43 protein-coding genes and 4 pseudogenes are annotated in these 50261 nt (G+C 56.7%); 29 read left to right on the plus strand and 18 right to left on the minus strand.

Annotation, left to right across the window (positions count from 1 at the left end; genetic code table 11):
- Window positions 1–17: 17 nt before the first annotated feature.
- Window positions 18–1038: pseudogene (locus RS75_RS20515) on the minus strand (proline racemase family protein).
- 599 nt (window positions 1039–1637) lie between these two features.
- On the minus strand, window positions 1638–1925 hold the full coding sequence (locus tag RS75_RS27130; RefSeq protein ID WP_234704304.1) for a methyl-accepting chemotaxis protein: 288 nt from the start codon (window positions 1923–1925) through the stop codon (window positions 1638–1640).
- A gap of 2 nt (window positions 1926–1927) precedes the next feature.
- Between RS75_RS27130 and RS75_RS27135 the strand changes: the two genes are divergently transcribed.
- Complete coding sequence (locus RS75_RS27135; RefSeq protein ID WP_045023927.1) at window positions 1928–2149, plus strand: hypothetical protein; 222 nt, start codon at window positions 1928–1930, stop codon at window positions 2147–2149.
- 162 nt (window positions 2150–2311) lie between these two features.
- Here the strand turns inward: RS75_RS27135 and RS75_RS27145 are convergent, their stop codons facing one another.
- From RS75_RS27145 to RS75_RS20540, 5 genes and pseudogenes are all read right to left on the minus strand, one after another.
- Window positions 2312–2653 carry an MCP four helix bundle domain-containing protein gene (locus RS75_RS27145; protein WP_045023929.1) on the minus strand — a complete coding sequence of 114 codons (342 nt, stop codon included), beginning with the start codon at window positions 2651–2653 and terminating at the stop codon, window positions 2312–2314.
- Between the two features lie 43 nt (window positions 2654–2696).
- Window positions 2697–2801: pseudogene (gene tdh, locus RS75_RS27460) on the minus strand (L-threonine 3-dehydrogenase); the annotation flags it as partial.
- A gap of 391 nt (window positions 2802–3192) precedes the next feature.
- Complete coding sequence (locus RS75_RS20530; protein ID WP_052679722.1) at window positions 3193–4179, minus strand: substrate-binding domain-containing protein; 987 nt, start codon at window positions 4177–4179, stop codon at window positions 3193–3195.
- Between the two features lie 144 nt (window positions 4180–4323).
- On the minus strand, window positions 4324–5286 hold the full coding sequence (locus RS75_RS20535) for an ABC transporter permease (RefSeq protein ID WP_045023931.1): 963 nt from the start codon (window positions 5284–5286) through the stop codon (window positions 4324–4326).
- A gap of 11 nt (window positions 5287–5297) precedes the next feature.
- On the minus strand, window positions 5298–6821 hold the full coding sequence (locus RS75_RS20540) for a sugar ABC transporter ATP-binding protein (RefSeq protein ID WP_045023932.1): 1524 nt from the start codon (window positions 6819–6821) through the stop codon (window positions 5298–5300).
- A gap of 306 nt (window positions 6822–7127) precedes the next feature.
- On the opposite strand from RS75_RS20540, the gene RS75_RS20545 reads away from it, so the two are divergent.
- From RS75_RS20545 to RS75_RS27530, 10 genes and pseudogenes are all read left to right on the plus strand, one after another.
- Window positions 7128–8015, plus strand: a complete 888-nt coding sequence (locus RS75_RS20545; protein ID WP_003522969.1) for a sugar phosphate isomerase/epimerase family protein — start codon at window positions 7128–7130, stop codon at window positions 8013–8015.
- A 64-nt stretch (window positions 8016–8079) separates the two neighbouring features.
- Complete coding sequence (locus RS75_RS20550) at window positions 8080–9324, plus strand: ROK family transcriptional regulator (RefSeq protein WP_045023935.1); 1245 nt, start codon at window positions 8080–8082, stop codon at window positions 9322–9324.
- Between the two features lie 5 nt (window positions 9325–9329).
- Window positions 9330–10310, plus strand: coding sequence for a tagatose kinase (locus RS75_RS20555; protein WP_045023937.1), 981 nt, complete (start codon window positions 9330–9332; stop codon window positions 10308–10310).
- Window positions 10310–11584, plus strand: coding sequence for a D-tagatose-bisphosphate aldolase, class II, non-catalytic subunit (locus RS75_RS20560; RefSeq protein ID WP_045023940.1), 1275 nt, complete (start codon window positions 10310–10312; stop codon window positions 11582–11584). Before RS75_RS20555 ends, RS75_RS20560 begins: the two co-directional genes overlap by 1 nt.
- Before the next feature lie 45 nt (window positions 11585–11629).
- The gene (locus RS75_RS20565; protein ID WP_045023941.1) at window positions 11630–12355 is read left to right on the plus strand and encodes an SDR family oxidoreductase; all 726 of its coding nucleotides are present in this window, start codon (window positions 11630–11632) and stop codon (window positions 12353–12355) included.
- 11 nt (window positions 12356–12366) lie between these two features.
- Window positions 12367–13140, plus strand: coding sequence for an SDR family NAD(P)-dependent oxidoreductase (locus RS75_RS20570; protein ID WP_045023943.1), 774 nt, complete (start codon window positions 12367–12369; stop codon window positions 13138–13140).
- Window positions 13141–13408: 268 nt separating this feature from the next.
- The gene (locus RS75_RS20575) at window positions 13409–14932 is read left to right on the plus strand and encodes a sugar ABC transporter ATP-binding protein (protein ID WP_045023944.1); all 1524 of its coding nucleotides are present in this window, start codon (window positions 13409–13411) and stop codon (window positions 14930–14932) included.
- Between the two features lie 37 nt (window positions 14933–14969).
- Window positions 14970–15929, plus strand: a complete 960-nt coding sequence (locus RS75_RS20580) for an ABC transporter permease (protein WP_045023945.1) — start codon at window positions 14970–14972, stop codon at window positions 15927–15929.
- Between the two features lie 44 nt (window positions 15930–15973).
- Window positions 15974–16987 (plus strand): substrate-binding domain-containing protein, encoded by a 1014-nt coding sequence (locus tag RS75_RS20585; protein ID WP_045023946.1) that lies wholly within the window; start codon window positions 15974–15976, stop codon window positions 16985–16987.
- A 254-nt stretch (window positions 16988–17241) separates the two neighbouring features.
- A pseudogene (locus tag RS75_RS27530) lies at window positions 17242–18002 on the plus strand (IS5 family transposase); the annotation flags it as partial.
- A gap of 743 nt (window positions 18003–18745) precedes the next feature.
- On the opposite strand, the gene RS75_RS20600 reads toward RS75_RS27530, so the two are convergent.
- Window positions 18746–19801, minus strand: a complete 1056-nt coding sequence (locus tag RS75_RS20600; RefSeq protein ID WP_045023949.1) for a LacI family DNA-binding transcriptional regulator — start codon at window positions 19799–19801, stop codon at window positions 18746–18748.
- A gap of 273 nt (window positions 19802–20074) precedes the next feature.
- Here RS75_RS20600 and RS75_RS20605 point away from each other — a divergent pair, with 273 nt between their 5' ends.
- From RS75_RS20605 to RS75_RS25865, 10 genes and pseudogenes are all read left to right on the plus strand, one after another.
- Window positions 20075–21049, plus strand: a complete 975-nt coding sequence (locus RS75_RS20605) for an ABC transporter substrate-binding protein (protein WP_045023951.1) — start codon at window positions 20075–20077, stop codon at window positions 21047–21049.
- A gap of 114 nt (window positions 21050–21163) precedes the next feature.
- Window positions 21164–22657 carry a sugar ABC transporter ATP-binding protein gene (locus tag RS75_RS20610; protein WP_045023986.1) on the plus strand — a complete coding sequence of 498 codons (1494 nt, stop codon included), beginning with the start codon at window positions 21164–21166 and terminating at the stop codon, window positions 22655–22657.
- Between the two features lies 1 nt (window position 22658).
- Window positions 22659–23654, plus strand: coding sequence for an ABC transporter permease (locus tag RS75_RS20615; protein WP_045023953.1), 996 nt, complete (start codon window positions 22659–22661; stop codon window positions 23652–23654).
- Between the two features lie 9 nt (window positions 23655–23663).
- Complete coding sequence (locus tag RS75_RS20620; protein ID WP_045023955.1) at window positions 23664–24638, plus strand: ABC transporter permease; 975 nt, start codon at window positions 23664–23666, stop codon at window positions 24636–24638.
- Window positions 24639–24642: 4 nt separating this feature from the next.
- Window positions 24643–25377, plus strand: a complete 735-nt coding sequence (locus RS75_RS20625; RefSeq protein WP_045023957.1) for an SDR family oxidoreductase — start codon at window positions 24643–24645, stop codon at window positions 25375–25377.
- 53 nt (window positions 25378–25430) lie between these two features.
- The gene (locus RS75_RS20630; RefSeq protein WP_045023987.1) at window positions 25431–26477 is read left to right on the plus strand and encodes an NAD(P)-dependent alcohol dehydrogenase; all 1047 of its coding nucleotides are present in this window, start codon (window positions 25431–25433) and stop codon (window positions 26475–26477) included.
- A gap of 45 nt (window positions 26478–26522) precedes the next feature.
- Window positions 26523–26732, plus strand: a pseudogene (locus RS75_RS25860) (integrase core domain-containing protein); the annotation flags it as partial.
- A gap of 379 nt (window positions 26733–27111) precedes the next feature.
- Entirely contained in the window at window positions 27112–28527 is a 1416-nt protein-coding gene (locus RS75_RS20635; RefSeq protein ID WP_152643166.1) for a cytochrome ubiquinol oxidase subunit I, read from the plus strand.
- Window positions 28517–29521: a cytochrome d ubiquinol oxidase subunit II gene (gene cydB / locus RS75_RS20640; protein ID WP_045023962.1), complete on the plus strand. Its 1005-nt coding sequence runs from the start codon at window positions 28517–28519 to the stop codon at window positions 29519–29521. The genes RS75_RS20635 and cydB overlap by 11 nt, the downstream gene beginning before the upstream one ends.
- Window positions 29521–29649: a DUF2474 family protein gene (locus tag RS75_RS25865; protein ID WP_084687127.1), complete on the plus strand. Its 129-nt coding sequence runs from the start codon at window positions 29521–29523 to the stop codon at window positions 29647–29649. The genes cydB and RS75_RS25865 overlap by 1 nt, the downstream gene beginning before the upstream one ends.
- 120 nt (window positions 29650–29769) lie before the next feature.
- Here the strand turns inward: RS75_RS25865 and RS75_RS20645 are convergent, their stop codons facing one another.
- The 4 genes from RS75_RS20645 to RS75_RS20660 all read right to left on the minus strand — a co-directional run bounded on the left by RS75_RS20645 (window position 29770) and on the right by RS75_RS20660 (window position 34922).
- Window positions 29770–30771, minus strand: a complete 1002-nt coding sequence (locus RS75_RS20645; RefSeq protein ID WP_045023963.1) for a carbon-nitrogen hydrolase family protein — start codon at window positions 30769–30771, stop codon at window positions 29770–29772.
- A gap of 187 nt (window positions 30772–30958) precedes the next feature.
- Entirely contained in the window at window positions 30959–32434 is a 1476-nt protein-coding gene (locus tag RS75_RS20650; protein WP_045023965.1) for a benzaldehyde dehydrogenase, read from the minus strand.
- Window positions 32435–32445: 11 nt separating this feature from the next.
- The gene (locus tag RS75_RS20655) at window positions 32446–33825 is read right to left on the minus strand and encodes an MFS transporter (RefSeq protein ID WP_003521953.1); all 1380 of its coding nucleotides are present in this window, start codon (window positions 33823–33825) and stop codon (window positions 32446–32448) included.
- A gap of 206 nt (window positions 33826–34031) precedes the next feature.
- Window positions 34032–34922 (minus strand): LysR family transcriptional regulator, encoded by an 891-nt coding sequence (locus tag RS75_RS20660; RefSeq protein WP_003521952.1) that lies wholly within the window; start codon window positions 34920–34922, stop codon window positions 34032–34034.
- 111 nt (window positions 34923–35033) lie between these two features.
- Between RS75_RS20660 and mdlC the strand changes: the two genes are divergently transcribed.
- Genes mdlC through RS75_RS20675 form a run of 3 tightly spaced genes read left to right on the plus strand, consistent with a single transcriptional unit; the run spans window position 35034 to window position 38851 of the window.
- Window positions 35034–36623 carry a benzoylformate decarboxylase gene (gene mdlC / locus RS75_RS20665; RefSeq protein ID WP_200893652.1) on the plus strand — a complete coding sequence of 530 codons (1590 nt, stop codon included), beginning with the start codon at window positions 35034–35036 and terminating at the stop codon, window positions 36621–36623.
- Between the two features lie 4 nt (window positions 36624–36627).
- Entirely contained in the window at window positions 36628–37785 is a 1158-nt protein-coding gene (locus tag RS75_RS20670; protein ID WP_045023968.1) for an alpha-hydroxy-acid oxidizing protein, read from the plus strand.
- The gene (locus RS75_RS20675) at window positions 37772–38851 is read left to right on the plus strand and encodes an enolase C-terminal domain-like protein (RefSeq protein ID WP_045023969.1); all 1080 of its coding nucleotides are present in this window, start codon (window positions 37772–37774) and stop codon (window positions 38849–38851) included. The genes RS75_RS20670 and RS75_RS20675 overlap by 14 nt, the downstream gene beginning before the upstream one ends.
- Before the next feature lie 420 nt (window positions 38852–39271).
- On the opposite strand, the gene RS75_RS20680 is transcribed toward RS75_RS20675, so the two are convergent.
- Together RS75_RS20680 and tnpC are read right to left on the minus strand one after the other, a co-directional pair.
- The gene (locus tag RS75_RS20680) at window positions 39272–39565 is read right to left on the minus strand and encodes a hypothetical protein (protein ID WP_003521946.1); all 294 of its coding nucleotides are present in this window, start codon (window positions 39563–39565) and stop codon (window positions 39272–39274) included.
- A 176-nt stretch (window positions 39566–39741) separates the two neighbouring features.
- Window positions 39742–41400, minus strand: coding sequence for an IS66 family transposase (gene tnpC, locus RS75_RS20685; protein WP_045023973.1), 1659 nt, complete (start codon window positions 41398–41400; stop codon window positions 39742–39744).
- A 445-nt stretch (window positions 41401–41845) separates the two neighbouring features.
- Between tnpC and RS75_RS20690 the strand changes: the two genes are divergently transcribed.
- The 5 genes from RS75_RS20690 to RS75_RS27390 all read left to right on the plus strand — a co-directional run bounded on the left by RS75_RS20690 (window position 41846) and on the right by RS75_RS27390 (window position 45659).
- The gene (locus RS75_RS20690) at window positions 41846–42736 is read left to right on the plus strand and encodes an AraC family transcriptional regulator (RefSeq protein ID WP_045023989.1); all 891 of its coding nucleotides are present in this window, start codon (window positions 41846–41848) and stop codon (window positions 42734–42736) included.
- A 141-nt stretch (window positions 42737–42877) separates the two neighbouring features.
- Window positions 42878–43546 (plus strand): hypothetical protein, encoded by a 669-nt coding sequence (locus RS75_RS20695; protein ID WP_045023975.1) that lies wholly within the window; start codon window positions 42878–42880, stop codon window positions 43544–43546.
- A gap of 52 nt (window positions 43547–43598) precedes the next feature.
- A complete protein-coding gene (locus RS75_RS20700; protein WP_084687129.1) occupies window positions 43599–44378 on the plus strand; it encodes an L-iditol 2-dehydrogenase in 780 nt (259 codons plus the stop codon).
- Window positions 44378–45157 (plus strand): SDR family NAD(P)-dependent oxidoreductase, encoded by a 780-nt coding sequence (locus RS75_RS20705; protein ID WP_045023978.1) that lies wholly within the window; start codon window positions 44378–44380, stop codon window positions 45155–45157. The genes RS75_RS20700 and RS75_RS20705 overlap by 1 nt, the downstream gene beginning before the upstream one ends.
- A 382-nt stretch (window positions 45158–45539) precedes the next feature.
- Window positions 45540–45659: a LysR family transcriptional regulator gene (locus tag RS75_RS27390; RefSeq protein WP_120947726.1), complete on the plus strand. Its 120-nt coding sequence runs from the start codon at window positions 45540–45542 to the stop codon at window positions 45657–45659.
- A gap of 44 nt (window positions 45660–45703) precedes the next feature.
- On the opposite strand, the gene RS75_RS20715 is transcribed toward RS75_RS27390, so the two are convergent.
- The 4 genes from RS75_RS20715 to RS75_RS20730 form a co-directional block, all read right to left on the minus strand.
- Complete coding sequence (locus tag RS75_RS20715) at window positions 45704–46666, minus strand: PLP-dependent cysteine synthase family protein (protein WP_045023990.1); 963 nt, start codon at window positions 46664–46666, stop codon at window positions 45704–45706.
- A gap of 59 nt (window positions 46667–46725) precedes the next feature.
- The gene (locus RS75_RS20720; RefSeq protein WP_045023980.1) at window positions 46726–48090 is read right to left on the minus strand and encodes an LLM class flavin-dependent oxidoreductase; all 1365 of its coding nucleotides are present in this window, start codon (window positions 48088–48090) and stop codon (window positions 46726–46728) included.
- 39 nt (window positions 48091–48129) lie between these two features.
- On the minus strand, window positions 48130–49818 hold the full coding sequence (locus RS75_RS20725) for a dipeptide ABC transporter ATP-binding protein (protein WP_045023982.1): 1689 nt from the start codon (window positions 49816–49818) through the stop codon (window positions 48130–48132).
- A partial coding sequence (locus RS75_RS20730) for an ABC transporter permease (RefSeq protein WP_045023984.1) occupies window positions 49815–50261 on the minus strand: 447 nt, incomplete at its 5' end. The genes RS75_RS20730 and RS75_RS20725, both read right to left, overlap by 4 nt.

A 50261-nucleotide genomic window follows, 5' to 3' on the forward strand; every position in this document is an offset into this window, starting at 1 on the left:
GTAAAAGGGGTGAATGTTCAGTGCTGATTGACATCGGATACTCGATAACCTTCAGGGAAGGGGTCTGTCGGATCTAGGAAATGCTGTTGTATTCCGTTGATCCAGGCTTTCCCCGTGATCACAGGACGTATCGCGCGCTTTCCGTGAAGGTCTATCACTTCAGAGACGAGGCCCTCGAACTGTGTTTCGGTAATTGAGATCCCGGTGTAACGTTCGCCCAACTTAAGTTCGCCTCTAGCATGCAAGATCGACATTCGGGCTGATGTGCCGGTCCCGCTGGGCGACCTGTCGAGCTTTCCAGGTTGTAAGGAAATTGTCGCGCGTCCAGTCAACATGCCGTTGATGTGCTGTGCAGGATGAGTGATCTGACAAAAGGAAATATGATCCCAGCCGTTGGAGGGATGCACGAATCCCAATTGCTCGTTTGCTGCATTGGTAGTCCTTATTCCCATCTCGGCGATATCCCGCGCCTCATCTGGTGAGATGCTAAAACCCAATTGGCGACCATCGACGAGAACATAACTGTCGCCGCCCCATGCCGTATCGACGCTTAGGGTCCCCACTCCAGGGACTTCGATTTGCGCGTTCAGGGCATCCGCATACGACGGTAGGTTTCTAAAAGTGATGCTCTCAGCTTTTCCATCTCGGCACACCGCGACGATTTCAATAAGTCCGCCAGGTGCCTCAAAGACGAGTTTAGTTTCTGGCTCCTTCATCTCCACGATGCCAGTTTCGAGAAGGACCGTGGCGACGCACATGCGTTTGAGCCAGACATCAAGGGGGTGTCCATTGGCTCCATTATAATAAAACCATTACGGCGGCTGGGTCTTTAGCCTGTACGAGGAGATTGACGTTTTTGAACACTCCTCCTCGGGGCTCGTTCAAGACGGAATTCCGAAGCTTTCCATCTCTGTGAATAAATCTCGATTGCTCAAGTAATGTGTCGCCTGGCGGGGGCGCTATGCCGCCCACGATCACGTCGCCTATTTCACCGCTCGCATGGCAATTGACGATATGAACTACCTTTAAACTGCGCATTTCTCACTGTTCCCTTACGCCAACGGCTCTGAAAATTCTCTGCCTAGGGTCCAACTGCTGAGGCACTGACGCTAGGCGTGTTGACAGTTGTGATGTTTCATCGGCTACGTTCCTGCCAATTCCATTCGCAAAAATTTCCATCGCTTTTGGACAATCAGGGATGATGCAGCCGGAAACCACGAGCCGTTTCCTCGCTAAAATGTATTCTAAAATTAGGTTTTGTATACAGATATTGTATGGCGTATCCGAATCTATTGGATGGTGCGCAAGATTGTAAGGAACCAATGCCCCATCGTCTTCCGGAGCGGCTGGAGCCAGGATATTGTCCGGTGACAGCGAAGGATCACCTTTGCGTCCTGTCTGCAGGTGTTGAACGGCGATTGACTGCACCGTGGAAGATAACGGAATTTGACTTCGAGGCGCAGTAGGATTGAGACCAATGCCGCTGGGGAGGCCGGCCTCAGATTGAAGTGGGTGCAAGTCTTCTATAGGGAGCATAGCCGGAACAGATCGGACTAACCGACTCTCTATCCCGCTTTTGGACGGTCATGGCTGAAGCAGAACGACATCGATCTTTTACCGAACGCTTCCGAATCGCGTTAGAGAACGCGGACTGTTGGTTCTCGGAAGGGCGGGCCATCCCATAACCAACAGGCAAGCAGATTGGTCTGGAAGGCGATCTCGTCGATGACGCCGATGATATTGGAGATCTCGTTCGAGGGCTGCTCGATGCCGCCCATGGCGTTGACTGCGTTGGTGACGACCGATCCCGATTGCGAGGCGCTGGCCTTCGCGAGTTCGGCAACTTGGCGCGCCTCGTTTGTCCGCTTTGAAGCGTTACCGACGTTGACCGTGATCTGGTCAAGCGCGGCGGCAGTTTCCTCCAGCGATGCAGCCTGATCCTCGTACGGCGGGACAGGTCGTTGGCGCTGTTGCTCACTTCGCGTGCTCCTGTGTCGATCATGTCGGTCGCTACCGCCACGGCCGCCAGCGTCGCGTTGAGTTGCGAGACGGCCGTATTCAGATCGTGATGCAGCGCCTCGAAGTCCGGCACAAAGGGTTCGTCGAGGCGAAACGAGAGATCGCCCGCGGCGAGCTTCCGAAGGGCTGATGGCCCGATGTCGGCTTCGGCGGCAAGACGCATCAGCCTGAAGACGACGGTTTGCAATGGCCGCTGATCGAAAGATCTCAACGGCCCCTGCCATCTGGCCGATATCGTCGCTCCGGTTAGCAAATGGGATTTGACTGCCGGTGTCGCCGCCCGCGAGGCCGGTCATCGCGGCGGTAATCGCACGAACCGGTCTGGCGATCCCGCGCAACACATAAATCGTAGAAGCACGAGCAGCAGGGTAACCATCGCAATGACGACGAATGTCGTCAGCGTGGCCGGCGTTGAGGTCGAATTCATCACATTGGTTGCCGCAATGACTGCGGCATTATTTGATTCGAGCAGGGTGTCGAAAGCAGATTGGGCAGGGGCAATGATCGGCCCCATGCTTTCGAGCATCGACCCCGCCTGCTGATAGTTTCCGACCTTCGAGAACGTGATCATGTTCTCGCCAGCTTTCCCGTAGGCCAACAAGCTGTCGTTCACCAGCTTCGCCGCCAATTTCATGGCCAAGTGTCGCAGGCATTGGAATTTTCAGTCCAAGCCATGACCAGTCACCGTTCCATACGTGCCAGTCCGTTCTGCAGATGCCACTAGCAGTCAGACGGACAAGCGCATCGTCTTCACCGATTTCCGGGATAGGTACATTCCGTATGACAAGGGGTGTCCGAAACCGTTCATCTGAACCGTACGCATGGTGTTCATTTTATCCTGAATCCTGTTTCGTTATGGCGAGACCTGCTTCCAACGACAGTCTAAATAAAAAACCGTGAGGGTTTGATCGCCTCACCATTCAGAACACAACGGATGCTAATTCCGGAATTATGGGTGAGCCTGTCAGCTGCCCAAAGCAGTGTTCAGCTGCATCTGCTAGTATAGCGACAACAGGATAGTGATTTCAGGACGCCAGTTTGAATACCTGGGAAGAGCAAGGGAGGTTCCATTCTGCTGCTCTTAGTTACATACGTATGACGTTTAAATGCAACTCTCGTAGGCAGGTCGAAGTCCAACGCTCTCGAGTACGAGCGCGTTGGACTTCTTGGATATCAGTTCTTTGCGTTCAGGAATTTGTCAGCGTTCTCTGCCGTGACATAGGTCCACGGAACGGGATAAAGCTTTGCAGTGCCCTCACCCCAAGGCATCTGAGGATATTCGGCCCAGCAATCCGAAAGCGGCTTGTAAGAGTCTCCGATCACCTTGCGCAACGCAACATCAACGGCGCCTTGTGCCTGCGTATGAGCATCTTGGCGGATAGACAGGATCATTTCGCCGTTTTTAACGGCTCTGATCGCGTCGGAAACGCCATCGATACCAACGACAGGAATCGTCTTCGGATCGATACCAGCCGCTTTCATCGCAGCAATCGCACCAAGGCCCATCTCGTCATTTTGAGCGAGAACGCCTTGAATCTTACCCTTATGCGACGTCAGCCAGTTCTGCATCAGCACCATCCCCTCGGAGCGCGACCAGTTGCCGGTCTTGCGTTCGAGGACAGTGATATCCTTGTTGGCGTCGAGCGCAGCCTTGTTGCCTTTAGTCCTGAGTTCCTGACCAAGGTTTCCTTCCGGTCCGATCAGGACGACGATGTTCCCCTTGCCGCCCATCGCCTTGAACAGCACTTCCGCTTCATACTGTCCGGCCGCGACATCGTCAGAGCCAACAAACGATACGAGCTCGTCGCTCTTGGCCGGCCCATTCGAGCCTACGACCGGCAAACCGCGCGTTTGCGCTTTGTGGATGACGCCTTTCGCGGCATAGCTGTCGATAGGAATGTAGATCGCCACGTCGTACTTCTGGGTCACCATCAGGTCAAACTGCGAGGCTTGCGTTGAATGGTCGTAGTTGCCGTCGAAAACGGTAATCTCTGCCAATCCGTTGGAAAAGGCCGGATGTTTCTTGATTTCGCTAGCCCAGATCTGCGCATATTCGTTCTTCAGACCGTAGACCGCGGCTCCCACCTTCACGGGCTTCGTTCCAGCTGCAAAAGCAGCTCTTCCGGCCAGCGGCACCATGCCTGCAGCGGCCATCAGCATCAGTGTATTTCTCCGAGTAATCATCGCTTCCTCCAATTATGTGCAATGACACGGGTGCACATCTCCCGAACTTGAGCGAAGAGGGCGAGCCCTTTCCACAATGACGTTTAGTTCAACCGGCAGACGCCGAGATGATCGTTGCGGCTATCTTATCCGCGCGCGCACCGTGTCAAGGAACACGGCGAAGACAATGACCACGCCCTTAATGACCTGCTTGTTGCCAGAGTCGACGGAGAGCAAATCAAGGCCGTTGTTGATGACGCCGATCAGCAAGGCGCCAAGAATCGTCCCGACCACGCCGCCGCAACCGCCGGCAAGGCTCGTGCCGCCGATCACCACGGCTGCGATTGCATCCAGTTCATAGCCAAGCCCGGCCTGCAGCGAAGCGGACGTCGCACGAGATGTATAAATGATCCCGGACAGTGCTGCGCAGACGCCACTGATCAGATAGACCGAAAATTTGATAAAGCCGATATTCACCCCCGCGGTCCGCGCGCCGCGCTCATTGCCCCCGACGGCATAAACGTAGCGCCCAAACCGGGTGAACTTCAGGACCAGGAACGAGATGATGGCGACGAGAGCAAAAATGTAGACCGAAAACTGGACGCCCCAGAGCTGCCCGTTGCCGATCAGCATAAAATTGTCGGAAAGATCAGAAATCTGCGAGCCATGATTATAGATCTGCGTCAGTCCCCGGGCGGCACTGAGCATTCCGAGGGTGACGATGAACGGCGGTATGCTTCTCGAGCCCGCTATGATCGCGCCATTGATTGCGCCAGCGGTTGCGCCGACTGCCAATCCAACCAGCAATGCAGCGGCAACGCCAAGATTGAGATCCGACGATGTCACAACACTGGCAGACACGATCCCGGCGAGGGCCAAAATAGAGCCGACCGAGAGGTCTATCCCTGCAGTCAATATCACGAAAGTCAGACCTACCGCCATGATGCCGTTGATGGACACCTGGGCCAGGATATTACCGATGTTGTCCCCGGTGGCGAAATAGGGGGTGGTAAACGACAGAGTAATGCAGAGGACGACAAAACCTGCCGCGATGCCATAGCGCGATGCCATTTCGAGGAGGCTGGCATGATTGATGTTAGTCATGAAGTTGTCTTTCACGATGCGAGATGAAGAAGTTGTTCGTGGGTGGCGTCGGCGACCAGCATGTCCCCAACAATCTTGCCCCGTCGGAACACCAGAATTCGGTCGGCGACCTGTAGGATTTCGTCGAGCTCGGACGACACCACCAAAGCTGTTTTGCCTTCTGATACGAAGTTTCTCAGGAATGCGTAGATTGCTTGCTTGGCACCCTCGTCGATGCCGCGCGTCGGCTCGTCACAAAGCAGGATACGCGGGTTCGTAACCAGGCATCTGGAGAGAACGACCTTTTGCTGATTTCCTCCAGACAGGTCCTGAACGTCGTCTTCGACCGATCCCATGCGCAGTGAAAAAGCCTGCGCCATCTCTGTAACGATCTTCCTTTCGCCGCGACGTTTGACAAAGCCAAAAAACGAATATTTACGCAGCGCGGAGAGCGAGATGTTTTCTCTGATCGGGCGGCAAAGGATAAGGCCGGTTTCTTTTCGGTCTTCGGTCGCCAATGCCATGCGCTTCGAGATCGCGTCTCGTGGCGAAGATACCCTGACGGGCTTCCCGTCAATTTGAAGCTCACCTTCGTCCTGCTTGGTAATGCCGAAGAGGGCGTCCAAAAATTCGCTGCGTCCGGCACCCATGAGCCCGAACACGCCTAGAATTTCTCGCTCGCGGAGTTTGAGGCTGATGTTCTGGAATTGGTCGCCCCGGGAGTAGTTCTTGACCTCGAGGATCGTCAAACCCGGCTCGCGCTGATCCGCGGATAACGGCTTCACCGTGCGACCAACAATAAGCCGCACTAACTCTTCCCGATCAATGTCGCCAAGTTTGCCCGTCTGAACAAAGGCGCCGTCGCGGAAGACAGTATAATCCTCAGCTATTCTGAAAAGTTCGCTAAGTCGGTGAGAGACGTAGACAATGCCGACGCCTTGCCGGGTCAGCGACCGGATCGCTTCGAAAAGGACATCGGTTTCCGCCTCGCCGATCGCCGAGGTTGGCTCATCCATAATCAGAACCTTGCTATCCTGACTGATCGCCTTGGCGATTTCGACCAGCTGTATCTTGGCGATGGAAAGGTCGCCGACACGTGCCCGCGGATCTATCGGAAATTTCAGCCGATCGAGCAGTTCTTTAGCGTTGTTGAACAAGGTCGGATAATCGACGACTCCATACCGGGTGGGTTCGCGGCCAAGATAGATATTCTCAGCGACTGTCGCCTCCAGAATGGGGCTAAGTTCCTGCGTAATGATCGCTATCCCGGCCTCAAGCGCTTCCCGCGGCGACGTGAAGCGGACGGCAACGCCGTCCAGATCGATCTGACCATCATCGGGGCGGATCAGACCCATCAAGACACTGAGAAATGTCGATTTGCCGGCTCCATTGCCACCGCAGAGCGCATGAACCGATCCGCGGCGCAGCTCCAGACGTCCGTCCGTCAAAGCAGCTACGTGGCCATAGGTCTTCTTCACGCCGGTTGCCGCCAACAGAAGGTTCTCACCAGCTATTAGGCCGGCAGGCTGCAAAACTGCTTCAACTGAATTCGCCATATGATCTCCTCCAAAGAAATCTCAAGCCCCCCGCTTTGATGCCTTAATAGATCACATCGACACGATGCGCAATAATTTGTTGGGCAACTGTGCAAATATCAATGCTGCGTTGCAGCAATGAATGTCGCAACGGCTGATTAAATTACCATGAATGCCGGAAAGCGGCGACGAATTAGCTGTTCGCAACTGCGAGATAGAAATGTTCGATCAAAAAATCGACATATGTCCGTAATTATTTCGTTGTATTGCCATACAAAAATGATTTATCACGGTGACTATCAGTGGATCGGAAATGGAGGTTAAGACATGCGGCGCTTAGGGATACACTCATTTGTATGGACAGGCGGCCAATCTCAGGAAGGGCTCGAGGAGGCTTTGCGTAAGACGGCCGAGCATGGTTATCGCACGATCGAATTTGCATATTTGCGGCCTGAGAAATTCAATCTGGATAAGCTCGCCAAGCTAGCGCAATCTCTCGACGTCGAGATCGGCGTGACCATGGGTCTGTCGCTGGATAAAGACGTATCGAGTGAGAACTCCGACGAAGTCGCGGGTGGAAAAGCGGTATTGGCCGATGCTGTAAAAGCGGTTCGTGACATCGGCGGCAACAAGCTGGGTGGCATTCTCTATTCGGCGCACACCAAATATAACCGGCAGCCGACCAAAAAAGGCTGGGACAATAGTGTCGCCGCGATCGCAAAGACCGCAGATATCGCGAAAGCGAGTGGCGTCGATCTAGTCCTGGAACTGGTGAACCGATTTGAGTCCAATCTTTTGAACACGACGGCTCAGGGGCTTCGATTCATTGAGGAGACGGGCTCCGATCATGTGCGGTTGCACCTCGATACCTTCCACATGAATATCGAGGAAGCAAACCCAGCCGCGGCGATCCGTCTGGCGGGCGACAAGATCGGATATTTCCATATAGGCGAAAGCAATCGTGGGTATCTCGGTGACGGCACGATCAACTTCGATCTGATCTTCGACGCGCTGCTTGATGTCGACTACCAGCGGGACATAGTGTTTGAGAGTTTCTCGACCACCGTTGTGGACGAGGGGCTGTCTCTGGCATGTGCCATCTGGCGCGATACCTGGACTGAGAACGATCCGTTGGCGGCCCATGCGAAACGCTATATCGAACTGAAGATGGACGAAGCAAAGCGTCGTCGCGCCACGAACGCAAGGTCGGCATAAACCTTCAGGCGATCTGCCCCGAGTGTTAGTGTCGGGGTAGATTAACATCTTACAGGTTGGAAAAGTGAACGATATCTCCGCTCTAGGAAGCTCTCCACGCCGCATAAGGCAAACCAATGTCGCTGCTGCCCTCAGGAGCCTGTACACGTTCGGACGCATGAGCCGCGCGGATTTGGCCCGACGGCTTGGGCTAAACCGGTCGTCTTCAGGCCAGATCGTTGCAGAACTGACCGGGAGCGGCCTCGTTCACGAAGTCGAGGATTCAAGCGACCGCAAGGGCGAACATTCCCGCGCGGGCCGGCCAGGCATTCTTCTGGAGCTTGTGCCGGATGCCGCGGTTTTTCTCGGTGTCGAGATCGGCGTGGAGCATATCACCGCTGTCATCATCGACTTGTGCGGCCAGGTCCAATCTTTCCGCACACAGGCATTTGACGCACCCAGCAAGACCGTCGACCAGGCGGTCGAACAAGCTTTTGAGCTTGCGTTGGGTGGTATTGAGGACAATCTGCTGCAACGGTGCCGTGGCGTTGGGCTGTCGGCACCTGCCCACATAGACGCTCATGGATTTGTAAGCCTGGCGCCTATCATCGGGTGGCGCAACGTCGCTTTATCGCAGATCGCCAGAGCGGCCTTTCCTCTCGATGTGCCCATTATCATCGAAAACGACGCCAACGCCTTTGCCATCGGCGACAGCTACAAGCATGGCTATTCCGGCGTCACGCTGTTCCTGCTGATGGAGACCGGGGTCGGCGGCGGCGTGCTGGTCGATGGCAAGCTGTTTCGCGGCGGACACGGCCTCGCCGGCGAAATTGGTCACACGCTGGTCCCGGGCAGCGGCGGCCAGAGGTTCGAACAGCTCATCGGGCGGGAAGCGCTGGTCTCGCAATATCGACTGGCGAAGGGAGACACTAGCGTCGACCTGGCTGAGTTCCTGGATGACGTCCGGGATCGGGCTCCCGCGGCCGTGACCATCGCTGAGACATGGTCAAGGCATCTGGCGCTTGCCCTGATGCAGGCCTGTCGCCTGCTTGATCCCAACAGGATCGTGCTTGGCGGTTCCGTCGCATCGCTCTATCCGATGGTCTCCGCCCGGGTTGCCGTCTACATGGCAGAGGGCCAGGAAATCGCTTTTCCGGCGCCGCAGATCGTCGTCGATGAAGACGCCAAGCTCGGCTCGGCCTTCGGCGCCGCCTGCCTCCTGCATCAGCGGTTCATGTCGCTCGACAGTGATACTTTTGCCAGCGAAGAGCCAACGCAAATTGGAACGGCCGGTGGCGAAGGACCGCTGCCGCCGAATGACGAAAGATAACGCATATGAATGCCAACCCTTTAGCACCGGACAGCCTCGGTCCAACGGTCTGCATCGGCGAAATACTGGTCGAAATCGTTGCCACCGACATCGGCACCGGTTTTCTGGATGCACAGCCATTGATCGGCCCCTATCCCAGCGGCGCACCGGCTATCTTCATTGACCAGTGCGGCCGGGTCGGCGGCAATGCTGCCATGGTCGGCGCCGTCGGCGACGATGATTTTGGAAGGGTCAACGTTGACCGTCTGCTGCGCGACGGCGTCGATGTGTCGGCGATATCGGTCGATCCCGAATTCCCGACAGGCAGCGCCTTCGTTCGCTACCGCGCCGACGGATCGCGCGACTTTGTGTTCAATATCGCCCAATCGGCGGCCGCCCGCTTCGGCTGGACCGACGCTGTTCAAAGCCTGATCGAACGCAGCGGCCATCTGCACATCATGGGCTCGGCGCTCTCCATGGCAAGCGCGGTGGAGGTGATCGACAAAGCGGTCGGCGTGGTCAAAGCCCGCGGTGGCACGGTTTCGGTCGATCCGAACATCCGCAAGGAACTGAAACTCGACGAAGCCACTGAGCGCCGGTTCACGCATTTGCTCTCGATGGCGGATCTGCTGTTGCCTTCCGGCGAAGAGCTGGAGCGCGCCGCAGGCGTCGAAAGCGAAGACGCGGCGATCGCCCGGCTGTTCGAGATCGGCGTCAAGGAAATCGTCCTGAAGCGAGGAGCTGACGGGGCTAGCTATTTTGGACACGGCAACGAACGGATCGACGTCGCCGCCTTCGACGTCAAGGAATTGGACCCAACCGGGGCCGGTGACTGCTTCGGCGGCGCCTACGTGGCGTGCCGGCGTCTCGGAATGTCGCCATCGCAGGCGCTTACCTATGCGACGGCCGCCGGCGCCCGAAACGTGACGGTGCGCGGACCGATGGAAGGCGCGGGCACCCGCGAAGAACTTGACTCTTTCATTTCCACGACAAAAAGGCGCTCTTGATGCAGGTAAGATTGGCGGAATTGGCGGGGCTGAGGCGCGACGGAACGCCGATGGGCGTGACGTCGGTGTGCTCGGCCCATCCCGTGGTGCTGCGCGCGGCACTTCGCTATGGCAAGGCGACATTGACCACGGTGCTGATCGAGGCGACGTGCAACCAGGTCAACCACCTCGGTGGATATACGGGCATGCAGCCTGCCGATTTCGCGGCACTTGTCTATCAGCTGGCAGAGGAGGAAGGATGCCCTGTCGGGCAGATCATCCTCGGCGGCGATCACCTTGGTCCTAATCCCTGGCGCAACCGTCCGGCGGAGGAAGCGATGGCCGAGGCCGAAACCATGGTCACGGCCTACGTGGCCGCCGGCTTTCGCAAAATCCATCTTGACGCCTCAATGGGCTGCCTTAACGAACCCGCAGCACTTGACGACGAGACGACGGCGCGCCGTGCCGTCCGCCTTGCCGCCGCTGCAGAAGCAGCGGCCCAGAAAGCCGGCGGCCAGAAACCGGTCTACGTCATCGGCACCGAGGTCCCGCCACCAGGAGGTGCCGACCACACGCTGACAGCGATCGAGCCCACGGCAAGCGACGCGGCCAGGAAGACGATCGATATCCATCGGCAGGTTTTTGCCGAGGCGGGCCAGTCCGACGCCTTCTCGCGCGCCATCGGACTAGTGGTGCAGCCCGGCGTCGAGTTCGGCAACAGGAACGTCATTTTTTACGACCGAAGCAAAGTCGGTGCTCTGACGCAACTTTTGAGCGACGAACCAAAGTTTGTCTTTGAGGCGCATTCGACCGACTACCAGAGCGTAGCCTACCTTAGCGAGCTGGTAAAGGATGGTTTCCCTATCCTCAAGGTCGGGCCGGAACTGACCTTCGTGCTGCGCGAGGCGCTCTATGCCTTGGATCTGATCGCTTCCGACTTTTCGAACGATTATGGCGACCGTCCGCTTTATTGGGCAATGGAAACATTGATGACCGCCCATCCGGACAACTGGAATCGCCACTACCACGGAAACGTCCAGGAAACGCGGCTGCTGCGGCATTACTCCCTATCGGACCGTATCCGCTATTACTGGGCCATGCCAGAAGCGAAAGCGGCGGTCGACAGGCTCTATGACGCCCTTCGCGGACAATTGCTGCCGCTGCCGCTGTTCTGGCAGCATCTGCCTGATGCCCAGCATTTCGCTGACATCCCTATTGACCCGGAAGCGCTGTTGATTTGGCGCGTGGAAAAGAGCCTGGCCGCCTACCAGCAGGCGTGTGGCCTGGCGTCCTGACATCGCAATGACGCAGACTATCGAACATGAATTCGGAGGAAAAACATGAACGAACTTCAAGGTAAATTCGCCGCTGTCACCGGCGCTGCATCCGGCATCGGCCTCGCATCGGCAGAAGCCATGATCAATGCAGGGGCGACGGTCGTTTTCGTCGATCGCGATGAACAGGCGCTGCACGCAGTCTGCGACCGCATCGGCGCGCGCGCCATCCCTCTGGTCATCGATCTCCTGAATCCAGAGGCATGTGCATCGCTGCTTGACGGCATCCTTACCAAGACGGGACAGCTGGACATCCTGCACGCCAACGCCGGCACCTATATTGGCGGTGACCTGGCCGAGGCCGATCTCGACGCCATCGACCGTATGCTGAACCTGAACGTCAACGTGGTCATCAAGAACATTCGGTCGGTTGTTCCGCACATGATTGAGCGCGGCACCGGCGATATCATCGTGACGAGTTCGGTGGCGGGTCATACGGCGGTCCCGTGGGAGCCGGTTTACTCGGCGTCGAAATGGGCCATGACGAGTTTCGTCCAGACGATGCGCCGTCAATTGCTGAAAAACGGCATTCGCGTCGGATCGGTATCTCCCGGCCCGGTCATCAGCGCCCTCCTTGCCGACTGGCCGGAAGAAAACCTCCGGAAAGCCAAGGAAAACGGCGCGCTGATCGAGCCAAAAGAGGTCGCCGATGCGATCATCTTCATGCTCACTCGCCCGCGCACCGTGACGATCCGCGACGTGGTCATCCTGCCAAGCGCATTCGACATCTAAGGGTTAGACAGATGACCTATCAGGAGTGGTTTCGCCTCGACGGTGAACTCGCTGTCGTTACGGGAGGCGGTCGGGCGATTGGCCTTTGCTGCGTCGAGGCTCTAGCGGAAGCAGGGGCAAGCGTTGTCGTCATTGAGCGTGACGAGGCCGATGCCTCCGAAGCGCTGGCGCTGCGGCAGAAGGGCTATGAAATCGACCTTCTGATTGGCGATGTCGCGAATTCAGAGCGTGTCGAAGCAATGGCACAGCAATTGGCGGACGAGGGGCGTGCGGCAACGATCCTCGTCAACAATGCCGGCATCGGGCAAAGTGGTGTCGCGTCCGAAGACGTTACGGATGCCGATTGGCTGAGGATCATGGACGTCAATGTCAATGGCGTCTTCTGGTGCTCGCGCGCCTTTGGCAGACACATGATCGGCATGAAACGTGGCGCGATCATCAATCTCGGCTCGATGTCCGGTCTCATCTGCAACCGGCCCCAACCGCAGACGCCCTACAACGTCTCCAAGGCGGCCGTCCATCACATCACCCGGTCGATGGCGGCAGAGTGGGCAGTTCATGGCATCAGGGTGAATGCCGTTGCACCCACCTATATCGAGACTCCCATGGTCGCGGCTGTAGAAGCCAACCGCGATCGTATTCCGATCTGGCTTGCCGATACGCCGATGGGAAGGATGGGGGCGCCCGAGGAGGTCGCCAGTGCCGTCCTTTTCCTAGCGTCTAAAGCATCAAGTCTGATGACGGGTGCGATTGTCAACGTCGATGGCGGCTTCACCTGCTGGTGAGCCGCTAAAGACCGCGCGAATTTCAGAATGCAGTTAGAAGCCAGGTGCTGACGAAGGTTTGCACTTTGCCCTCGCTTGCGAAATGGATGATTGTTAAATATCTATTTTCATTGCGTTATTTCGATTCTTAGAAGTTTATTTTCTTGACTTTAACCTATTTGTTGTGAAAACATACTAATGCTGAGGGAGACGGACTAGCGACGTAAACTGACCTGTGTAAGTGAGCTGGTGAAGCTGCGCTTCGGCGGGCACAGGATGGAGGGAACCAATGGATGATGGCATCATATTAAAGCAGGGCGTTGAGCCACTTAAACCATTCCTCTTGTCGGCGTCTCAGGTCGCGAAAAGCTTCAATAAGGTTCCCGCGCTTATCGATGGGCGCATGGAGCTGAGATCAGGTTCGGTCAACGCATTGTGTGGCGGCAACGGAGCGGGAAAGTCGACGTTTCTCGGCATCCTCATGGGACTTCTGCAACGCGACAGCGGTACAATCGCGATCAAGGGCCAGGAGGTGAGTTTTGCAACGCCGTCTGCTGCTCTCGATCGTGGCATTGCGATCATCACGCAGGAGCTCAGTCCTTTCCTCGACATGACAGTCGCAGAAAACCTCTACCTTGGCCGAGAGCAACGTCGCGGCCGCATTTTCGTCGATGATCGGCAGATGATTTCGGATGCGGAAGAAATCCTCACACGTCTGAAATTTCCGATCTCGCCACGCGCCCGCCTGCGGGACCTCTCCATCGCGCAGGCACAACTCGTCGAAATCACTAAAGCAATCAGCCGCCGAAGCGAAATCCTGATTATGGACGAACCCACCTCCGCCATCGGCGAGCGGGAGACAGTCATGCTCTTCGATGCGATCAAAACGTTGACAGCACAGGGGGTCGGGGTGATCTATGTTTCGCATCGTCTGACGGAAATTTTTGAGATCGCCGACGACTACACGGTCTTCCGCGACGGACGATTTGTCGAGGCCGGAGCAATCACGGATACCGACCGGCAGGGTCTTATCCGCTCGATCGTCGGACGTGATCTTCTTGACTATCGACGGGTGTCGAAAACGTCGGAACACGCCAAACCGCTGCTGGAAGCCCGCGGCTTTTCGTCACGCGGAAAATTTGAGGGCATTGATATCACCCTGCACGCGGGTGAAATCGTCGGACTTTACGGCCTGCTCGGGTCCGGCCGCAGCGAATTCGTAAACGCGCTCTACGGCATCGAGCCACGCGATTCCGGCGACATTCTGATCGACGGCCTGCCGATTGCGTTAGAGACACCAGCGCAGTCAATTGCCGCCGGCATATCGCTCGTCACCGAAGATCGCAAGCAGACGGGGCTCTCCCTGACAGCGTCGGTCGCTCACAACATCACGATTGCCAACCTCTCCCACTATTCGAAAGCCGGCTTCATGACTGAAGCCGCCGAGCGGCAAAGCGTTGGCGAACGCATCAAACGGTTCTCCATCAAGACGGCTTCGCCAGATCTCGAAGTTCAGAAACTGAGCGGCGGAAACCAGCAAAAAGTTGTGCTGGCCCGCTGCGTCGACACGAACCCTCGGGTGCTGATTTGCGACGAACCGACGCGCGGTGTCGACGAGGGGGCAAAAAGAGAGATCTACGGCTTTCTTTCCGAGTTCGTCTCTGCCGGAAACACGGTGTTGATGGTTTCCTCTGAAATCCCAGAGATCCTAGGCAATGCCGACAGAATTATCGTGTTTCGCTGCGGCAAGATCGCTGGAACGCTCTTGGCTGCCGAGGCCGACCAGGAAAAGCTCGTCCATCTGGCCTCGTAGCCGCATCAAAGTTTGTGGAGGTTTTATCGTGAATGCTATGGCCCAAAGAATCCGAGATTCCTCTGCCGCGACCATCATCGCGCGCTATGGCATTGTCATCTCCTTCGTGCTTCTGTTCGTCGTTTTGGCGGTCGCTTCGCCGAATTTTCTGTCGACCAACAATCTCATCAACGTCCTGCGCCAAGTGTCGATCAACGGCGTTCTTGCGATCGGCATGACCTTCGTCATTCTGACGGCCGGAATCGACCTCTCGATCGGTTCGATACTGGCCCTCGCAGGGGCGGCCAGCGCCAGTCTCGTGACTGGGCCAGATGCCCACAATCCGGCCATCGCTCTCGTCGCCGGCCTCGTTGCCGGCTGCTTTTGCGGTGCGATCAACGGCCTGCTCATCGCCCGCTTCAGGGTTCCGGCCTTCGTGACCACCCTGGGCATGCTGAGCGTTGCCCGTGGCGCAACGCTCCTCTATTCCGGCGGGCGGCCCATTCCCAACCTTAGTATCGGATTTCGTTGGTTGGGGCAGGGGTCCATCGTCGGCATCCCCGTGCCGGTCGTCATTTTTGCGATTGTCTTTGCCATCGCCGCCGTCGTCCTTCGCCACACGATCTACGGGAGGCGCATCTATGCGGTCGGCGGCAATCCACGCAGCGCAAAGACAAGTGGCATTAATGTCCGGGCAATTACCTTTTCCGTCTACGTCATCATGGGAACCTTGGCAGGCCTTGCCGGGGTGATGCTGACGGCGCGGACGACATCTGCCCTGCCGCAGGCCGGTATCGGCTATGAACTTGACGCCATCGCTGCCGTCGTCATCGGCGGGACCAGCCTGACTGGCGGCGTCGGGCGCATCGGCTATACGCTCGTCGGAGTGCTGATCATTGGCATGATCAGCAACGGGCTCGATCTCATGGGCGTGTCTTCATATTACCAGCAGATCATCAAAGGCTCGATCATCGTTTTGGCCGTGCTGATCGACCGGACCCGGATGGGTGGCGAATAAATCAATCAACGGCGGAAGTGCCTTGAAAAGTGGAGGAGAAGAACATGAATATAACTAGACGAGTGCTTGTGGGAGCAGCTGCGGGCCTGGCGTTTCTGACACCTATGGTGTTAGGGAGCGTCGCGAACGCCAAGCCTTTAAAAATTGTCGCCGTCGTGCAAAGCCTCAACACGGAATATAACGTTCTGTGGGCCGATGCCGCGAAGGCGCATCCGGCACTGGCCGACAGCACGGCGACGCTGACTATTCTCGATGGACGACAGGACGTGCTCACACAGTCCAACCTTTTTGACACCGCGATTACCGAGAAATACGATGCCATCATATTCATTCCCGTCGATATCGACGCGGGCAATGATCCAATCCAGCGAGCGAAGAGCGCCGGCATTCCGGTATTTGGCTCGAACACGGTCGTGTCGCAGGCGGAACTCTACGATGCCTATATTAATTCAAACGATGTTGAGGCAGGTGAACTTCTCGCAAAGGCTGTGATCGACAAGGCGGGCAAGAATGCGAAAGTCGTCCTCCTGGAGGGCATGCTGGGTCAGTCAGCGCAGGTTCAGCGGCTTGAAGGTATCCAAAACGTCCTCAAGGCCAACCCCGGCGTGACCGTGCTGGGTCAAAACACTGCAAATTGGTCGAGAGCAGAAGCGATCACCCTGATGGAAAACTTCCTCACGTCGCACGGTGAAGAAATCCAGGGGGTCATAGCCGAAAACGACGAAATGGCAGTAGGCGCGATCGAGGGAATCCGCAGCCATGGCCTAGATCCTAAAAAGTTGCCGGTCGCCGGCGTCGATGGGATCAAGGACGCGCTAGAAGCTGTCAAGCGCGGCGATCAAACGATTTCAATCCTTCAGGACGCAAAAGGTCAGGCTCAGGGTGCAATAGACCTCGCGCTGAACAAGCTAGTTGGTGAGAGTTACAAGCCTCGCGCGGCAGTCTGGGATGTCAATGGCGGCAAGCTGGTATGGAACGATGGAAAGGAACAGCACTATTATGTACCGTGGCTTGCTGTTACCTCCCAAAATGTCGGCGAGATCCTATCTGGTAAATAGCAGAACTGCCAGAGGGCGCAAATTGCGCCCTCTGAACCGCCTCTCGCGTCTAACAAATTAGTAAAATTCCAATGACACAGCTTATTACGGATTGCAATGCAAGTCCGGAACGGTTTTGTTTCGTACAGCAAATGGAAAATAGGTGCCTAGCTAAGCTACCGCTTGTCAGGAGGTCGAGCTCCTAGGCCCCGTTGACAAAGTGGGTTCTCAAATCAGTGAAGTCGTGATTCAAGACTGCCTTTTAGGAGGCAATTTTGGCACGCGGCGACCTGACGGATTTGGAATGGAAGATTGTTGAGGGGTTTTTGCCCGCCGAACGTGGACGGAAGTCTCGCCCCTCCCATGATAATCGCCGATATCTGAATGGAATGCTTCACGTTCTGCGGGTTGGTTGCCCATGGCGCGACATGCACGAACGGTACGGCAAATGGAATTCGGTTTACGTCCGTTTTCGGCGCTGGGCCGAACAAGGCGTCTGGGATGCCCTGCTTGAAACGCTTATTGAGCTTGGGCTGACTGATGACTGGCAGCATATGATCGACAGCACCACGGTTCGCGGCCACTCTCAGGCTGCGGGCGCTAAAGGGGGACTCATAAGGAGGCTTTTGGTCGATCACGCGGCGGCTTTACGACAAAAATCCACGCCCGAGCAGACGGTCAGGGACGCCCTCTTGGCTTTATCCTGACGGGTGGATAAGCATCCGATTACAATGCTGTTCCTGCGCTGCTGGGGATACCGGTCAACAAGCCAAAGCTGTTTCTGGCTGACAAAGGCTATGATGGTGATTTCGTCCGCGAGGAATTGCAGATCCACGGCATCAGACCAGTCATTCCCCCGAAAGCAAACCGGAAAAACCCGCCCCCTTGTGACTTCAAGGCCTACAAGGACCGCAATCGCATCGAGCGAATGTTCAACCGCCTCAAGCAGTTCCGGCGCATCGCAACCCGTTACGACAAAACCAGAAAATCATTCGAAGCCTTCCTGGCGTTGGCCTCAGTCAAACTCTGGCTGCCTTGCATTCGCACGGGGGCTTTTTACGTCGCTCCTTTTCCGCGCCCCAAAAAACAAGGCGGGCATCCAGAGCTTCTCTGATGACTAGAATTTGCATATGATCACGAAGCTCTCTGCGAAATCGCGAAGCGTTGCGGGCTCCCCATACACCGACAAAGCACTCGCCCGTGGTTTCGTTTTTGAAAACAGCCGCGCCACCAAAGGCTGAAGACACCCCACCTTCGCCAACTACCCCACCGTTGCTATACACCGATACTACCGCTTCTAGCGGCGCGACGCTGATCACAGTGTCGCCGGATGGCGCGAAGGTCGCACTTCGGAAAAGAAAAACAGGGTACGGAGAATTTGTCATTTGGTGAGCATAGCCCTCCGGCGATCAACCGCAAGCTCACCATCTAACTTTGTCAACAGGCCCTAGCTCAATGTCGCTTGATCACTATCCCAGCAAAGTAAGGGCCAGCACCCACCCAAGGCCGAGCTGAGATTGATCAAGCAGCTTAATCCGGAATACCGTTCCGACGTCACCGGGACTGGTCCGTCAAGCTAAAGCGCGTCGCGATCTTTCAGATTCGCTTCCCACGCTTTAGGTCTTTGATTTGAAACATGTCTTTACCACAAACGCGCTGCACAGTTTTGCGCGACATGCTTTAGATGTTCCTCGAAGAACCATTGCAAATCTTTGAGGAGACCTGCACCAGTCGGTCAACATCAGTTGTATGTGGGTGTATCTGGCATGATGCAGCAGGCTAGCGTGTCGGCTGGTTTGCGAGAGACAGGTGGGAATGTATGTGTCGCGGTGAGGATACCGATTTTCTGACGACGAGCGGGCACTCGACTTTCGTAATGGGATAACGGTTGCCCTGGGGCGTAAACGGCAACCCGAGCCGTTCGATCGCCCATTCTCCCATAGCCCGGTGCGGAAGCACCGATGTTGTGAGGGGGGGATGGAGATGGCTTGCGACCTCTTCGTCGTCATATCCAATCACCGACATGTCGCGCGGGATCGCAAGTCCGAATTCCTTGAGGGCCTCATAGCAACCGATCGCCATGCGATCGTTCTGGCAGAAAATCGCCGTCGGACGTTCCTTGAGCTGCAACAACGTCTTGGTCGCATCATAGCCCGTGCTTGTCGACCAGTCACCTTCGACGACAAGCTCGGCATCGAAGGGAATATCCGCTGTGGCAAGCGCCCTGCGATAACCAGTGAGACGATCCTGTGTGGCTTCCTGCCACGGTTCACCGGTGATCGTCGCAATGCGCCGATGCCCATGCGTGATGAGGTGAAGCGTGGCATTCTGACCGCCCGCGATTTCGCTCGGGACAACCGCTGGAAATCGATAATCCGCAGTATGGCAGTTCAAAAGAACAACCGGGATCTTGAGATCATAGAGATAAGCGGGTGCGACCAGTTCGCGGGTGAAAATCGCCATGTAGATGAGCGCCGATATGTCTGCCTTGATCAAAGCATCGATAGTGCGCGTTTCGGTCTCCATGTCCCCGGGCATCTGCGCAACCAGCAGGATGTTGCCAGTGTTGCGAGACGCAAGGCGCGCGCCCTCGATCGCCACGACGGCGTCATGCGTTGTCGCAAGTTGATCGACCATAATGCCGATCGTGCCGGAGACCATCGGAGCAAGGGGGAGAGGGGTCGCGCATGGGGTCGGTAAACTGTATCCCAGTTTGCGCGCCGCTTCCGTGACGCGGTCGCGGGTTGCCTGAGGCAGCTTGCTTCCTGCCGTCTGACCGAGCACAAAGGAGACCGTCGTCTGTGAGACACCTGCCTCAAGGGCGACATCCGTCATCGTGACGCGACCGTCATCGTGACTTTTTTTCCGGCGCCTTCGATCAGAGGCAAGACGGTTATGGGTGTTTGCGGGTGCCAATTTTTCCATCCAAATGATTCTGCGAGATACGCGCAGGAAGCGACTTTCATATTTGCTACCGGATCAGACCACAAATAAATTACAAATTCAAATTACTAATCATTGACACACGATTAGTAATAGCTCAACACTGCGACATCGGCTCATGCCGAGGCGCGAGCCCGCGCTGCTTTCTTGGAGGAGGACGCACTCATGATTACCCGTCGCAATATTTTGATCACTTCGGCATCCGCTACGGCACTTGCCCTCATCACCACGCTTGCCTTTGCTGCGACACCGCTCGCAAAGAAGGACACCTACAAGGTCGGCTTTGCGCAAACAGAGTCCAACAATCCTTGGCGCATTGCCCAGACCGAGAGCATGAAAGCGGAGGCCGCCAAGCTCGGTTATCAGTTGGTCTATACCGACGCCGCCGGATCTGCCGCAAAGCAAGTTGCCGACGTCAACTCTATGATCGCTCAGGGGGTCGACGTCATTTTCCTGGCTCCCCGGGAAGAGAAGCCGCTGATCCCGGCCGTGATGGCCGCCAAAAAGGCAGGGATCCCGGTTTTCCTTCTTGACCGCAACGTCGACCAGAAACTGGCGAAGGCCGGCGAAGACTACGTGACCTTCATTGGCTCGGACTTCGTTGAGGAGGGAAGGCGCGTCGCCGAGTGGCTGGCAAAGAACGCAAACGGAAAGTCGAAGATCATCGAACTCGAAGGCACGACCGGTTCGTCGCCAGCCAATGATCGTAAGAAGGGCTTCGACGAAGCGATCAAGGCAGCCGGTGGCTTCGAGATCGTGGCATCCCAGACTGGCGATTTCGCGCGTGACAAAGGTCGTCAGGTTGCCGAGTCCCTGCTGCAAGCACATCCCGATGCTGACGTGATCTATGCGCACAACGATGAAATGGCGATTGGTGCCATCTCCGCGATTGAAGCAGCAGGCAAGGTTCCGGGCAAGGACATTCTCGTGCTGTCTATTGATGGTGGAAAGGAAGCTGTGCAAGCCGTCGTTGATGGCACGATCGCTGCTGTCGTTGAATGCAATCCCCGCTTTGGACCGAAGGCTTTTGAGACAATGGCGCGCTACGCCAAGGGCGAAACTATCGAGCCTTGGGTGAAAAATGTCGACAAATTCTACGACGGCACCAATGCCAAGGAAGAATTGGCCGGAGCATACTAAATCCTCCCAAGGAGAAATGCAGGATCTCTTGTCCCGCATTTCGCTCTAGCCACGGCCGGAAGGCTCCTACCTTCCGGCCGAACTTTAACTCTTTGGACGGAGGGATTGATGAGCATTTTGCTGTCAATGCAGGACATTACCAAATCCTTCGGCGGCATAGCCGCCCTTCAGGGCGTCTCGCTGGAGATTCGCGAAGGCGAGATCATGGCGCTGGTTGGTCAAAACGGCGCCGGCAAGTCGACTCTTATCAAAATCCTCACTGGCGCCTATCAGCGTGACGGGGGTGCGATCCGCTTCGACGGCCGTGAAGTATCATTTTCGTCGCCAGCCGAAAGCCAACAGGGCGGGATCGCGACCATCTACCAGGAAATCAACCTGGCACCGCAGCGCTCGGTCGCCGAAAACATCTTTCTGTGCCGCGAACCCCGCAAATTGGGCTTCCTGGACCGCAAGGCGATGCGCGATGGCGCCCGCAAGGTGCTCCGACAATTCAAGCTCGACATCGATGTCGATATGCCGGTATCGCGCTTCAGCGCTGCCACCCGCCAGATGGTGGCGATCGCACGCGCCGTAATGCAGGACGCCAAGCTGCTGATCATGGACGAGCCGACCTCCTCACTCGATGAGCGCGAAGTGGCGGTGTTGTTCGACACCATTCGCACGCTTCAGAAAAACGGTCTGGCGGTGCTGTTCATAGGACACCGGCTTGACGAGCTTTATGCGCTGTGTGAGCGCGTCACGATCATGCGCGACGGGAGGACGGTCGCGGCCGGGCCGCTCGCCGGCCTGTCGAAGATGGACCTGGTGCAGAATATGCTCGGGCGCGAACTTGCAGCCTTCGAGGCGCTCGGCGGGGATATGCGGGCGACCGGCGAAAAGCCAGTGCGGTTGCAACTGGACAATGTCGGCTCCGGCGTTCGTGTGCGCGATGTGAGCCTGTCGTTGCGCGAAGGCGAGATCACCGGGCTGGCGGGCTTGCTGGGTTCCGGCCGCAGCGAAACGGCGCGTATCGTGTTCGGTGTTGACGAATTGGAGCGCGGTAAGATCAGCTTCGGTGGGCAGTCGAGACGCTATCTCGAGCCATCTGCGGCGATTGCCGACGGTATCGGCCTTGTCTCCGAAGACCGCAAGGTCGATGGCATCGTGCCGGACATGAGCATTCGTGACAACATGACGCTCGCGCTGTTGCCAAAACTCAAGAAGAACGGGGTTGTCGACCGCGCCCTTCAGGACGAGATCGTTGTCCGCTTCATAAAGGCTCTTGGCATCAAATGCGCCTCGCCGGATCAGGCGATCAAGGAACTTTCCGGCGGCAACCAGCAGAAAGTCTTGCTTGCCCGATGGCTCTGCACCGATCCGCGCGTGCTGATTATCGATGAACCAACACGCGGCATCGATATTGGCGCCAAATCCGAAATTCTCAAACTGCTGCGCAACCTCGCCGACGAAGGCCTCAGCGTGCTGATGATCTCTTCCGAACTTGAAGAACTGCTGGCGGCTGCCGACCGTGTCACGGTGCTCAGCGACGGTGTCTCGGTGGCGGATCTGCCGCGGCAGGATCTGTCGGAGGCGAACCTGCTCGCTGCCATGGCCCATCAGGTGAATTGACATGACCGTTATCGATAGTTCCCCCAAGCGGGTTGGCCGGGGCTCGCCCCTGCTGCTGATCAGCCGCTACGGCACGTTCGCCGCATTTATCATGCTGCTCCTCTTCAACATGGCGGTGACGCCACATTTCCTGTCCTGGCAGACCTTCAACGTCAACCTGACGCAGGTGGCCACCATCGTCATCGTTGCGACCGGAATGACTCTCGTGATTTCGACTGGGGGCATAGACCTCTCGGTCGGTTCTCTCATGGCGATTTCAGGCGCACTCGCGCCAATGATCTTCATGGGAAAGTTGCTTCCCATCGAAAATACAGCACTTGCTGTGGCACTCGCTTTCGTCATTCCGGTTGCCGTAGCGGCCTTGCTCGGTGCTTTCAACGGCGTGCTCGTGACGCGGTTTTCGATCCAGCCGATCGTGGCGACACTCGTCCTGTTTATCGCTGGTCGCGGCATCGCACAGGTGATGACCAACGGCAATCTGCAGGTGTTCAAGACCCCGTCCTTCCAGTTCATCGCGATGGGAAATCTCTTCGGCATCCCGGCACAAGTCGTGCTGATGGTCATCATTGCAGCGCTTGCCTACGCTTTGATCCGCTACACAGTGCTCGGCACCCAGATTCTGGCTGTTGGCGGTAACGAAAAAGCCGCGCGCCTGACTGGTATCCCGGTCAAGCGCATCAAGATTTTCGTTTACATGATCAGCGGTGCACTGGCCGGCCTGGCCGGCCTGGTCGTCATCGCCAGGAACTCGGCCAGTGATGCCAATGTTGTCGGGCTCGGCATGGAACTCGACGCTATCGCGGCCGTCGCAGTCGGTGGATCGCTGCTCACCGGCGGTCGCGCCAATATCGTCGGCACGCTGATCGGTGCGCTCGTCATCCAGCTGGTGCGTTACACGCTGCTGGCCAATGGTGTCCCGGATGCCGCGGCCCTCATCGTCAAGGCCGGCCTTATCATCCTCGCCGTCTTTATCCAGCAACGCGCCGACAAGGTCTGAGGAGCCGATATGCTGACTTTGATAAAACCCAAATCCTCCGGCGATCTCGCCCGCATGGGTGTTCTTCTCGCCTTGGCGGCCCTGATCCTCTTCGGTGCGCTGCGCTACGACAACTTCCTGTCGCCGTTCAACATATTGAGCTTCCTGCGCTACAACTCGATGTTCACGCTGATCGCGCTCGGCATGGCTTTCGTCATCATCACAGGCGGCATCGATCTCTCGGTCGGGGGCGTTGCGGCGTGCTCGAGCGTGATCGCCGCGATGCTGTCCGCCCACTCCTGGTGGGCCGGGCTTGCAGGCGGTGTCGGCGCGGGCGTCGTCGCCGGCCTGATCAACGGCCTTGTCGTGACGAAGATGCGCATTCAGCCCTTTATCGCCACGCTCGCCATGATGCTGGCCTCTTACGGCACGGCGCTTTTGCTTGCCGACAACCAGTCCGTTTCGGTCTCCTACGATACCGGCTTTACGGTCATCGGTCAGGACGATTTCCTTGGATTTCCGATTGCTGCCTGGATCGCCATCGCTGCCTATATTGCCGGATGGCTGGTACTGGAGCAGCTTCCCTCGGGTCGTCACGTTCTAGCAATCGGCGACGGTGAGGCAACGGCGGGGCTTTTAGGCCTGAAGGTCGACCGAACCCTGACCATCGTCTATCTGGCCTCCGGCGCGCTTGCGGGGCTCGCCGGTGTTATCCTCGCTTCACAGTTCGGCGCCGGCCAACCGACCGAAGGTGTCGGCTGGGAGCTGTTCGCCATCGCGTCGGTGGTCGTTGGAGGCACTTTGCTGACAGGTGGTGCTGGTTCAGTCGGTGCGACGCTCGCTGGCGCGTTGCTGCTGGCGTTAGTCTTCAACATTCTCAATTTCGAAAACGGTCTGGGATGGATTTCCCTGTCAGCCTACTGGCAGTCGGTCATTCGCGGCGGCTTCCTGCTGGTGGTTGTCATCCTGCAGGCCAAGCTCGACAGCAATAGAAGAACGGATTGAAATTATGACTTCACAGGACTTTTCCGGAAAATCGGTACTGGTGACGGGGGCGGGCAAGGGCATTGGCCGCGCGGTTGCGATCATGCTCGCCAGCCGCGGCGCAAAAGTGGTGGCCCTCAGCCGCTCCGAAGCCGATCTGAAATCACTGGAAGCCGAGATCGGCAGCCGCTCCATAGCTGTCGATCTGTCGGATGCCGCCGCCACGCGAAAAGCAGCGATCGCGGCCATGCCGGTCGACTACCTCGTCAACTGCGCCGGAACGACGACGCTCGATTCCTTCGTTGACGTCAGCGCCGAGGATTTTGACCACCTGATGGCTGTTAATACGCGCGCTCCCATGATCGTCTCACAAGAATACGCGCGCTCCCGCATCGGCATGAATGCCGCAGGGTCGATCGTCAACGTTTCGAGCGCTTCGGCTACGACTGGTTTTGCCGACCATGCCGCCTATTGCGCCTCGAAAGGCGCGCTTGATGCCATGAGCCGGGTGATGGCCAACGAACTTGGCCGCAAGGGCATCCGCGTCAACTGCGTCAACCCTACCATCACGCTGACCGACATGGCGAGAAAGGCATGGAGTGATCCAGAGAAGGCCGCACCTATGATGTCGCGTATGCCGCTCGGACGGTTCATCGAGACAGGTGAAGTTGCCGAAGTGGTGCTCTTCCTTCTGTCCGAAAGGGCGGCGATGGTGAACGGTGTCTCCATGCCAGTCGATTCCGGCTTTGCGATCAACTAGGGCTGAATGAATTCCAGTCGCCCAAGGCGACCTGCAACAATGGACTGATGAATATGGCACTGCAACGCGCACTGGTGCTCGAACGCCAGCATGAATTGACCATCCGTGACATCGACCTGCCGGCAGACACCGGCCCGGGGCAGGTGAAGATCAGGATCCACACCGTTGGCGTTTGTGGATCCGACGTCCACTACTACACTCACGGCAAGATCGGACCCTTCGTGGTCAACAAGCCGATGGTGCTCGGTCACGAGGCGGCCGGCACGGTGATCGAGGTGGGAGAAGGCGTAACGCATCTGAAAGTTGGCGACCGCGTCTGCATGGAGCCCGGCATTCCGGATCCCAACTCCCGGGCGAGCCGGCTTGGCCTCTACAATATCGATCCAGCCGTCACCTTCTGGGCGACGCCGCCGATCCATGGCGTGCTAACGCCGGAGGTCGTGCATCCGGCCAACTATACCTTCAAACTGCCCGACAATGTCAGCTTTGCCGAAGGCGCGATGGTAGAACCCTTTGCGGTCGGCATGCAGGCTGCGGCCAAAGCAAAGATCGCGCCGGGCGATACGGCCGTTGTGTTGGGTGCCGGGCCAATTGGCACCATGGTAGCGATCGCTGCCCTCGCCGGCGGCTGCGCGCGCGCGATCGTCGCGGACCTCGCCCAGCCGAAACTCAATATTGCCGCGCAGTACCAGGGTGTGATCCCGGTTAATATTCGCGAGCAGGATCTCGCTGAAGAAGTCTCCCGGCTGACCGACAGCTGGGGTGCCGATGTGATCTTCGAATGCTCCGGTGCCTCAAAAGCCTGGGAAACGATCATGGGACTGGCATGTCCGGGCGGCGTGATCGTCGCCGTCGGCCTTCCCGTCAATCCGGTTGGCTTCGACGTCTCGACCGCCTCGACCAAGGAAATTCGCATTGAGACGGTGTTTCGCTATGCGCATCAATACGATCGCTCCATCGCTCTGCTTGGTTCAGGGCGCGTGGATCTGAAGCCGCTAATTTCCGAGACATTTGCATTCGAAGATTCGATCAAGGCGTACGATCGTGCCGTCGAGGCGCGCCCGACCGACGTCAAGTTGCAGATCTGCTTCGAAGGGTAAGAGCCATGATCATTTGCTGCGGCGAAGCGCTGATCGACATGCTGCCGCAGCGCCATTGCGGAATGGGCCGACGACTACAACAATTTTGGGCCCCACTCATCGCTCGGATACCAGACCCCGGCGGAATATGCCAGGATCATCGCCGCAACCGGCTCCAACGCTACGAAATGTGGAAGCTTCGCGTTTCCGCCGGTTGCTCCCATCGCACCATTTAGCATATCAAAAACCGCCGAGGCTCTAATTGCAGCCGGATGAAACGTCAGTGGCAGGTCAATGGAAACGGGAGGGCAACCATTCGCAAGTTGGTGTCGAATATCGTAAATACCGCCCCTCCTTGGCATCTCAGAACATAACGTTGTATGGTCACCATTCAGATAATATATTTATGGCGCAGATAAACATCGCAAGCGGCGCAGCGGTTAAGCTCTGCCACTTTATAAGATTACCTTGACGTGAGAAGGCATTGACGATCCCCTACAGAGCGATCAAAAGTATAAACCCACGCGTGTTTTTGCCAACAGATTGCGTCACAGTGACACGCGCGCCAAATGACCGCGCGATAATTGAGCGCAGCGCGCCCGCTTAGCCTTTCTATTACACAACGGAATATTATCACTCATTGACGGAGGTTAAAGTGTTTGACGGTTTTAGCGCTGAGATTCTAGCGCGTATCCAGTTTGCTTTTACTGTGTCTTTTCACTTTATATTTCCGGCATTTTCCATTGGTACGGCAAGCTATCTCGCCATTCTCAATGCGCTTTGGTTGTGGAAGCGCGATCCGGTTTATCTCAAACTCTTCGAATACTGGAAACCGATCTTTGCCATTACCTTTGGCATGGGCGTGGTTTCGGGCATCGTGATGAGCTATCAGTTCGGCACCAACTGGGCGGTGTTTTCCGACAAGGCCGGGCCGGTTATCGGGCCACTGATGGGATATGAAGTTCTAACGGCATTTTTCCTTGAAGCAGGCTTTTTGGGTATAGCTTTGTTCGGGCGCAAACGCGTGGGCGATAATCTGCATATGTTTGCCGTTGGCATGGTTGCCATAGGCACGCTGATTTCCGCGACCTGGATTCTCTCTGCCAATAGCTGGATGCAGACACCGCAAGGCCATATCATGGGCGAGAACGGACAGTTCATGCCGCAGGACTGGTGGAAGATCATCTTCAATCCGTCATTTCCGTATCGATTGGTTCACACGGTGTTGGCGGCATTTCTGACCACGGCTTTTGGTGTGGGCGCGGTGGGTGCGTATCATTTGCTGCGTGATCGCACCAATCGTCAGGCGCGGGTGATGTTTTCCATGGCCATGTGGATGGCCGCCCTAGTCACCCCTATCCAGATTTTCGTTGGCGATCTGCACGGTATCAACACGTTGGAACACCAGCCCGCGAAAATCGCCGCGATGGAAGGTCATTATGAAACGCATCGCGGCGCACCGCTCATCCTTTTCGGTCTGCCCGATGACAAGGCTGAGGTGACCCGCTACGCGCTGGAAATTCCCAAGCTCGGTTCGTTAATCCTCACCCACAGTCTGGATGGCGAGATCAAGGGGCTGAAAGAATGGGACCGCAACGACAGGCCCCCAGCGCTCATTCCATTTATCACGTTCCGCGTTATGGTTGGTATCGGCATGCTGATGCTCGGACTTGGCATGTGGTCGCTCTGGGCGAGATATCGCCGCTGTCTGTACGATAACCGGCTTTTGCACCGTGCTGCCGTGTGCATGGGACCATCGGGTTTCATTGCGGTTTTGGCGGGTTGGTACACCACGGAAGTCGGTCGTCAGCCATGGACGGTCTATGGACTGCTGCGAACCTCCGAAAGCCTATCGCCGGTCGATGCGCCCGCAGTGGGTGCATCGCTGTTAGCCTTCATCGTGGTGTATTTCATCGTCTTCGGGGCAGGTGTATTTTATCTGCTACGACTGATGCACCGCACACCGATCTTCGATGAGGACCACGAACTTGATCACGCGCCGGTGCGCGCCGCCGGCATCACACCCGGTCTTGCTCAGGAAATGCATTCGGGAGACCGTCATGATGTTTGATCTTGCGTTTATATGGGCGGGGCTGATCGCTTTTGCCGTGCTGGCCTATGTCATTCTCGATGGCTTCGATCTCGGCATCGGCATTCTTTTTCCGCTGTTTCCCAAACGGCATGACCGGGATGTCATGACCAACTCCATCGCCCCGGTCTGGGATGGCAACGAGACGTGGCTGGTGCTGGGCGGGGGCGGCTTGATGGCGGTGTTTCCGCTGGCCTATGCCACGGTGCTGCCAGCCCTTTACATGCCGATCATCCTCATGCTGCTGGGGCTGATTTTTCGTGGCGTCGCCTTCGAATTTCGCTGGCGTACGAACCGCGGCAGCGTCTGGTGGGATGCGGGGTTCTTCGTCGGTTCTACCATCGCGGCGTTTATGCAGGGCGTGGCACTCGGCGCACTGGTTCAGGGTATCCGCGTGGTCAATCGCGCTTATGCAGGCGGCTGGTGGGACTGGCTGATGCCGTTCAGCATCGTCACAGGGCTGGCCGTCGTCGTCGGTTATGCGCTGTTGGGCGCAACATGGATCAACCTCAAAACGACAGGTGAGCTACAGGCACACGCACGAAAAATCTCTATGGCCACAGGTGCAGGAACGCTGCTGCTGATCGGCGTCGTAAGCATTTGGACGCCGTTTATCGACCGTGTCTATTTCGAGCGCTGGTTCGGCTGGCCCACGGCATTTTTCTCGGCGCTTGTGCCGCTGCTGGTGGCAATGTGCGCTGTGGCACTGTGGCATGGGCTGTTACGTGAAAAAAGCGTTCAGCCATTTCTGGCTGCGCTCGGCCTGTTCATAATCTGCTTCGCTGGTATCGGCATCAGCTTTTATCCGTATATCGTACCGGGTTCACTGACGATCTGGGAAGCGGCAGCGCCTGAAAGCTCTCTGGCCTTCCTCCTGGTGGGCGCAAGCGTGCTTATCCCCATCATCCTTGCCTATACCGGATATGCCTACTGGGTGTTCCGCGGCAAGATCGATCCTGAAGAGGGGTACCACTGATGCCAAATCCGTCTCCCCATACGCCCCTGCCAAAAAGACTTTTGTGGTTTGCAGGCATCTGGCTGGCCAGCGTGCTGGCGCTGACAGTGGTGGCCTATGCAATCCGGCTGATGATCATGTTGTCATGATAGATCGCCGGACATAAAGGCATTTGAAATAAGAGGCTGACAGAAAATTTGGACTTGCCGAAATGGCTTCTTCCGTCAACCGGGACTCGGCTGACGGAAGTCATTTGATACGACAGACACTCAGTTCCGCGCCGCTTCTGCCTGATCTGCTTCAACAGTCGCGTATTCAGCATCGAAAGGCTGCACTCTTTGCAATGGTTTCTTGTTGAACAGAAGCCGCACGACGTCGGGGCGAGAGTAGTGTCCGGTTGGATCGTAGGCCGCTTTCGCTATGCCAATGAAGCCGAGGTCGATGTCGGCATACATGATGCCCTCTTCAGTCTCCGGGATCGGCTTGGCCAGAGGCGAACCGTCTGGTCCGAAGATCATCGTGAAGCCGCCACCCTCAAGAAGGAGATTTTGCTTGGCAGGCAAGTCGATCAACAAGTCGATCATTTCCTTCGAAACCGTAGCACAAGGCGCAAGCACATACGTTCCGCCTTCGATGGCGTAGATCTGGCTGGCGGCCAGATTGGCTTCTGCACTCAACTGGAACGCTGCGCCACGATAGATCGAGAAGCTCGGCCAGCTTGCAACGTGAACCTGTTCGCCTTGAGAATACATCGCATATTTCGATAGGGGCTGGACATGCTCGGCACAGCAGAGTGCACCCAGGCGGCCCAGCTTGGTGTCATACACCGCAAGATGGGAACCATCACCCTCGCCAAATACAGTACGCTCGACATGCGTGGGTTTCAGCTTTCGACGATTGGCAATCGTGGCGCCTTTGTCGTCGATAATGGCCTGCGAAATATAAAGGGTTCCACCAACCCGCTCGACGTAACCCATGACGACATGAATATTGTTTTCAGCCGCCGCCTTGCAGAGCTTGTTATAGTTGGCATCACCGACTTCCATGGCATTCGCAAAGTACCGGCCAACGAATTGCATTCCCCAAGCTGGTGAATCCAACCATATCCACCAAGGGTAACCTGGCAGCCATACCTCTGGGAACGCGACAAGCGATGCGCCCTCTCGTGCTGCCTGTTCTATCAAAGAAATGGCTTTGTCCACACCTTTTGCAAGGTCCAGAAATTCTGGTGCAGCTTGCACTGCGGCAACTTTGTAATTTGTCTCAACCATAGCCGCTCCCTTCTTTTCCTATTTTATAAATTCCACATTTTTTGAAAAACTACTTGGACTAGATGGCCAAGTTCCTGTGCCGATTTGGCCATGATCGCTCAGGATCCTCTTGCTGATGAGAGAAAACGATAGCTGCAAACTTGAAGTGGCACGCCATGTCCTTTCTGAAGACATGGCGTGGTTGTTGTTACATCGGATAGGGTGGAGCAGCGTCGCGCACCGTGACCCATTGCCACTGGGTGAATTCCTCCCAGTTCGCAGGGCCGCCTACAGATGTGCCATTGCCGGATGCGCCAACGCCGCCGAAGGGATTGACGACGTCGTCGTTGACGGTCGCATCGTTGATATGCAGCAGGCCAACATTCAACTGTGAGCCAAGCGCAAGCGCGCGGCCAACGGAACCAGATATTATGCCCGCAGACAGGCCATACTCCGTATCGTTTGTGAGTTGAATGGCTTCTTCATCCGTGTTGAACGGCACAACAACCGCAACCGGCGCGAAGATTTCTTCCAAAAATGCCGGCGAATCTGGCCCAACATTTGAAAGAACCGTTGGCTCGAAAAACAACCCGTTCACGCCACCACCAGCTTCCAGCTTTGCACCGGCGGTCACTGATGAGCTTACAATATCCTGAGCGTGTTTAACCTGCGCCGCATTGATCAGCGGCCCAAGTGCGACGTGCTCTTCAAACGGATTTCCCACACTCAACTGCTTTGCCTTTTCGCTGAGAAGTGCGGTGAAGCGCTCGGCGATTTTCGCGTGAACGAGTATCCGGCCAGCGGACATGCAGATTTGTCCCTGATGCAGATAGGCGCTCCATGCCGTGTTCTTGACGGCAAGTTCAAGGTCGGCATCGTCGAGGATTATGAGGGAATTCTTGCCACCAAGTTCTAACGACACTTTTTTAAGATGACGACCAGCGGCTTCGCCAACTTTTCGGCCCGCAGATGTTGATCCGGTAAATTGGATCATTGCCACATGCCTGTCTTCACACAGTGCTGCGCCGGCTTTTCCATCACCTGGAAGAACCTGCAATATGTTGGCTGGAAGACCGGCAATCTCGAACAAACGGGCGATGACGAGACCTCCACAAATTGCCGTTCGCGGATCCGGCTTTAGGACAACGGCGTTGCCGACTGCCAAAGCGGGGGCAACGGCGCGCATGGCGAGATAGAGCGGAAAGTTAAACGGTGAAATCACACCCACGACGCCAAGTGGACGGCGCTTGGCAAAACTAAGCCGACCGGTTTGCGAAGGCAGCACTTGCCCTGTAGCCTGCGAAGGCATCGCAGCAGCCTCTATCAGGCATTTGTTCGTGAGAGCGACCTCAAACTCCGCCTTTGGAAAAGTAGAGCCGGATTCACGAACCAGCCACGAAACGAGATCGGCCTTATGTGATTTCGCCGCGGCTGCTGCCTGGCGAAGTATTTCCCCACGGCGGTCATAGGATTCGTTTGCCCAAGCCTTCTGATTCTGAGAAGCAGCTTTCGCCGCATCTGCGATATTTACAGCTGATGCGTTGGCGACCTTTGCAATCACGGTGCCGGTGGCGGGCTCAATCGCGTCGATGCGATTGCCCGAAACGACCCACTGGCCGCCTGAAAAGACTGCGCCGGATAGGTGTTGTTCACCCAGAAATGGGTGGGAAACAGGTGTCGACATGAGTGTCCTCCTTACGTGGTCGCATCGGCAGTGGTTGCCGAAACACGCGATTGGTTTGACATGATATGATTTCTAACGACCCACAGGGCCCAAAAAACAACGAGCATGCTCGCACCCAGCAACACGAAGTATCCGTGCGATCCTCCGGCGGTGATGATGGCAGCCCCTGCGAAAGCGCTGATGATGGCTCCCAAGCGACCGATCACCACAGTTGCAGCCGTTCCGGTTCCGCGAATGTTGGTGGGATAGATGTTGGCGCAGAGGGAATAGATGATACATTGCACTGTCGTGACGAAAAAGCCGTGAATGCCGATGCCGACAATGGCTAGATTGACGTTTTCGCTCAGGTTAAAGCTGGCCAAGAGGAAAGCACTGAGTGCGCCACCTGCGCTGAAAATCGCAAGCGGCCAGCGCGAACCATATCGACTGATGGCCACGGCACAAAGAATTGCACCGCCGACCCCGCCCAGATTGTAAGCGGTAAGCCCCATGCTTGCAGCTGCCTGACTCAATCCTTCGCTAAAGAGCATTGTCGGCATCCAGCTAAAAGCCGTATAGACGGCCAACAGACACGCGAAACAGGCGACCCAAAGCGCGAGGGTATCATGCGCGCGCCGGTCTTCGAATATTGCAGAAAGACCTGCTTTTTGCCGCACTGCACTTTCCCGGCTGTCGATGAAGACCGTTCCTGATTTAACAGGTCTGGACATGCGGGCCAGCAATGCCGCCAGCTCATTCCATCGGGTTGGCTGATGCGCCAGAAAGCGTGGCGATTCAGGCAGCTTCCAGAATAACAGGCCCGATAAAGCCAATGTGAGAAGACCGCCGATCCAGAAAAGCGCTCTCCAGCCGAAGACAGGAAGGATGAAGCTGGCGAATACCCCGGCCAGCATGCCTCCCAATGGTACACAAACGATTGTAAGTGAAATGGCGAAGGTGCGGCTATGGGCCGGTGTGTATTCCGCAGCCATCGTCGTGGAAGCTGGCAGGGCTCCACCAATTCCAAGCCCTGCGACGAAGCGCAGTAGCGCGACCATCCAGAGATTATGCGAGAAGCCGATAAGGAATGTTGCGATGCTGAACAATACGACGCTCATGATAACGGCAGGGCGTCTGCCAATTCGATCGGCAACAATACCGCCTATGGCACTTCCGATGCCCATACCAATCAAACCGGCGGCAACGACCGGGGCGAAATCCGCTTTGGTTATTCCCCATTCGTTTATAAGAGAGGGGATTGCGAAGCCGATAAGCTGCCCATCAAACCCGTCCGCGACGATTGACAGTGCCGCGAGGGCAACAACCCCCTTTTGCATCGAACCCCACTGGCCGTCATCCAGTGCCGCCCCAATATCCACAGTCTGTGTGTGCTGCGAGGTTGAAGATGACATCAGTTGCCTCCTCCCCACGCCATTTGTGACTGTGCTTCACGCAAGCTCCGCCCGCGTACCTCGTATGCATTTTCAATACTCATAGCTTTCTCCCAAATACCGGAAGTAAATCTTCCGTTTCCTCCGGGAGAAAGGCTACGGCTGGCACCGAGAGTGAATCAAATGAATAGTTTGCATGACCATCATGCATCATATCTATAAATTCATCAAATCGTGCACAAAGCGGTTCGGGTTATGTGGCGTAACCATTCTATCGCTTCCTGATCGCCGAGGTTATCGCGCCAATATATTCGAACCTCGAAATCCGGTCCCGGAAAAGGAAGGTTGAGTGCCTTTACCGTTCCTCTGGACGAAAATGAGCGGCCCGTTCTTGAGGGAACGATGGCAAGAAGCTCACTGTCTGCCACAAGATCCTGCAATCCGATGAAATGTGGAACGCGAAGTACGACGCGCCTGTCCTTGCCCTCAGCCGCAAGGCTGTCGTGACCCTGCCAGTGTCCAGCCTGCGTATCAACGACAATATGTCCTTCTTTCAGGTAGCTTTCCATCGTCAGCGTTTCTGCAATGCGAGGGTGGCTTGCACTCATCAGACAGACGTAATGTTCGCGGAACAAAAACTCGGATCTGGACCGAACATCTGTAGGAACATATCGGCCGACGGCGAGATCAATCCTTCCCGAAGCGAACCATTCGTCTATCTCAGCGAGATTAAGGCTGACAATTTCGACTGAGATTCCTGGTGCAGAGCGGTGCAACAAGGGTATGAGATGCCGCAAGAAAGTCATCTCTCCCAAATCTGATAAGGCAACCCTGAACGTGCGATTGGACGTTTGCGGATCAAAGTGGCGCCGGGTGACAATCGCGGCCTCGATCGAGTCCAGAGCAGGTCGAAATATCTGATACATCTGCGTGCCGAAAAATGTCGGCTCCATGCCTTCGCGCGTTCGTTTGAACAACGGGTCGCCTAGAATATCTCGAAGTCTGGCAAGCGCGTGGCTGACAGATGGCTGGGTTACATGCAGCCTTTCGGCAGCACCACTGACGCTGCCGGTTTCGTGGATAGCGATAAGAACCCTGACCAGATTGAGGTCTATCACCCTCGTCTCCTATAGATGAAATCTATATCTGATTCGAAGTTATTATAATTAGACTGATATTCCAGAAGATGAAAGATTGTCGAATAATGTCACGAGGAGCTTGCGAAGATTATGGTGAAAACAGTACGGGAAGCGACTTATGCCGTCTTGCGTCAACACGGGATCACCAAGGTTTTTGGTAATCCCGGGTCGAACGAGTTACCTTTCCTTCATGATTTTCCAAGCGATTTCAAATACTTTCTAGGATTGCACGAAGGCGTCGTTCTGGGCATGGCCGATGGTTATGCGCAAGCAACAGGTCAACCAGCCCTCGTCAACCTCCACGCCGCAGCGGGTAGCGGAAATGCGATGGGTGCTCTCACCAATGCCTGGAATGCGCACTCCCCGGTTATTGTGACAGCCGGGCAGCAGGTTAGAACCATGACGGGTATCGAACCATTGCTGACCAATGTGGATGCAACGATGCTCCCCAGACCTTTGGTGAAATGGAGCCATGAGCCGGCCAGCCCGGATGAGGTTCCCCATGCAGTTGCCCGCGCGATCCATCTCGCGACAATGCCGGCACCCGGACCTGTTTATCTTTCTGTGCCATACGATGATTGGGATAAGCCGGTTGGCGCTTTCGATGAAAAGCTGGGTGAACGCCGTGTCGCAATGGCCGGTACCCCTGATGAGAAAACACTCGAATCGCTTGTGACTATGTTCGCGACAGCCCGCAATCCGGTGTTGGTTCTGGGGCACGATGTGGATGCTGCGCGGGCGCAGCCTCACGCCGTTGCGCTGGCAGAGCGCCTCAATTCGCCTGTCTGGGCAGCGCCCTCGTCACCTCGCTGCCCGTATCCCACCTCGCATCGATTGTTCAAAGGCATATTGCCCGCTGGTATTGCGACCATTTCCAAACTGCTTTCAGACTACGATCTCATCGTTGTCATCGGCGCGCCAGTATTGCGTTATCATCAATACGAACCCGGTTCATGGCTGCCTGACGGTGCCCGGCTGTTTGCCATTACATGCGACATTGGCGAAGCTGCACGCGCACCGATGGGTGATGCGCTGATCGCTGATATTGGTGGAACACTTGAGCTACTCGCGGCCAAAGTCCCACAAACAGACAGGCCAGCGCCAACAGCCGTTTCCAGACCGGAGCGACTTGCCGAACCTGAAAATGGGCCGCTGGCACCGGGAAATGTCTTCGATATTGTTGATGAACTTTCACCAGCCAATACGGTGTATCTCAACGAGTCCACGTCTACGACTGCCGAACTTTGGGAGCGGTTGAAGATGGACCAGCAGGGAAATTATTATTTCTGCGCCGCTGGTGGCCTGGGCTTTGCGATGCCTGCTGCATTGGGGGTAAAGCTGGCGAATCCAGAACGTCCTGTCGTCGCGTTGATTGGCGATGGCTCTGCGAATTACTCTATTCAGTCACTTTGGACCGCAGCCCAGTATGATCTACCCGTGATCTTTATTATCTTGCGGAATGGCACCTATGGAGCATTGCGTTGGTTTGCCGGTGTTCTTGGTGCAACCGACGTACCGGGGATGGATGTTCCCGGAATAGATTTCTGCGCTCTTGCCAAGGGTTATGGTGTGAAAGCCTTCAGCGTGAACAGTTGCTCAGAGCTTCGCGAAGCTTTCTCCGGGGCACTTGGCTCGCGCGTGCCAGTTCTCATTGACGTTGCAACAAAGGCACCGGTGTGAGGCCATGACCAAGCCGGTAAAGATTGAAGATTATCGCGTGCTCGCGAAACGTCGTCTGCCAAAAATGGTTTTCGATTATCTCGATGGAGGGGCGGAAGATGAAACTGGCCTTACTCATAATCGAGCGGTTTTCGGCTCATGGCGCTTTCAGCCGAAACGTCTTACCGATGTGAGCAAGCGTGACCTGTCCACCACACTTTGGGGTCAGAGCTATCCGCTTCCTTTTCTGATTGGGCCGACAGGACTGAACGGACTGTTACGCCCGCAAGGCGATGCAATCCTTGCTCGTTGTGCAGCCCGCGAGGGTGTTCCCTTCGTCCTGTCTACGGCATCCACCCAATCGATCGAAGAGGTCTCCAGGTCGAGCGACGGTGAAAAGTGGTTTCAGCTCTATGTCATGCGCCGCGATCTGGCGTTGGATCTAACCCGTCGCGCGCTGGCTGCCGACTATACCACTTTGGTTCTGACTGTTGACGTTCCGGTAAACGGTTGGCGCGAACGCGATATGCGCAATGGTTTCGGCTTGCCGATGCGATACACGGCGAAAACCTTGCTGGACGGCGCGACGCATCCTCGCTGGTCACTTGATCTGTTGCGCAATGGCATGCCTCAGCTGGCCAACTTTGTGAGCGGGCGAGCGGTTTCGAGCGAGGCTCAAGCTGCGCTGATGCGCCGCGAAATGGACGCCAGTTTCGACTGGGAGGCACTCGCACAGCTTCGTGCTGTGTGGCCTAAACGATTGCTCGTCAAAGGCGTTCTCAGCCCGGAAGATGCGGCGCGTTGTATAGCGGAAGGGGCTGACGGGGTCATCCTTTCCAACCACGGTGCGCGTCAGCTTGATGGTTGCCTGTCGCCCATGGAAACCTTGAAAGGCGTCAGAAACGCCACGTTGGAAACCGTTCTCGTCGATAGCGGCTTTCGTCGCGGCAGTGATGTCGTGAAGGCGCTTTGCCTTGGAGCCAACGCAGTGTTGTTGGGGCGTGCGACACTTTTCGGACTAGCGGCAGCGGGAGAACAAGGCGTGCTTGATGTTATCTCCCTTGTGCGGCAGGAAATTGACCGAACGCTTGCCTTGATCGGTGTCTCGAGTGTGGCCGATCTGTCTTCAGAGCTTTTGGTTCGACACATTCATGAGGAGGCATTGCAGCATGACGCCGTCTAAAATTATTCAGCTCCAAACCCGAGCTGTCGAAGTCCCGTTTGATTATCCCATTCGCACAGCGTCTGGTATCGTGCCGACAGCGCCGCTTGTTCTCATCGATCTCCAGACGGATGCCGGCGTTACCGGTAGGGCATATATCTTTGCGTATACACCCATCGTCTTAAAGGCTTTGATGTCGCTCTATGGCGATTTAAAGCCACTGATCCTCGGCTCAACGCTTGCTCCGCAAGCTTTGGATGAAGCATTACGGCGACGGTTCACCCTGCTTGGCACGGCAGGCATATTGAGAATGGTGCTGGCAGGACTTGAAATGGCCGCTTGGGATGCGTTTGCAAAAACGCTGAACCTGCCACTGGTTCAAGTCCTCGGCGGAAGCCCAGTTGGTATCCGCGCTTATGACAGCCACAGTATGGATGGCGAAAGCCTTGCGACAGACCGTGCCGTTGCATCGGCAAAAGCTGGCTTCAAGGGGATCAAGACAAAGATTGGCTACGCCGACTTCGGCGAAGAATTGAATGTCCTGCGAAGCATCCGCAGGGCCGTTGGCGATGATTTCGAGATTCTTGTCGACTATAACCAGTCCCTGACAGTGCCAGAAGCCATTCGCCGCGGCAAATATCTCGAAGAAATCGACATCGCATGGATAGAAGAGCCAGTGTTGCAGGGCGATTACAGCGGACACGCCGCGGTGGCCCAAGCGCTTTCGATACCCGTACAGCTTGGCGAAAACTGGTTCGGTCCAGAAGAAATGATGCTTTCGGTCAAGGCGAAAGCGGGAGATTTCGCAATGGTCGACATCATGAAAATCGGCGGAGTAAGTGCCTGGTTGAAAGCATCAGCGATCGCAGAGCAGCATTCCCTGCCATTATCGAGCCACCTGTTTCAGGAAATCAGCGCACACGTTCTATCCGTCAGTCCGACAGCATATCGGCTGGAACATCTGGATATCGCCGGGCCGATTTTGCAGGACCGGCTACGCATAAAAGATGGGCTGGCATTCCCCTCTGACCAACCCGGCACTGGCGTCGAGTGGGACGAGGACCGTGTGCGCCAATTGAGCAAATAGTCTGGCATGTCACAGTGAAGGAGCGTGAAAGCGCCTCTTCCAAAACCAGCCAGACCGTAGCCGCGTAGGGTTTCATTGTCCCGGAGGTAGAAAATTGTGTTCTATGTCCAGCCAAGGCGGGTTTTCTGCATACATTTCGCGGATAAGCCGCTTGATAAGGTCGATGTGGGTCGAGTTGTCCCCCACGCGATGATTGAGGATGATTGGTGACGTGACGTCTACCTCCTCGATCAATCTATAATGCACATCCGATCCGATCGCGTCTGGCGGGCAGATGACGGAATAATGCAAACTCCTGCTTCAGCCGCAACCAATCCCAATGCGGTTTGTATTTCGCGAACCTCCTGCACTGCCGCCGGTCCCACAATACCCCTCCGGTGAAGGCCGCGGACATGATATCGCGTGCCATTTTTTAACCGGCTATACACGCGGTAATTTGCCTGCAACGATGCTGAACTCCTCGATAGTCAAACCAGTCAGCGTCGGCATTTCCCAGTCGAAAAATCGAGTATCGTGGATGGCCTGATTAATTAGCAGCCGAGTGGCTGACAGCTCTCGAAGGGAGAGGTCTGTCCTCGGAACAACGTCGGCAACTTTGTTGGCAATGGCATCGACTATTGGCCCGATTGTCGTCGACACGATCACAATGTGGCCGTCGGCTTCGAGCTGGAGGAGTGCCTCACGCACAACATTGCTCAGCGCGTGATCATTCATTTACGCTGTCCCAGTTGTTTCTCAAATCGGTTCCTCTGGTATGTGACTTGCTCGCAAACAACGGCCTGCCTACGTGACGCTAGCCGACACGCCGCATCTTCGCGAGTGGATTTTTGATAGCACATTCCTGAGTGTTGGAACCGGGTCCAGTACACTCGCCGACTATGGCCGCCCGGTTAGGCAGCCCGCCCCCTTAAAGACTTCGGTGGTGTCCAGTTCCACGGCAGCAGTTGCTCCAGCCTGCTGATCGACGTGTCCGCAATGTTGGTGAGGACGTCGGCAAGCCAGGCCTGTGGGTCGACGTCATTGAGCTTGGCGGCCATGACCAACGTGGCCATGAAGGCGGCACGTTCAGCACCACGATCCGATCCGGCAAACAGCCATGACTTCCTGCCGAGTGCAAAGCCTCTGAGCGCTCGTTCGGCAGCATTGTTCGTCAGGCAAATCCGGCCGTCATCGAGGAATGACGTAAAGCCATCCCATCGCTTGAGCATGTAATCTATCGCCTCGGCGACGGAAGAACTGCGCGACAGTTTTGCCCGCTCAATTTGGAGCCAATCATGCAGCTCTTCGGCGATTGGCAGGCTGTGTTGGCGGCGGCGCTCCAGACGCTGCTCGGCGGCAAGACCGTTGATCTCCCGTTCGATATCGAACAGGGCATCGATCCGTTTGACGGCCTCCAATGCCATTGGCGAGATCGGCGCAGCTTTGCTGCCACGTTTGGCGTTCGTGGCGATGTCGGCCAGCACGAAGAACTTGCGGCGTGAATGTGCCCAGCAGAGTACTTGGCGCAGAGGCGCAGGATCGCGGTCTACCTTGAACAGCGGATTGTAGCCGCCATAGGCATCCGCCTGCAATATGCCGGTGAAGGACTTCAGATGTCGCTCGGGATGCTCCTGCCGCCGATCCCGAGAGGAATAGTAGAGGGCGGCGGGCGGTGACTGTCCGCCGAAGGGTCTGTCATCCCGGACGTAGGTCCAGATGCGACCGGTATCGGTCTTTCCCTTCGCCAGGATCGGCACGGTCGTGTCGTCGCCATGCAGTCGCTCGGCTGCCAGGACATGGGCCTCGATCAACGAATGGATGGGCTTCAGGGCCGCGGCACAAGCGCCGACTTGATCGGCAAGCGTCGACAGACTGAGATCGACGCCTTCACGGGCATAACGCTCGCTCTGGCGGTTGAGCGGCTGGTGCTGGGCGAACTTCTCGAACAGGATCATCGCCAGAAGGTTCGGGCCAGCAAAGCCGCGGGGTGTGACATGGAAGGGTGCTGGCGGCTGTGTAATCTTCTCGCATTCGCGGCAAGTGAACTTCTCCCGCACGGTCTGAATGACCTTCCACTGACGCGGGATGACCTCCAGCGTCTCTGTGATATCCTCACCGAGCTTCGACAGCTTGGCCGAGCCGCAGCAGGAGCAGTTTGTTGGGGCAGCAATGACGACACGTTCGCGTGGCAGATGCTCGGGAAACGACTTGCGTGAAGGACGCTTGCGCTCGAAGGCCCTGACGGTTGAGGCATTGGCTGCGATCTCTGCTGCCAGTTCATCTTCGCCTGCATCAGCCTCCAACTCCTCGAGCTGCAATTCCATCTGTTCGAGAAGCCGCGCTTTGCGCTCGGAGCGGCTGCCGTAAAGCTCTCGGCGGACCTTCTCGATCTCCAGCTTCAGCCGCGCGATCAGCGCCTCGGAATGTGACACGAGCGCCTTTGCGCTGGCGGCTTCTGCCTTGGCAGTCGCCGCTTCTACCTCGGCAACAACACGCCGCGAACGCTCTTCGGCCAGCAGTGCAAGCGCACTGGCAAGGTCATTTGGAAGCTGGTCGACGGGGTTGCTCATGGGGAGATGGAATCATATTCGCCCCCGCCATTCCAGTGTTTTTGCTCATCCAGCCGATGTTGGTCGCCAGGTCCTTTGCGGCATCCGCCAGTCGATGCCCGTTCAGAGGTAAGGGAATAGGCCTACCTCACCAGTCGGATGGGAGCACATCGCGTTCTCAGGTGATTTCCTCTGGCAGCAGGCTGAGAAAAGCAGGTCCCGGAAAATGCTTGTCATCTCGGACGAAGTGCAAGCGGTCTAAGTGCTCTCTCATTGTTCACGCGAAACGCTGTTCAGAGGGAAACCAACGCGACGCCCTCACGCAGAATCGTACCATCAGCAGGTCTTGTTGACGTACTCGCGCTGTGGCAGATCTTGGGATAAAGTGCTGTCGCAGGCAAACGCTTTGGCCAGTGTGGGAATGCGTTACGCTTTGACAAACCAACACCGCGACCTGCGAGAAACAATGTCTTCCAACCGACCGGGAAACCCACGCACTCCAGTTTATGAGCCGATCATACCACATCCGAGCGAGTTTTTCGTTTGGCGCAACGATGATTATCCCATGTCGTGGAGTGTCTGGAACGCCCATCCAGAATGTGAAATTCATCTGATCTGTCGTGGCGAAGGCACCTGCCATATAGGCGACCATATTGGTGGTTTTCGCGAAGGTGATCTGTTTCTTGTTGGCCGTGACCTGCCGCACAACTGGGTGACGCCGTTGGATGAGAGCGACGTGGTGAAGGGGCGCGATACAGTCATTCAGTTTGACGAGGATCGGCTGGCCAAAGCGGAGGCGTTCATTCCTGAGCTGGGTAGGCTCTCTGTGCTTTTACGCGATGCTCGCAGAGGGATCATGTTTCATGGCGAAACCCGGCACAAGGGTGGGGAACTCGTCATCGAGATTGGAAAGGCCACGGGCGTTAAGCGGTTTGCCAAGTTTTTGGAACTCTTGCATATCCTCTCGTCAAGTAGTGAGCGCGTGCTCCTGTCGTCGGAGGGGTTTTCTCCGAGTGCCAATGCCGTTGCCAATCGGATAGTCAGCGGTGTCCTTCAGCATATCAATGCGAACGTCAACAACGACATCCGCCTGGCGGACTGCGCCGCACTTGCGAGGCTGACCGAAAGCTCGTTTTCCCGCTTCTTCAGGAAGCACACCGGCAATACGTTCACCCGGTATCTCAGCGAGCTTCGGATGGCGAAAGCATGCGAACTTCTCGCACATACCGACCTGCCTGTGACCCAAGTCTGCGACCGGGTGGGGTATGACAACTTGTCGAATTTTAATCGAACGTTCCGGCTTTTGCGCGGAATGTCGCCACGAAACTATCGTCAATTGGAAAAGCAGAGAAGGTAATTTGTTATCCCGATATTCTCGAAAACTAGGGATTGTGAGCATATACTTTGATAAAATATCATCGGTTTTGCGCATGTCGAACGCTAGTTAATTTTTCCCCATTTCCTTATCTTTCGACTAGGAAATGAGGGAGGATGTGAGATGGTCTACAATGCAGCGGTCGATAGCAACGCTCTCTACGATCGGGCACAGACTTCTGAAATAGCCGGTCACCTTAAGAGCGACACCATCTTCCCAACGAATGTTTTCGGGTGTCCTGATACTGCAGGCTTCAATGTGGTGTTGCGGCAGCAATCCCAACTGATCTTCATTGATCTACCTAGCTCGGATCCAGACAGTACCCCTTCACAATGCTGGAGGGAACTTTCTGAACAGTTCAACTCAATCTGCCTCGGGCTGATCCTTGAGGCGGATGCAGGTAGTGATGCCGCAGCAGGCATCATAGCTGACGGGATTACAGGTGGTGCATTACCCGCCGCAATCGCTGTTATGGGATATGATCCGTCATTCGCAATAATGTTCGAATGCGTGGCACGACGCATAGGCGATCCCGTCAATCGGGCGGTCACGTCATTGGCATATGGTATCCCGTTCGAATGGCCAGTCGTTGCTTTCTTTCTGATGCCCGACGACCCGCAATTACTGGATTGCGTAAAAGCATGCCGTTCGTTGGAGAACATCGGCGTCCCGGCGCAGATGCAGATTGTGGCGGCGGGCAGCGTAGCCGGGGGACGAAACATAGTTTTCGCCGGTGAGCGCGAATGCTTCTTTCGAGAGCATCTGGCCTCCCATTTCCCGAAAATGTTCTAGCGGCCGACCCCATCTGACTTTGCAATTCATAATGACACCCAGGGAGGAAAAAATGTCATCACAACGACTAGCCGGGAAATGTGCGATGATCACCGGGGCTGCACGCGGTATCGGCTTGGCCTTTGCCAAGGCATATGCTGCCCAAGGGGCAAGGGTCGCCATCTGCGATATCGATATGGCACGCGCCGAAGAGGCCGCGAGGGACGTCGGCCGTGAAGCAATAGCGATCAAGCTCGACGTCACACAGAAAGATAGCATCGAGGCTGCGGTGAACGGCGTTGTCGAGATGCTCGGGCGCATCGATATTCTCATCAACAACGCCGCGCTGTTCACGGCCGCACCCTTGGTGGAGATATCGGAGGCCGATTATTGTCGCGTGTTCGATGTCAATGTCTACGGGCCGCTGTTTACAATGCAGGCTGTCGCAAAGCATATGATCAGTCGTGGCAAAGGCGGCAAGATCATCAACATGGCATCTCAGGCCGGTCGCCGTGGCGAGCCGCTGGTCTCCGTTTATTGTGCAACCAAGGCAGCTGTGATCAGTCTGACCCAATCTGCCGGTCTCAATCTGATCGAGCATGGCATCAACGTGAATGCGATTGCTCCGGGTGTCGTCGACGGTGAGCACTGGGACGGCGTCGATGCTTTCTTTGCCAAATACGAAGGCAAGGCGCCCGGACAGAAGAAAAAAGAGGTCGGGGAGGCCGTTCCCTATGGTCGAATGGGCACGGCCGAGGACCTTGTCGGCATGGCGGTCTTTCTCGCTTCGAATGAATCCGACTACGTGGTATCGCAATGCTACAATGTCGACGGCGGACAGTGGATGAGCTGATGGATCTCTATCTCAAAGACAAAGTCGCAGTCATTACCGGCGGCTCGAAGGGTATTGGCCTTGGGCTGGCGCGAGCCTTTGCACGAGAAGGCTGCCACGTCGTTATAACGGCACGCACGGCGGCGGAGGTAGAAAATGCTGCTGAAGCTATCGCTAGCGAGTTTGGCGTGATTGCTCACGCCGTTGCATCAGACGTCTCGTCGGCCGATGGCTGCCAGGCGATCATCGAGGCTGCGGCTGCACTGGGCGGCGCCGATATTTTCGTATCCAACGCAGGCACCGGGTCCAATGAGACGGTAGCCGAAGCGCCTGACGAGAAGTGGTATTCCTACTGGGATCTCCACGTCATGGCGGCGGTGCGCCTCAGCCGGAGTCTGGCCGACCAGATGGAGGTCAAGGGCGGCGGCGTCATGCTGATGAACGTATCTATCTGCGCGGTGCAGCCGCTCTGGTATGAACCTATCTATAACGTCACGAAGGCGGCCCTGCTGATGTTTGGCAAATGCCTGTCGGTGGAGATGATCAAACGCAATATCCGCGTCAACACCCTCAATCCCGGACTGATCCGCACACCGGACTGGGAAAAAACAGCCCGGGAATTGGCAGGAGATGGCTGGGAGGATTATCTGCAGAAGGTTGCGGATGACAATGCGGATATCCGCCGTTTCGGGACGATTGAGGAACTCGCGGATTTCTGCGTCTTTCTCTGCTCGCCTCGAGCCTCTTACAGTGTTGGCTCCGCCTATCATGTCGATGGCGGGATGCTAAAAACTGTCTGAAGATTGCCTGAGCGGGATTTAGACTTGGTGCGCCGCCCGGTCGCATGTGTGGCAGCCCGAGAGACATTCTAAATGTCTGATGCAGATCAAGTGTATGGCTTTGGAAGCCATACACTTACTTCGAAAACTACATGTTTGATGCAGGTGGTTCTTGCCAGCCGATGGAACTGCCAAGATCGGTAGTGTGGCATCCGGTAAGGAACAGTAAGGCGACAAATAGCAACGCGAAGCGGGTCATAGTCATTCATTTTATTTTTGATGTCGGTATCTCTGCCCGAATGGCGATGAAGAACAATTCATGCCGGCGATCAAAATTGGCACGGTAAAACCATTGAAGATATCGAGTTTGTTTTGAAGAACACGTTCAGCTAATTTGATAGGCATGCATTCGCTGACGATCGATCAATTGCTGGTTTTCACGACGGCCGTCGACGCGGGGAGTTTTTCCGGCGCTGTTCGGGCGCTTAATCGTGCTCAGTCTGCGATCACCTATTCGATATAGAAGCTGGAGGACCAGCTTGTCATGCCACTGTTTGATCGAACAGGCTACCGTTCAGCTGCAACGGAAGCCGAAGAGAGATATCTCTCTCCGCTGTCCGGGATAATTACGACGATGTTCTTTCCGGCATTCTGCGGTCGCGCCGCGAGAACGAGGGCGACGGAAACCGCGGCGCCGGACGATGTTCCGATCAGAAGGCCCTCTTCCCGTGCGACCAAAAGCGCCATTTCCCGCGCTTGGGCGGTCGTGACGGCAATCACTTCATCGACGACGGTGCTGTCGTAAGTCTCTGGCAGATGGGTCTCGTCCACCTCCGTAACTTTATGGACTCCTTCGATCGCCTCCGCATAAGGATTGTCTTTCGTGGGCACGGAATCCGCTGTCGGTTCGCAGACGACTACTTGCAGTTCCGGTTTCCGCTCCTTGAGGAACCGGCCGGCACCGCTTATCGTCCCGCCCGTGCCAACCGTGCCAACCAATATGTCTACCGCACCGCCGGTATCTTGCCAGATCTCTGGACCGGTCGTTTCCGCGTGAATGAGCGGATTGGCTGGATTGGTCCGTTGATCGGTAAAGAACGCTTCGGGATTCTCTCTTTTTATTCGCTCCAGCACAGCGAAAATTCCGTCTGGAACCAGAAATTCATTGTTGTCGACCAGCACGACCTCCGCGCCAAACTGGCGCAGGATGTTGATCTTATCCTGACTGATGATATCCCGAAGGTAGAACTTCGTCCGATATCCCCGGGAGGCTGCCACCGCAGCAAGGCCGATCCCCGTATTGCCGCTGGTGATATCGACCAGCAAATCGCCTAGTCTCAATCTGCCGCTCCTCTCTGCTTCCTTGATAATAGACCAAGCAGTGCGGTCCTTGATGCTGCCGGCTGGGTTGAGATATTCGATTTTGGCAAGGATACGGGATTGAATGTCTCTGCTTTTTCTAATCCTCTGCAGATCGATAAGCGGGGTGTTCCCTATAAGTTCTGATAGCTCACTGTATATTCTTGCCACTGCGCGATCTCCTGCGACTTGGATTTGAGTAACGGGTTCACCCCCCGGTTGGCAGTCCATCAAGCTGCGGTAGCGCCAGCGGCTTGCCGCCCCGATTGATCCTCATGTGGCTGCCGCGGGGACGGGAGGCCAAGCAGCCCCCGTAAGGTTTTTGCCTCGTAAGCAGTGCGGTAGAGCTCACGGCGCTGCAATTCAGGGATCACGAGATCGACGAAATCGTCCACGCCGTCAGGCATGGATGCGGGAATGATGTTAAACCCGTCGGCGGCGCCAATCTTGAACCAGTGCTCCAGATCGTCTGCTACTTCCTCGACCGAGCCGACGATGATGCGGTGCCCGTGCGAGGCGATTGCCAACGCCGCGAGGTCACGCAGCCTGTAGCCTTCGGCGTGCGCTTTTTTCAGCAGAAGCTGTACACGGCTTTGACCGTGAACGTTGGTGCCGGGTTCCGGCACCGGTCCGTCAAGATCGTATCCCGAAAGGTCATATCCCCAGCGGCCGGAAAGCTGACGAATACCCGCCGCAATATCCGTACTCTCCTGAAGAGCCGCGAATTTCTCGACGGCTTCGCTGTGGGTTCGTCCCACCACGGGCATGACGCCAGGAAAGACCAGAGGTCCTTGTGAGCCGGGTATGGACGCGGCGGCAGCCGTGCGCAGGGCTTCTCGATACGACAAGGCATCCTCGATTGTATCCTGCGCGGTGAAGGCTATATCGGCCTTTGTCGCGGCGAGCGCGATGCCATCGTTGGAGGAGCCGGCCTGGAAGATGACGGGATGGCCCTGAGGTGGGCGGGAAACATTGAGCGGCCCGCGAACCGAGAAAAAGCGCCCTTTGTGATTGACCTCGCGAATACGCGCGGACTCGATGAAAGCACCGCGCGCCTTGTCCAGTACGAGCGTGCCGTCATCCCAACTGTTCCACAGTTTTTTCACGACATCGACGAATTCGGCCGAGCGCGCGTAACGCTCGGCATGATCGAGCAATCGCTCATGCCCGAAATTCTGGGCCGCGCGATCCGACTGCGAAGTCACCACGTTCCAACCGCTTCGCCCACCACTGATGTGATCGAGCGAAGCGAGCATTCGGGCCACGTTGAACGGCTCGGAAAAGGTGGTGGAGATGGTCCCCACCAGACCGATATTGGTGGTGGATGCGGCAAGCGCGCCAAGCAGGGTCAGCGGCTCCAGCCCGCCGGCCTTGCCCTGCTCATGCGGATTTGGGCCGACGAGGCCATCAGCCAGGAAGAACATATCGAAAAGCCCTGCTTCAACCTTTCTGGCGACACGGATCGCCCAGGCGAGATCTTCCGGATGCCCCTCTGCCTCCGGACGACGCCATGCAGAGGGATGCCGTCCGACCGGCTGGTGAAAATATCCGAAACGGATTTTCCGGTATGGCTGGTTTTGGGAGCCGGAATACATGGGAATGATCCTTATGACCGGGAGTCTTGAAACATGTGCTCAAACCGCCCGCCGGTGCGGGCGGAAACGGCTGGATTGCGGATCGGAATCCAGCATCGCCGCCAGCAACGAGCGCGTGTAGGGATGCTGCGGATTACCGAAAACCTCGTCGCGCAGGCCCTGTTCAACGATCTGCCCCCCCTGCATGACCGCGACGTGGTGGCTGACGGAATAGATGCTGTCGAGACCGTGGGCGATGAACAGATAGGTCAGCCCGAATAGGGGTTGCAGTGCCTTGAACAGGGCGAGAATTTCCGCCTGAACGGACACGTCGAGTGCGGAAACCGGCTCGTCGCAGACGAGCAGCTTTGGCCGCACGCTGAGCGCGCGCGCGATTCCCACGCGCTGCCGCTGGCCGCCCGATAGTTCATGCGGGTAGCGGCGCGCGAAATCTGCGGGCAAACCGACCGTCTCCAGCAGCTCGACAGCCGCACCCTCAATGCTTTTCCCCGCCAGCAACCCGTGGGCGTCCATCGGCTCGGTTACAATGGCGGCGATCTTCATGCGTGGGTTGAGCGAGGAGAACGGATCCTGGAATATCATCTGGATGTCTCGTCCGCGCTTGGTCGCCTCCTTCCCGGCTTTTGAAAATATGTCGGCGCCCTCAAACAGCACGCTGCCCGAATCCGGAGCGGTCAGACCGGTTATGACGCGGGCGAGCGAAGATTTGCCGCTACCGGATTGCCCCACCAGCCCCAGCGTCTTGCTGGGCCAGATGCTGGCGGAAACACGATCCAGCGCAAGCGGGTCGCTGGAGCGGGCGAACGCACCGCCCTGTGCCGGATAGCGTTTGACCACATCGCGAACCTCGAGCAACGGCACCTTCGGTTCCTCGTCTTGGGCGACCGGTTTCGGATAGGCGGGCGACCCGTCCATGACAACGGCGGGAATGCGCGGCGCCAGCGAAACGAGACGGCGTGTATAGGCGTGTTCCGGCTGGGCGAAAACGGCGTTTACGGGCGCACTTTCCACCAGCGCGCCATCCTTCATAACCGCGACCCGGTCGGCGATCTGCGCGACGATGGACAAATCATGGGTAATGAACAGCAGGCCAATATGTGTGCGCGCCACCGTTTGCACCAGGAGTTCTAATACCTGGTTCTGGATGGCGTTATCCAGCGCAGTCGTTGGCTCATCGGCGATGAGCAGGCGTGGCTCGCCCGCCATGGCGATGGCCAGCATCACTCGCTGGCGCATCCCGCCGGAAAGCTGGTGCGGATATTTGCCGAGAACGCTGCGGGGATCGGAAATTCCCATGAGATCGAGCAGTTCAGCCGCGCGATCGTCTCGCGCTTTTCGGGCAAGACCTTTCTTGTAATGAAGAACTTCGCCGATTTGATCGCCGATGGTCAAAACCGGGTTGAGAGACGAAAGCGGCTCCTGAAAGACGATTCCTACTTCCGATCCGCGCAGACCCCGCCAACCGCAATTGTTGAGCCGCGTTATGTCCTTACCATTTACCGTGGCGATATCGGCGCGGAAGAATGCCCCTTTGGGCAGAAGGCCGAGCACGCTGAGAGCCATCAGGGTCTTACCGCTACCGGATTCACCGACCAGAGCGACGATCTCGTTTGGAAACACATCGAGGTCGACGCCGCGAACGAGGCTTTGCTCACCTTCGCGTTTCGCAAGGCTTATCCCGGCATTGCGATAACGTAGGATGGGAACGGGGAGTGAAGGTCTGGTCATGGCATCCTCGGGTCAAGATAGTCGCGCAGCCAGTCGCCGATCAGGATGATGCTGAAGACCGTCAAGGTCAGCGCCACGCCGGGGAACGTTGCGACCCACCAGCTTGTCGCCAGCGCCTGCCGCCCGTCGCTCAGCATCTGTCCCCAGGAGACCTCTGGCGGCTGGATGCCGAAACCAAGGAAGCTGAGGGAGGATTCGGCAAGGATGACCGAACCGATATTAAGCGTCGCAACCACCACGAAGGCGGAGATTGTGTTGGGAAGAATATGCCGCAGAATGATCCGCGCCTGACTGACCCCGCCGATGCGGGCCGCGCTGACGAATTCCATTTCCTTGATATGCAGCACTTCCGCTCGCACGAGCCGCGCATAAACCACCCAATTGGTGACGGCAATGACGCTGACGAGCGGTAACATGCCGCTCCCGGCCACCAGCGCCACCAC

This window comes from Rhizobium nepotum 39/7 (assembly GCF_000949865.1).
Lineage (GTDB): Bacteria > Pseudomonadota > Alphaproteobacteria > Rhizobiales > Rhizobiaceae > Agrobacterium > Agrobacterium nepotum.

Bases quoted from the DNA above. Each gene is read 5' to 3' on its own strand.
- RS75_RS20720 (WP_045023980.1), bottom strand. From the start codon at position 48,090: ATGTATTCCGGCTCCCAAAACCAGCCATACCGGAAAATCCGTTTCGGA.
- RS75_RS20530 (WP_052679722.1), bottom strand. From the start codon at position 4,179: ATGCTGATGGCCGCTGCAGGCATGGTGCCGCTGGCCGGAAGAGCTGCT.
- RS75_RS20700 (WP_084687129.1), top strand. From the start codon at position 43,599: ATGTCATCACAACGACTAGCCGGGAAATGTGCGATGATCACCGGGGCT.
- RS75_RS20625 (WP_045023957.1), top strand. From the start codon at position 24,643: ATGACTTCACAGGACTTTTCCGGAAAATCGGTACTGGTGACGGGGGCG.
- RS75_RS20560 (WP_045023940.1), top strand. From the start codon at position 10,310: ATGCAGGTAAGATTGGCGGAATTGGCGGGGCTGAGGCGCGACGGAACG.
- RS75_RS20580 (WP_045023945.1), top strand. From the start codon at position 14,970: ATGGCCCAAAGAATCCGAGATTCCTCTGCCGCGACCATCATCGCGCGC.
- RS75_RS20540 (WP_045023932.1), bottom strand. From the start codon at position 6,821: ATGGCGAATTCAGTTGAAGCAGTTTTGCAGCCTGCCGGCCTAATAGCT.
- RS75_RS20680 (WP_003521946.1), bottom strand. From the start codon at position 39,565: ATGAATGATCACGCGCTGAGCAATGTTGTGCGTGAGGCACTCCTCCAG.
- cydB (WP_045023962.1), top strand. From the start codon at position 28,517: ATGATGTTTGATCTTGCGTTTATATGGGCGGGGCTGATCGCTTTTGCC.
- RS75_RS20650 (WP_045023965.1), bottom strand. From the start codon at position 32,434: ATGTCGACACCTGTTTCCCACCCATTTCTGGGTGAACAACACCTATCC.
- tnpC (WP_045023973.1), bottom strand. From the start codon at position 41,400: ATGAGCAACCCCGTCGACCAGCTTCCAAATGACCTTGCCAGTGCGCTT.
- RS75_RS27390 (WP_120947726.1), top strand. From the start codon at position 45,540: ATGCATTCGCTGACGATCGATCAATTGCTGGTTTTCACGACGGCCGTC.
- RS75_RS20675 (WP_045023969.1), top strand. From the start codon at position 37,772: ATGACGCCGTCTAAAATTATTCAGCTCCAAACCCGAGCTGTCGAAGTC.
- RS75_RS20605 (WP_045023951.1), top strand. From the start codon at position 20,075: ATGATTACCCGTCGCAATATTTTGATCACTTCGGCATCCGCTACGGCA.
- RS75_RS20555 (WP_045023937.1), top strand. From the start codon at position 9,330: ATGAATGCCAACCCTTTAGCACCGGACAGCCTCGGTCCAACGGTCTGC.
- RS75_RS27145 (WP_045023929.1), bottom strand. From the start codon at position 2,653: ATGAAATTGGCGGCGAAGCTGGTGAACGACAGCTTGTTGGCCTACGGG.
- RS75_RS20645 (WP_045023963.1), bottom strand. From the start codon at position 30,771: ATGGTTGAGACAAATTACAAAGTTGCCGCAGTGCAAGCTGCACCAGAA.
- RS75_RS20565 (WP_045023941.1), top strand. From the start codon at position 11,630: ATGAACGAACTTCAAGGTAAATTCGCCGCTGTCACCGGCGCTGCATCC.
- RS75_RS20705 (WP_045023978.1), top strand. From the start codon at position 44,378: ATGGATCTCTATCTCAAAGACAAAGTCGCAGTCATTACCGGCGGCTCG.
- RS75_RS20690 (WP_045023989.1), top strand. From the start codon at position 41,846: ATGTCTTCCAACCGACCGGGAAACCCACGCACTCCAGTTTATGAGCCG.
- RS75_RS25865 (WP_084687127.1), top strand. From the start codon at position 29,521: ATGCCAAATCCGTCTCCCCATACGCCCCTGCCAAAAAGACTTTTGTGG.
- RS75_RS20585 (WP_045023946.1), top strand. From the start codon at position 15,974: ATGAATATAACTAGACGAGTGCTTGTGGGAGCAGCTGCGGGCCTGGCG.
- RS75_RS20620 (WP_045023955.1), top strand. From the start codon at position 23,664: ATGCTGACTTTGATAAAACCCAAATCCTCCGGCGATCTCGCCCGCATG.
- RS75_RS20630 (WP_045023987.1), top strand. From the start codon at position 25,431: ATGGCACTGCAACGCGCACTGGTGCTCGAACGCCAGCATGAATTGACC.
- mdlC (WP_200893652.1), top strand. From the start codon at position 35,034: ATGGTGAAAACAGTACGGGAAGCGACTTATGCCGTCTTGCGTCAACAC.
- RS75_RS20670 (WP_045023968.1), top strand. From the start codon at position 36,628: ATGACCAAGCCGGTAAAGATTGAAGATTATCGCGTGCTCGCGAAACGT.
- RS75_RS20725 (WP_045023982.1), bottom strand. From the start codon at position 49,818: ATGACCAGACCTTCACTCCCCGTTCCCATCCTACGTTATCGCAATGCC.
- RS75_RS20615 (WP_045023953.1), top strand. From the start codon at position 22,659: ATGACCGTTATCGATAGTTCCCCCAAGCGGGTTGGCCGGGGCTCGCCC.
- RS75_RS20545 (WP_003522969.1), top strand. From the start codon at position 7,128: ATGCGGCGCTTAGGGATACACTCATTTGTATGGACAGGCGGCCAATCT.
- RS75_RS20535 (WP_045023931.1), bottom strand. From the start codon at position 5,286: ATGACTAACATCAATCATGCCAGCCTCCTCGAAATGGCATCGCGCTAT.
- RS75_RS20600 (WP_045023949.1), bottom strand. From the start codon at position 19,801: ATGACGGATGTCGCCCTTGAGGCAGGTGTCTCACAGACGACGGTCTCC.
- RS75_RS20695 (WP_045023975.1), top strand. From the start codon at position 42,878: ATGGTCTACAATGCAGCGGTCGATAGCAACGCTCTCTACGATCGGGCA.
- RS75_RS20575 (WP_045023944.1), top strand. From the start codon at position 13,409: ATGGATGATGGCATCATATTAAAGCAGGGCGTTGAGCCACTTAAACCA.
- RS75_RS27135 (WP_045023927.1), top strand. From the start codon at position 1,928: ATGCAGCCTGATCCTCGTACGGCGGGACAGGTCGTTGGCGCTGTTGCT.
- RS75_RS20655 (WP_003521953.1), bottom strand. From the start codon at position 33,825: ATGTCATCTTCAACCTCGCAGCACACACAGACTGTGGATATTGGGGCG.
- RS75_RS20570 (WP_045023943.1), top strand. From the start codon at position 12,367: ATGACCTATCAGGAGTGGTTTCGCCTCGACGGTGAACTCGCTGTCGTT.